Annotated in this window: 50 protein-coding genes and 8 pseudogenes; 34 read left to right on the forward strand and 24 right to left on the reverse strand. The window is 68.1% G+C overall.

Going from position 1 to position 55,732, the window contains the following annotated elements:
• Nucleotides 1–91 precede the first annotated feature (91 nt).
• Complete coding sequence (locus ACFYYN_RS39105) at nt 92–3,085, reverse strand: DNRLRE domain-containing protein (RefSeq protein ID WP_500549561.1); 2,994 nt, start codon at nt 3,083–3,085, stop codon at nt 92–94.
• A 938-nt stretch (nt 3,086–4,023) separates the two neighbouring features.
• On the opposite strand from ACFYYN_RS39105, the pseudogene ACFYYN_RS39110 reads away from it, so the two are divergent.
• The 3 genes and pseudogenes from ACFYYN_RS39110 to ACFYYN_RS39120 form a co-directional block, all read left to right on the forward strand.
• Nucleotides 4,024–4,866, forward strand: a pseudogene (locus ACFYYN_RS39110) (IS256 family transposase); the annotation flags it as partial.
• Between the two features lie 391 nt (nt 4,867–5,257).
• Nucleotides 5,258–5,653 (forward strand): annotated as a pseudogene (locus tag ACFYYN_RS39115) (IS110 family transposase); the annotation flags it as partial.
• 236 nt (nt 5,654–5,889) lie between these two features.
• Nucleotides 5,890–6,204 (forward strand): hypothetical protein, encoded by a 315-nt coding sequence (locus ACFYYN_RS39120; protein WP_500549562.1) that lies wholly within the window; start codon nt 5,890–5,892, stop codon nt 6,202–6,204.
• 32 nt (nt 6,205–6,236) lie between these two features.
• On the opposite strand, the pseudogene ACFYYN_RS39125 reads toward ACFYYN_RS39120, so the two are convergent.
• Nucleotides 6,237–7,492, reverse strand: a pseudogene (locus ACFYYN_RS39125) (IS256 family transposase).
• A gap of 157 nt (nt 7,493–7,649) precedes the next feature.
• On the opposite strand from ACFYYN_RS39125, the pseudogene ACFYYN_RS39130 reads away from it, so the two are divergent.
• Nucleotides 7,650–7,999 (forward strand): annotated as a pseudogene (locus tag ACFYYN_RS39130) (transposase); the annotation flags it as partial.
• A 17-nt stretch (nt 8,000–8,016) separates the two neighbouring features.
• Nucleotides 8,017–8,247, forward strand: a pseudogene (locus tag ACFYYN_RS39135) (transposase); the annotation flags it as partial.
• 219 nt (nt 8,248–8,466) lie between these two features.
• Here the strand turns inward: ACFYYN_RS39135 and ACFYYN_RS39140 are convergent.
• From ACFYYN_RS39140 to ACFYYN_RS39150, 3 genes are all read right to left on the reverse strand, one after another.
• Nucleotides 8,467–8,634 carry a hypothetical protein gene (locus ACFYYN_RS39140; protein ID WP_500549563.1) on the reverse strand — a complete coding sequence of 56 codons (168 nt, stop codon included), beginning with the start codon at nt 8,632–8,634 and terminating at the stop codon, nt 8,467–8,469.
• A gap of 266 nt (nt 8,635–8,900) precedes the next feature.
• Nucleotides 8,901–9,434 (reverse strand): DUF6193 family natural product biosynthesis protein, encoded by a 534-nt coding sequence (locus ACFYYN_RS39145; protein WP_500549564.1) that lies wholly within the window; start codon nt 9,432–9,434, stop codon nt 8,901–8,903.
• A complete protein-coding gene (locus ACFYYN_RS39150) occupies nt 9,431–11,026 on the reverse strand; it encodes an ISL3 family transposase (RefSeq protein WP_500549565.1) in 1,596 nt (531 codons plus the stop codon). The genes ACFYYN_RS39145 and ACFYYN_RS39150 overlap by 4 nt, the downstream gene beginning before the upstream one ends.
• A gap of 540 nt (nt 11,027–11,566) precedes the next feature.
• Here ACFYYN_RS39150 and ACFYYN_RS39155 point away from each other — a divergent pair.
• Both ACFYYN_RS39155 and ACFYYN_RS39160 read left to right on the forward strand, forming a co-directional pair.
• Nucleotides 11,567–12,139, forward strand: coding sequence for a GNAT family N-acetyltransferase (locus ACFYYN_RS39155; protein ID WP_500549566.1), 573 nt, complete (start codon nt 11,567–11,569; stop codon nt 12,137–12,139).
• Nucleotides 12,140–12,458: 319 nt separating this feature from the next.
• The gene (locus ACFYYN_RS39160; RefSeq protein WP_500549624.1) at nt 12,459–12,920 is read left to right on the forward strand and encodes a hypothetical protein; all 462 of its coding nucleotides are present in this window, start codon (nt 12,459–12,461) and stop codon (nt 12,918–12,920) included.
• 174 nt (nt 12,921–13,094) lie between these two features.
• On the opposite strand, the pseudogene ACFYYN_RS39165 reads toward ACFYYN_RS39160, so the two are convergent.
• Both ACFYYN_RS39165 and ACFYYN_RS39170 read right to left on the reverse strand, forming a co-directional pair.
• Nucleotides 13,095–13,321, reverse strand: a pseudogene (locus tag ACFYYN_RS39165) (DNA helicase); the annotation flags it as partial.
• A 382-nt stretch (nt 13,322–13,703) separates the two neighbouring features.
• Nucleotides 13,704–14,318: a Gfo/Idh/MocA family protein gene (locus tag ACFYYN_RS39170; protein WP_500549567.1), complete on the reverse strand. Its 615-nt coding sequence runs from the start codon at nt 14,316–14,318 to the stop codon at nt 13,704–13,706.
• Between the two features lie 87 nt (nt 14,319–14,405).
• Between ACFYYN_RS39170 and ACFYYN_RS39175 the strand changes: the two genes are divergently transcribed.
• The 5 genes from ACFYYN_RS39175 to ACFYYN_RS39195 all read left to right on the forward strand — a co-directional run bounded on the left by ACFYYN_RS39175 (nt 14,406) and on the right by ACFYYN_RS39195 (nt 18,759).
• Nucleotides 14,406–14,855 carry a winged helix-turn-helix transcriptional regulator gene (locus ACFYYN_RS39175; RefSeq protein WP_500549568.1) on the forward strand — a complete coding sequence of 150 codons (450 nt, stop codon included), beginning with the start codon at nt 14,406–14,408 and terminating at the stop codon, nt 14,853–14,855.
• Nucleotides 14,856–15,170: 315 nt separating this feature from the next.
• Entirely contained in the window at nt 15,171–15,725 is a 555-nt protein-coding gene (locus tag ACFYYN_RS39180) for a TetR/AcrR family transcriptional regulator (protein WP_500549569.1), read from the forward strand.
• Nucleotides 15,726–15,812: 87 nt separating this feature from the next.
• Nucleotides 15,813–16,826: an SDR family oxidoreductase gene (locus ACFYYN_RS39185; RefSeq protein ID WP_500549570.1), complete on the forward strand. Its 1,014-nt coding sequence runs from the start codon at nt 15,813–15,815 to the stop codon at nt 16,824–16,826.
• 15 nt (nt 16,827–16,841) lie between these two features.
• On the forward strand, nt 16,842–17,909 hold the full coding sequence (locus ACFYYN_RS39190) for an aldo/keto reductase (RefSeq protein WP_500549571.1): 1,068 nt from the start codon (nt 16,842–16,844) through the stop codon (nt 17,907–17,909).
• Between the two features lies 1 nt (nt 17,910).
• Nucleotides 17,911–18,759: a Rossmann-fold NAD(P)-binding domain-containing protein gene (locus ACFYYN_RS39195; RefSeq protein WP_500549572.1), complete on the forward strand. Its 849-nt coding sequence runs from the start codon at nt 17,911–17,913 to the stop codon at nt 18,757–18,759.
• Between the two features lie 56 nt (nt 18,760–18,815).
• Here ACFYYN_RS39195 and ACFYYN_RS39200 read toward each other — a convergent pair whose 3' ends face one another.
• The 6 genes and pseudogenes from ACFYYN_RS39200 to ACFYYN_RS39225 all read right to left on the reverse strand — a co-directional run bounded on the left by ACFYYN_RS39200 (nt 18,816) and on the right by ACFYYN_RS39225 (nt 23,786).
• On the reverse strand, nt 18,816–19,043 hold the full coding sequence (locus ACFYYN_RS39200) for a winged helix-turn-helix transcriptional regulator (protein ID WP_500549573.1): 228 nt from the start codon (nt 19,041–19,043) through the stop codon (nt 18,816–18,818).
• 544 nt (nt 19,044–19,587) lie between these two features.
• The gene (locus ACFYYN_RS39205; protein WP_500549574.1) at nt 19,588–21,006 is read right to left on the reverse strand and encodes a helicase associated domain-containing protein; all 1,419 of its coding nucleotides are present in this window, start codon (nt 21,004–21,006) and stop codon (nt 19,588–19,590) included.
• A complete protein-coding gene (locus ACFYYN_RS39210; protein ID WP_500549575.1) occupies nt 20,952–22,127 on the reverse strand; it encodes a DEAD/DEAH box helicase in 1,176 nt (391 codons plus the stop codon). The genes ACFYYN_RS39205 and ACFYYN_RS39210 overlap by 55 nt, the downstream gene beginning before the upstream one ends.
• 303 nt (nt 22,128–22,430) lie before the next feature.
• Entirely contained in the window at nt 22,431–22,613 is a 183-nt protein-coding gene (locus tag ACFYYN_RS39215) for a hypothetical protein (RefSeq protein WP_500549576.1), read from the reverse strand.
• Between the two features lie 61 nt (nt 22,614–22,674).
• Nucleotides 22,675–22,910, reverse strand: a pseudogene (locus tag ACFYYN_RS39220) (hypothetical protein).
• Nucleotides 22,911–22,970: 60 nt separating this feature from the next.
• Entirely contained in the window at nt 22,971–23,786 is an 816-nt protein-coding gene (locus tag ACFYYN_RS39225) for a LysR family transcriptional regulator (protein ID WP_500549577.1), read from the reverse strand.
• A 191-nt stretch (nt 23,787–23,977) separates the two neighbouring features.
• Between ACFYYN_RS39225 and ACFYYN_RS39230 the strand changes: the two genes are divergently transcribed.
• From ACFYYN_RS39230 to ACFYYN_RS39240, 3 genes are all read left to right on the forward strand, one after another.
• Nucleotides 23,978–24,472 carry a nuclear transport factor 2 family protein gene (locus ACFYYN_RS39230; RefSeq protein ID WP_500549578.1) on the forward strand — a complete coding sequence of 165 codons (495 nt, stop codon included), beginning with the start codon at nt 23,978–23,980 and terminating at the stop codon, nt 24,470–24,472.
• A gap of 1 nt (nt 24,473) precedes the next feature.
• Nucleotides 24,474–25,400, forward strand: a complete 927-nt coding sequence (locus tag ACFYYN_RS39235; RefSeq protein ID WP_500549579.1) for an NADP-dependent oxidoreductase — start codon at nt 24,474–24,476, stop codon at nt 25,398–25,400.
• Between the two features lie 183 nt (nt 25,401–25,583).
• Nucleotides 25,584–26,360, forward strand: a complete 777-nt coding sequence (locus tag ACFYYN_RS39240) for an SDR family NAD(P)-dependent oxidoreductase (RefSeq protein WP_500549580.1) — start codon at nt 25,584–25,586, stop codon at nt 26,358–26,360.
• A gap of 187 nt (nt 26,361–26,547) precedes the next feature.
• Here ACFYYN_RS39240 and ACFYYN_RS39245 read toward each other — a convergent pair whose 3' ends face one another.
• The 3 genes from ACFYYN_RS39245 to ACFYYN_RS39255 all read right to left on the reverse strand — a co-directional run bounded on the left by ACFYYN_RS39245 (nt 26,548) and on the right by ACFYYN_RS39255 (nt 28,811).
• Nucleotides 26,548–27,027, reverse strand: coding sequence for an ATP-binding protein (locus ACFYYN_RS39245; protein WP_500549581.1), 480 nt, complete (start codon nt 27,025–27,027; stop codon nt 26,548–26,550).
• A gap of 194 nt (nt 27,028–27,221) precedes the next feature.
• Entirely contained in the window at nt 27,222–28,091 is an 870-nt protein-coding gene (locus tag ACFYYN_RS39250) for an NAD-dependent epimerase/dehydratase family protein (protein ID WP_500549582.1), read from the reverse strand.
• Between the two features lie 120 nt (nt 28,092–28,211).
• A complete protein-coding gene (locus tag ACFYYN_RS39255; protein WP_500549583.1) occupies nt 28,212–28,811 on the reverse strand; it encodes a TetR/AcrR family transcriptional regulator in 600 nt (199 codons plus the stop codon).
• Nucleotides 28,812–29,034: 223 nt separating this feature from the next.
• On the opposite strand from ACFYYN_RS39255, the gene ACFYYN_RS39260 reads away from it, so the two are divergent.
• From ACFYYN_RS39260 to ACFYYN_RS39285, 6 genes are all read left to right on the forward strand, one after another.
• Entirely contained in the window at nt 29,035–29,871 is an 837-nt protein-coding gene (locus ACFYYN_RS39260) for an SDR family oxidoreductase (protein WP_500549584.1), read from the forward strand.
• A gap of 146 nt (nt 29,872–30,017) precedes the next feature.
• Nucleotides 30,018–30,749: an SDR family NAD(P)-dependent oxidoreductase gene (locus ACFYYN_RS39265; protein WP_500549585.1), complete on the forward strand. Its 732-nt coding sequence runs from the start codon at nt 30,018–30,020 to the stop codon at nt 30,747–30,749.
• 33 nt (nt 30,750–30,782) lie between these two features.
• A complete protein-coding gene (locus ACFYYN_RS39270; protein ID WP_500549586.1) occupies nt 30,783–31,538 on the forward strand; it encodes an SDR family oxidoreductase in 756 nt (251 codons plus the stop codon).
• Between the two features lie 185 nt (nt 31,539–31,723).
• Nucleotides 31,724–32,611, forward strand: a complete 888-nt coding sequence (locus ACFYYN_RS39275) for an SDR family oxidoreductase (RefSeq protein ID WP_500549587.1) — start codon at nt 31,724–31,726, stop codon at nt 32,609–32,611.
• A 988-nt stretch (nt 32,612–33,599) separates the two neighbouring features.
• Complete coding sequence (locus tag ACFYYN_RS39280; RefSeq protein ID WP_500549622.1) at nt 33,600–34,886, forward strand: IS256 family transposase; 1,287 nt, start codon at nt 33,600–33,602, stop codon at nt 34,884–34,886.
• A gap of 302 nt (nt 34,887–35,188) precedes the next feature.
• The gene (locus ACFYYN_RS39285; RefSeq protein WP_500549588.1) at nt 35,189–35,659 is read left to right on the forward strand and encodes a hypothetical protein; all 471 of its coding nucleotides are present in this window, start codon (nt 35,189–35,191) and stop codon (nt 35,657–35,659) included.
• A gap of 53 nt (nt 35,660–35,712) precedes the next feature.
• Here the strand turns inward: ACFYYN_RS39285 and ACFYYN_RS39290 are convergent, their stop codons facing one another.
• From ACFYYN_RS39290 to ACFYYN_RS39305, 4 genes are all read right to left on the reverse strand, one after another.
• Nucleotides 35,713–37,068 (reverse strand): hypothetical protein, encoded by a 1,356-nt coding sequence (locus tag ACFYYN_RS39290; protein WP_500549589.1) that lies wholly within the window; start codon nt 37,066–37,068, stop codon nt 35,713–35,715.
• Nucleotides 37,069–37,273: 205 nt separating this feature from the next.
• A complete protein-coding gene (locus tag ACFYYN_RS39295; protein WP_500549590.1) occupies nt 37,274–37,852 on the reverse strand; it encodes a restriction endonuclease in 579 nt (192 codons plus the stop codon).
• Nucleotides 37,853–38,203: 351 nt separating this feature from the next.
• Entirely contained in the window at nt 38,204–39,187 is a 984-nt protein-coding gene (locus ACFYYN_RS39300; protein ID WP_500549591.1) for a helix-turn-helix domain-containing protein, read from the reverse strand.
• A 632-nt stretch (nt 39,188–39,819) separates the two neighbouring features.
• Nucleotides 39,820–40,833 carry a helix-turn-helix domain-containing protein gene (locus ACFYYN_RS39305; RefSeq protein WP_500549592.1) on the reverse strand — a complete coding sequence of 338 codons (1,014 nt, stop codon included), beginning with the start codon at nt 40,831–40,833 and terminating at the stop codon, nt 39,820–39,822.
• A 206-nt stretch (nt 40,834–41,039) separates the two neighbouring features.
• On the opposite strand from ACFYYN_RS39305, the gene ACFYYN_RS39310 reads away from it, so the two are divergent.
• The 9 genes and pseudogenes from ACFYYN_RS39310 to ACFYYN_RS39350 all read left to right on the forward strand — a co-directional run bounded on the left by ACFYYN_RS39310 (nt 41,040) and on the right by ACFYYN_RS39350 (nt 48,816).
• A complete protein-coding gene (locus tag ACFYYN_RS39310) occupies nt 41,040–41,366 on the forward strand; it encodes a hypothetical protein (protein ID WP_500549593.1) in 327 nt (108 codons plus the stop codon).
• Between the two features lie 663 nt (nt 41,367–42,029).
• Nucleotides 42,030–42,305, forward strand: coding sequence for a hypothetical protein (locus ACFYYN_RS39315; protein ID WP_500549594.1), 276 nt, complete (start codon nt 42,030–42,032; stop codon nt 42,303–42,305).
• Nucleotides 42,289–42,624, forward strand: a pseudogene (locus ACFYYN_RS39320) (IS701 family transposase); the annotation flags it as partial. The gene ACFYYN_RS39315 and the pseudogene ACFYYN_RS39320, both read left to right, overlap by 17 nt.
• 371 nt (nt 42,625–42,995) lie before the next feature.
• A complete protein-coding gene (locus ACFYYN_RS39325; RefSeq protein WP_500549595.1) occupies nt 42,996–44,492 on the forward strand; it encodes an arsenate reductase/protein-tyrosine-phosphatase family protein in 1,497 nt (498 codons plus the stop codon).
• Entirely contained in the window at nt 44,489–45,169 is a 681-nt protein-coding gene (locus ACFYYN_RS39330; RefSeq protein WP_500549596.1) for a nitroreductase, read from the forward strand. The genes ACFYYN_RS39325 and ACFYYN_RS39330 overlap by 4 nt, the downstream gene beginning before the upstream one ends.
• Complete coding sequence (locus ACFYYN_RS39335) at nt 45,166–46,767, forward strand: hypothetical protein (RefSeq protein ID WP_500549597.1); 1,602 nt, start codon at nt 45,166–45,168, stop codon at nt 46,765–46,767. The genes ACFYYN_RS39330 and ACFYYN_RS39335 overlap by 4 nt, the downstream gene beginning before the upstream one ends.
• On the forward strand, nt 46,764–47,183 hold the full coding sequence (locus ACFYYN_RS39340; protein ID WP_500549598.1) for a hypothetical protein: 420 nt from the start codon (nt 46,764–46,766) through the stop codon (nt 47,181–47,183). Before ACFYYN_RS39335 ends, ACFYYN_RS39340 begins: the two co-directional genes overlap by 4 nt.
• Nucleotides 47,180–47,593, forward strand: coding sequence for a hypothetical protein (locus ACFYYN_RS39345; RefSeq protein ID WP_500549599.1), 414 nt, complete (start codon nt 47,180–47,182; stop codon nt 47,591–47,593). The genes ACFYYN_RS39340 and ACFYYN_RS39345 overlap by 4 nt, the downstream gene beginning before the upstream one ends.
• A complete protein-coding gene (locus tag ACFYYN_RS39350; RefSeq protein ID WP_500549600.1) occupies nt 47,590–48,816 on the forward strand; it encodes an acyl-CoA dehydrogenase family protein in 1,227 nt (408 codons plus the stop codon). Before ACFYYN_RS39345 ends, ACFYYN_RS39350 begins: the two co-directional genes overlap by 4 nt.
• Before the next feature lie 408 nt (nt 48,817–49,224).
• Here ACFYYN_RS39350 and ACFYYN_RS39355 read toward each other — a convergent pair whose 3' ends face one another.
• Together ACFYYN_RS39355 and ACFYYN_RS39360 are read right to left on the reverse strand one after the other, a co-directional pair.
• Nucleotides 49,225–49,995 (reverse strand): SDR family oxidoreductase, encoded by a 771-nt coding sequence (locus tag ACFYYN_RS39355; protein ID WP_500549601.1) that lies wholly within the window; start codon nt 49,993–49,995, stop codon nt 49,225–49,227.
• A 375-nt stretch (nt 49,996–50,370) separates the two neighbouring features.
• Complete coding sequence (locus tag ACFYYN_RS39360) at nt 50,371–50,976, reverse strand: TetR/AcrR family transcriptional regulator (protein ID WP_500549602.1); 606 nt, start codon at nt 50,974–50,976, stop codon at nt 50,371–50,373.
• 26 nt (nt 50,977–51,002) lie between these two features.
• Here ACFYYN_RS39360 and ACFYYN_RS39365 point away from each other — a divergent pair, with 26 nt between their 5' ends.
• The 4 genes from ACFYYN_RS39365 (at nt 51,003) to ACFYYN_RS39380 (ending at nt 54,347) form a co-directional block, all read left to right on the forward strand.
• Nucleotides 51,003–51,365 carry a hypothetical protein gene (locus tag ACFYYN_RS39365; RefSeq protein WP_500549603.1) on the forward strand — a complete coding sequence of 121 codons (363 nt, stop codon included), beginning with the start codon at nt 51,003–51,005 and terminating at the stop codon, nt 51,363–51,365.
• Between the two features lie 99 nt (nt 51,366–51,464).
• On the forward strand, nt 51,465–52,871 hold the full coding sequence (locus ACFYYN_RS39370; RefSeq protein ID WP_500549604.1) for an amidase: 1,407 nt from the start codon (nt 51,465–51,467) through the stop codon (nt 52,869–52,871).
• A gap of 332 nt (nt 52,872–53,203) precedes the next feature.
• On the forward strand, nt 53,204–53,707 hold the full coding sequence (locus ACFYYN_RS39375) for a winged helix-turn-helix transcriptional regulator (protein ID WP_500549605.1): 504 nt from the start codon (nt 53,204–53,206) through the stop codon (nt 53,705–53,707).
• Between the two features lie 97 nt (nt 53,708–53,804).
• Entirely contained in the window at nt 53,805–54,347 is a 543-nt protein-coding gene (locus ACFYYN_RS39380) for a DUF302 domain-containing protein (protein ID WP_500549606.1), read from the forward strand.
• Between the two features lie 162 nt (nt 54,348–54,509).
• Here ACFYYN_RS39380 and ACFYYN_RS39385 read toward each other — a convergent pair whose 3' ends face one another.
• Together ACFYYN_RS39385 and ACFYYN_RS39390 are read right to left on the reverse strand one after the other, a co-directional pair.
• Nucleotides 54,510–55,178, reverse strand: coding sequence for a hemerythrin domain-containing protein (locus ACFYYN_RS39385; RefSeq protein WP_500549607.1), 669 nt, complete (start codon nt 55,176–55,178; stop codon nt 54,510–54,512).
• A gap of 88 nt (nt 55,179–55,266) precedes the next feature.
• Nucleotides 55,267–55,710, reverse strand: coding sequence for an AMP-binding enzyme (locus ACFYYN_RS39390; protein WP_500549623.1), 444 nt, complete (start codon nt 55,708–55,710; stop codon nt 55,267–55,269).
• Between the last annotated feature and the right edge of the window lie 22 nt (nt 55,711–55,732).

The following is a 55,732-nucleotide window of genomic DNA, read 5'->3' on the forward strand; positions in this document are numbered from 1 at the left end:
TGACCGCCGCCATCTGGCACAACCACCACACCGGGCAGAGCGTCCTACGATCCCTGACCGCCTACGACCATTAGCCCTTGGAATCGATCATCTAGACGAATTCCAGGACTCGGCAGTCCGCCGTCGAGGGGTCGTTCGCGCAGGCTGTGGCAGATACCGCGCTGGTGGGGGCGATGACGTACCGCGGCTCGGCGAGGATTTCGCCGTCGTAGAGGGTGACGGCGCGCGAAACCACGGTCGTGGTGTTCGCGGAGGAGTTGTTCACCGCGTACGTGGTGTCTGCCTGCCAGGTTGGCGTGCCGGAGACCTTCTTGAAGGTGGTGACGCTGCCGTCGGTGTCCTTCAGCGTGTACGCGCCGTCCTTGAGGGTGAGGGTGAGGTTTTCCGCACCCGGCTCAGGGGTCCAGCCTCCGGTGGAGTTGAGGGCGAAGCCGGTCTGACCGCCTGTGGCGTCCATGACCGCGACCGAAGTGGGTGAGGTCTGCTTCACGTACGTCCAGTCGGACGTGGCCGCGGAAATGCCGGACGTCCAGTTGGGGCCGAAGATCGCGACCTGGCCGGACTGGCCTGTCCCCGCGTGGGGGTCGCGGGAGGAGAAGCTGCGGGTCACCGACACGCCGAACGCACCGGCGTCCGTGGCGTCCAGGCCGAAGTCACCGGTGAGCATGTTGACGGTGCCCGGCCCGATGGCGTTGACGGGCGCGTTGTTGGCCTTGCCGTCGACGGTGACCGTGGCCGCATCGGTGCCGTAGGTGTTGGTGCCGTCCGTGAACAGCGCCCGCACCTGGACGGGACCGTCGTCGGGAAGCTGTCTGGTCGCCGCCCAGATGAGGTCGGCGGGGTTCGCGGAGGAGGGGAAGGTGACCGGCCAGGAGGGGATGGCCGATCCGTCCTCGGTCACGTAGGTGACCGGGATCGGCTGCCAGGCGACGCTGTCACCGATCCGGTATTGGTATGTCACGCCGGTGAACGCCCCGGCCTGCGTGGCCGACAGCGTCACAGCGTCGTCCGTGGTGTCCCCCGTGACGGGGGACGCGAGGCCGGCTTTGCCCACACCGAAGGCGTAGGCAGTCGTGGCCGTGGAAATGTTGCCGCCCGAGTCGATCGTGCGGGCATACAGGGTGTGCCAGCCGTTGCCCGGCTTGACGGTGATGGTCTGCGGCTTGCCGCCGGTGCCGTCGATGGTGTCCAGAGCTCGGTTGGGAACCGTCGTGTCGTCCAGCCCCCATTGATAGCCCGCGCCGTCAGTGGAGGTGGTGCTCAGGGTGCACGTCGCGCCGCTGCTCGACTTGTCAGTCCACGTGCCGGCGGAATAGGGGGAGCAGGAGATTGTGGGCGCGGCCGGCTTGGCCGCGTTCGGCGCGAAGTACAGGTACGAGGACCAGGAGCCGTAGTCCGTGCCGTCATAGCCACGTACACGCATCCGAAGGTGCGAGATGGGCAATGGGTTGGCGCTGGGGATGTCCAGTGTGGCCGTGCCGCCCGAAGAGACGGAGGGCGAGGTCCCGGTGTACGAGTACGTCGGGTCGCTCGGATAGGCCGGGTCGTTGGTGATCTCGAACTGGGCCTTGACCGTGGATCCGTCCGCGTCGGTGACCTTCGCCGACAGCTTCGGCGTCAGCGAGGTGACGTAGCGCGAACCGTTGTAGGCGTTGACCACACTCGGCGAGATCGCGGCCGAGGCTGTGGTGGCGTAGGAGTTGTAGGTGACCGTCAGGTGCGGCTCGGTGGCGCCGTCGACGCCTGAGTTGTAGTTCGCCGAGCGGAAACGCCGCCAGGTCAACGTGTCGGACTCGTCCGCGCCGCGGACCTGGAGGCCGTAGTTGGCCGAGCCGTCGGCCCAGGCCTGCACGATAGCGTCGATGTCGAAGTTCATCGTGCCGGCCGGGCAGGAGGAGCTCCAGCCCAGGGCGGCCTTGTTGGTCACCGCGCCAGTCGCCGTGGTCGACGGCTGGGTGTGCCAGGTCACGGTCGAGGATGACCAGCTGGTGGTGATCCGGCGAACCTGGGTACCGGCTCCGGTGGTGGAGCAGGTCGAGGCGTAGTACGAGTACAGGGCGAGGTTGGTGTCGGTGATGTGCTTGCCCTTGAACTTCGCCACATCGAACATCAGGTACGAGCGGGCGATGTGGCCGCCGGCGTCGTAGGTGCCCGACTTCAGCTCCGTGGAGGAGACCTGGGAGTCTTCGTAGTCCGGGGTCTGGATCCAGGTGTCGGTGGTCTCGGCCAGCGTGGAGGTGGGGTCGACCGTCACCGGGTACGTCGCGGTGGCTAGGAAGTCCGCCGCGGGTGTCAGCACCAGGGTCTGCTTGCCGTCATCGCCGGTTTCGATCTTCGTGGCGACCCGGGCCTGGTGCTCCGGCTCACCGGAGACCTCGTTCTTGGTGGAGTCCCACATCATCGGGGCCGGCGCCTCGGCCACCAGCTTCCCGTCGGAGTCCTTAAGCAGCAGGTGGCCCGAATCTGCTTCGGACAGCTTCAACCCTTCCAGGTCCATCGGGATCCGGTAGGACACCGGCCCGTCCGGCTGCTGGTCCAGGACCACATTCTGCGAGAAGCCCTGCGGCAGCGCCGTGACCGTCAGCGTCTGCCCGGCGCCCAGGTCGTAGGAAGCGGTGTCGTCCTTCACCTGCGGGGTGGGGAGCTTGTCCTGCCAACCCAGGCCGAAGGACTTGTCGCCCTTGGCCACCGACGCAAGCGCCGTGTCACCGCCATCGGAGACCGCGATGTCCGCGGCCGCCGCCTGCGGCGTCAGGGACGCACCGGTGTCAGACAGGGACGTGTCGATGTCCTGCCACGTACCGTCCTGCTTGACCCGGACCGGCCCGGCGTAAGCCGCAGTCTGCAGCTCACCACTCGGCAGCGCCCACGTCGTGGAATCCGACGTCCGCGCCGCCAGCACCTCGATCTTCCGGTCCTGCAGCCGGGCCATCAGCAGTGCTGACGCCTCGTCCTGCGCCTGCGCCGGGCCCTCGGCCTTGGCCGTCGCGGTAGCCGTGGGCGTCTGCTGCTCCAGCGCCACCGCCTGCCCGGTGGATTCCACCACCAGGGCCGTCTCAACGGCCAGCATCAGGGACACAGCCACGGCTATGCGCCGCAGGCGCCTGCTCGCCCCAGGCGAGGCAGGTCTGAACGGGCCTGGCAGCCCGTCCTTGAACCAGAAAACCATCACATCTCCTTCAAGAGATCCCCATGGGATCAGGAAGGAGAGATCTATCCCGCCGCAGGCACGGGTTTTCCGCCGGGGCCCCGGAAGACCCCGTCCCCCCTTCGCTCAGTCACCTGACCAGCGGCGATATGACCGATTCCCCCATGAACTGACCCCGCGTGCATGACTCTCGAAAGGCCAAAGAAAGATCAAGACCAGGGCGGACCAAATTTTACTTTTGTTGTACACGCATCAAATTGGTCACCCAACTGGCCACTCTCAGAGTGAACTTGTATCCAGTCCTGAGTAAACCAAAGGAAAACCACGTATGACCATTTTGTGTATGCTTCGAACCTGAAATCCGATCATTCGGAGCCTCGGGCAACCACCGCCCACGCCGAAAGCGCCCACCGGCCCCCGGCAGCCGGGCCTCGGCATCGCCGATCAGCCCGCGGACAGACACCGGTTGCGGAGACCCTGGATCGGACGAGGCCCAACGCCACCGGTCGAAGACAGCCTCAGGGCCCCGCCGCAACCAGGGGAGTGATCCAGCCACGGCTCCCTGGCGACCCGCCAGGAGGAGGGCCCATTGCTGCGGTCCACCGCGAGGGCGGCCGGCACAGGCGGCCGTGGCAACTGGGGGAAACCTCGCCCGACGACGGCGGCCGCTCCACACGAAGCCCGGTCCCCGGCAAGGACGGCCCAGGCGTCACACGATATGGCCCTCGGATCTCCGCCGGGTTGCGTCCTTGGAAGTGGTGTAACGGGTTGGACCTGATGCGGGGGTTTGCTCCGGAGTCCGGGTTGATGCCCGCATAGAGAAACGGCCACCGGCTGATCTTCGAAGTGTCGAAGCCTCGAAGGAGATCAGCACGATGACCGCACCCAACAGTCTGCCCCTGAACGCCCTCGCCGACGAGAACCTTGCCGCGGCGAGTCCCGATCTGCTGCGGGCGATGGTCAAGACGTTCGCCGACGCGCTGATGTCCGCGGAGGCCGATGCGCTCTGCAATGCCGAATACGGGCAGGTCAGCGACGAACGCGTCAATCACCGCAACGGATATCGCCCGCGCGAGTGGGACACCAGGGCCGGCACGGTCGAGCTGGCCATCCCCAAGCTCCGCAGCGGCAGTTACTTCCCGCACTGGCTCCTCGAACGCCGCCGCAGGGCCGAACAGGCCCTGATCTCGGTGGTGGCCACCGCCTACCTGCTCGGGGTCTCCACCCGCCGGGTCGAGAAGCTCGCCGAGTCCCTCGGCGTCACCCAGCTGAGCAAGTCCCAGGTCAGCGCGATGGCCAAGCACCTGGACGAACAACTTACCTCGTTCCGCAACCGACCCCTGGATGCCGGACCGTATGCCTTCGTCTGGGTCGACGCACTGACCCAGAAGGTCCGCGAAGACGGCCGCATCATCAACGTCCACGCGCTGGTCGCGGTCGGCGTCAACGCCGATGGTCACCGCGAGATCCTCGGCCTGGACGTCGCCACCGCCGAAGACGGAGCCGGCTGGCTGGCGTTCCTGCGCTCGCTCATCGCCCGCGGCCTGGCCGGCGTCCAGCTGGTCGTCTCCGACGCCCACGCCGGCCTCGTCGACGCGATCGGCGCGACCCTGCCTGGCGCTTCGTGGCAGCGCTGCCGCACCCACTGCGCCCGCAACCTGCTCAGTCAGGTTCCGAAATCAGCCCAGCCGTGGGTGGCCACGCTGCTGCGGACCGTCTTGTCGGCGTACACGTGAACGTACATAGCCGCGTACGGATGAGCGTGCAGCGTTCGTGATGTGCTGAGATGCCGACTCTTGCATCCTGCTGGCTGTAGGGCTGGGTGCAGAGAGGGGCGGGCCGTGGTCTTGGATCCGCAGCGCTGGCTGGAACTGCGGCGTTTCGCAGCTTGGTTGCGTCTGGGGCTATGAACCTGTCAGAGGTGGCCGGGGAGACAGGACTGAACTGGCGGACGGTCAGCAAGTATTTGTCCGTTGACGGACCTGCATCGCCGCCTCGGCGGTCGCCGAGCGGGCGGTCGCGAGCGAGGGTGATTGATGAGTTCGCGCCGCTGGTCGACTCGATGCTGAAGACGGAAGTCCTTCTGAAGGCATCGGTGATCCACGAGCGGACAAGTCTGCACGCCGGCGGCATGGGAAGAGCGATCCGGTCGATGCTGAGGCCGCCGCTCGCGCCGTCCTCAGCGGCCGGGCGACCGCCGTCCCCAAGTCCGGCGACGTCCCCGTGGAGGACCTGCGAGCCTACAAGCTGGCCAAGGATTCAGCGGTCAAGGCTCGCACGCAGGCCATCAATCAGCTCAAGGCCGTCCTCGTCACGGCTCCGGCCGATCTTCGGGAACAGCTGACACCACTGAGCAACCCGAAACTCATCCAGGCATGCTCAAACCTTGACCCGGCCTGCCCACACGAGGCCGTGGCATACACATTACGGCTGCTCGCCAGCCGAATCCGGCAACTCAACGATGAGGTCCGCGAGCTCACCAGCCGCATCACTGCCACCATCGAGCTGCATGCGAGCAATTGTCAATACCTGTGGATCAGCTGACCTCGGTCAGGGTCGCGAAGCCGGTGGTGGGTAGGTCGGGGCCTGCGGCGAGCGGGGCAACTTCCCCCTCAGTCGACGTCTGGCGCGGAATCGGTTGAGGCCGCCGCAGAGTTCCACGACGCCCCCGACAAGAGGCACACTGTCGGTCTACGCGCACGAGTTGGTGCGGCCGTGCGTGGTGCGGAAGGTTGAGTTGCATGGCCATTGCGAAAAGGGGCACGCGGGTAATTGTTGTCGACGGGGAACGCTATCGCTGGGTAGTCGCGCCCAATGATGAGCCCGGTCTGGCAATCGTTGTCCTGCACGAGGAAAATGATGGACAGCGCATGGCGACGTGGGTTGAGCACGGTGTGGTGATCGCACCTGGGTTGGTTGCGGAAGTCATACGAGATGCGCTGCTTCACCACGGCTGGACACCTCGGCAACGTCGCAAGCAGCTCACCTTGCGATGCCTGGACAGAAATCCGGATTCGGCGAATCTCAGGTTGGTCAGTTGGCCGCCTGCGGTTTGAATGGGTGGCTCGTCAATCAGTTGAACTCAGTGTCAGGCAACAGCAGGCGCGGGCCGCTCGACCAGCTGGCCGCGTTCGAAGCGGGCGCCGGCACGGACGAGCGGGACGAGATGGGAGCCGTTGATGACCCGCCAGCGGGCCTGGGCGGATTCGACCAGCTTGAAGACCATCGCCAGTCCTGCCGCGCGGCTGCCGGCGCCCTTGGTGACCTTGGTACGGAGGCGGACGGTGGCGAAGGTCGACTCGATGGGGTTCGTGGTGCGCAGGTGGATCCAGTGCTCGGCCGGGAAGTGGTAGAACTCCAGCAGCACGTCCTGGTCATCGGTGATCTTCCGGACCGCCTCGGGGAACTTCGCGCCGTGGAGCTTCGCGAACGTCGTGATGGCCTGCTCGGCACGCTCGCGATCTTCGGCGTTGTAGATGTCCTGCAGGGCCTTCTTCGCCGCCGATTGCGCGGACTTGGGCATGGCGTCCAGCACGTTGGCGGTCTTGTGAACCCAGCACCTTTGCTCGCGGGTGGTGGGGAAGACCTCGCGCAGGGCCTTCCAGAAGCCAAGCGCGCCGTCGCCGACCGCGAGCACCGGGGCCCGCATGCCGCGGCGCGCGCAGTCACGCAGGAGGGCGGCCCAGGCTTCGGACGATTCGCGGTAGCCGTCAGTCATGGCCACCAGCTCTTTGGTGCCGTCGGCGCGGACGCCGATCACGGCCAGAACGGCGGCCTTGGCCTCTTCCAGGCGGATCCGCAGGTGGATGCCGTCGACCCAGACGTACACGAGACGGTGCCGGACAGATCGCGGTCCTGGAATGCGGCGTGGTCTGCTTGCCATTGGGCGGTCAGCCGGGTGACGGTCGCCGGCGACAGGCCCGCCGTGGAGCCGAGGAACTGCTCCAGCGCGGGCACGAAGTCCCCGGTGGACAGGCCGTGCAGATAGAGCAGCGGCAGCACCTCCGCGATCTTCGGAGACCTGCGGCACCAGGGCGGCAGGATCCCCGAGGAGAACCGCTTGCGCTCCCCACTGGTTGCGTCCACCCGCTTGTCGTTGACCCGCGGCGCCCGCACCTCGACCGATCCGGCCGCGGTGGTGACCTTCCTTGGCTGGTGGCAGCCGTTGCACACCACCAGACGGCGACCGCTCTCGTCCCGCTGGTCGGCCAACTCGGCTATGTAGGAGTTGACCTCGGCCTCCAGCGCGGCGGCCAGCATCCGGCGCGCGCCCTCCCGGACAATCTCGTCCAGAAGCGATAACCCGCCACTGGTGGTGCCGTCGGCGTTGACTACGGTGAGCACGGACGTGCCTTCCCGACCGACGCGCCAACGTCGGCCTTGCTCGATGGCCTATCGATCGATCACCAGGGAAGGTACGTCCTCCCCGGCCCGATCCACAGGTTCCGAGCATTGCTCGCTGCATGCGCCGGCATTCCTGGAAATCCAAGGCGTCGGACCCGACAGCGCAGCCGTTCTCCTCGTCACCGCGGGCGACAACCCCGAGCGACTGACCAGTGAAGCCTCGTTCGCAGCCCTGTGCGGAGTCAGCCCCGTCGAAAGATCATCGGGCAAAATCCAGCGCAGGCGACTCAACCGCGGGGGCGACCGCCAAGCCAACGCCGCCTCTACCGCATCACCCAAAGCCGCCTGCGGTGGGACAGCCGCACCCAGGCCTACCTGGAACGACGCACCCGGGAAGGCAAGAGCCGTCGCGAGATCATCCGTTGCCTGAAGCGCTACATCGCCCGTGAGATCTACAAGTGCTTACAGGAAGCACCCACCTACGCAGATCAACCCCTAGCAGCTTGACGAACCATAGGGGCATCAATCCGCAGGAACGACTGAACAAAGAGATCCGCCGCCGCACCGACGTGGTCGGTATCTTCCCCGACCGCACCGCCGTGATCCGCCTGGTCGGCGCCGTCCTGGCCGAACAGAACGACGAGTGGACCGAGGCCCGCCGCTACATGGGCCGCGACCTGCTGGCCAAAGCCCGCCTCCACCCGATCGAGTCACAGACCGGCGACACCGTCCTGCCGACCGAACTCACCGCATAGCCTCAAAGAAGAGATCACCGAGTGGCCGTCGATACACCACTCCAGCGGACGTGACCGCAGCCACCGGCCCTCGTGCAACGGGCTGTCCCCTGATTCGATGAGGTACTGGGCAAAGCGGTGAGCCCACCGATCCGGGCTGCCCGCCAGGGCGCGCCCCACATCGGCGCGCAGCGGCGGAACAATAGAGCGGTACTCGTCAGTGCGCCAGAAGTCCACGCCCTAGAGTTGTTCGTCGACAACGGCGAGCAACACAGGCCGCGACAGCTGGGAGACCAGCAGCCGCTGCCCGGCACTGAACACGCACAGTCCCGGCTGGTGACGGTCCTGTACGTCCAGGGACAGGCCCACCCACGTACCATCGTCCCGCGTGACATCGCTGCGCTGCATGCCGAGAGCGTAGACGGCTGGTGACAGGGACAGGGACCTCGACGATGGCGCCCTTGACCGTCCGACCGACTGGCACACTCCACGAACCGGTGACCCTGGCCGGGAATGCGAGCGGTGCTCGTTTAAGCTCCTCACCCCGTTTGAGCGCCGGACCGAGTGAGGCGAAGAGCGGCCCTGGCCGACTTCAGGGCTCTGGCCGCTTTATCGTGAATGATCTCGAGTAGAGGCTGCGGGGTGCTGATACCGATGGGCGTGGCCACACACCGTCACACGTGCTCGTCCGCGGAGGCGGTGATGACGGGCTCGGGGTCGGCTGGCAGGAGTTCAAGCAGGAGGGCCACAGCCTCTTCGGCGGTCTCGACTTCGCCGATCACGGCGAAAGGACTGCGTCGGCGAACCTTGAACCGGCCAGTGTGCAAGGGCTCGATCGATCCGGCCTGCACAGTCCAGGGGTAGCTGGTGGAGCTGCTGAAGAGCAGGGCGAAGTGGCTGGTGAACGGATACAGCCGCCGGAGTCGTGGTTGAGCGGCGGCAGCTTCCAGCAGCGGAACGATGCCCGGATATGGGCGCCCGGGCGTGCGGATCTGATGTACTGCATGCCTCCACTGCCAGCTGAGTCGTAGGGACTGCCAATGAGCCTCGACAACGTCAGCCAGCCCGCGACTGCGTGCTGCAGCTATGTCTGGCAGAACTGGTCTTGGAGGTAGGGGGAACTGTTGATCGCAGGTCTCGTCATTCGCGTCCACTGTCATAGTGTCGCGGCCGTTGGCTGAAAGCGGTGCTCTAATAACGAAGATCATGGCCGGGTAAGAATGCGTGTCCGGAGGAGTCGGAACGAGGCTCGGCCGTACATAGCTCGCTTCAGTGTTTTCACCCGGTTTACGTGTCCTTCAACGACCCCGGAGCTCCAGGGGAGGGTCAGACCGGCGGTCACCGCGTCGAGGTCCTGGCGGAGGAAGCCGGCGAAGCCCTTCATGGGCTTCGGTGCGTCCTGCTCGGCCTGCCGGATCCACTCCAGCAGCAGGTGTCCGCGCTGGTGACGGACCAGGTCGGCGAACGCTCGAGCGAGGTCGCAGGCCCGGGTGATGTTGGGGCAGGCGAGTCGGACTTGAAGGAGTCGCTCGTCCTGGCTTTCGGTCAGCGTCTCCCGGGGCCGCATGATCCATGAGGTGATCTTGCGAGGGCTCGGGATGTCGGCCCGGACCGGTTCGGCGGTGCCCGCGCGAACGGCGGCGAGGTGCTTGCGGACGACCTGGCGGCTGCCGCGATAGCCACGAGCGTGGATCTCCAGGAAGAGCTGGGTGCCGCTGGCCTGGCCTTGGGATTCGGTGAAGCGGCTGTTGAGATATGCCTTGAAGGGCTCCAGGACGCCGTTGGGGCGGCGCTCGCGGGCGGAGGCCAGCAGCTCGCCGAGGTCGGTGTCACGGAAGCGGCGCACGGTCTTGCGGTCGAGGTTCAGACGGCGGGCGATGGCGCTGATCGTCCAGCGTTTCTCCAGCAAGCGGTGGATGTCCTCGTAGCGGTGGCGGGTGCGTTCGATGATCTGGGTGCGGGGCAGTTCCGCGGCAGGTAACAGCATCGGGGGCGGCTCCGGCGCCTCGGTCACCGTCTCCTCCTCGGCGCGTTTGCGCAGGCAGCCGCGGTGCTGGTGGCGGGTCTTCTCCACTGCGGCGGACAGGTTCTGCAGCAGGTGCCAGCGGTCGGCTACTTCCACGGCGTGCGGGGCAGCTTCCCTGACCGCCTTGGTGTAAGAGGTGGCCCGGTCACTGCAGATGATCTCCGCACCGGGATGCTCGGTGAGCCAGGCCGCGAACGTCTCCGAGGTGCGGTCTGGCAGTACGTCCACGATCCGGCCGGCCTCGACGTCGACCAGCACGGTGCCGTAGGTGCAGCCCTTGCGGAAGGCGAACTCGTCCACCCCCAGCACCCGCGGCGCACGGTCCGGCACTGTCGGCGCCGTCAACAGCCTGAGCAGTCGGGTTCGGCCCGCGACCAGCCGCAGGCGGCGGCACAACCGTGCGGCCGGACGGCCGCCAAGCTCGATTGCGATCGACCGCAGCCACCCCGTCAGCCCGGTACTGGAGCGACGGTGCCGCTCGGACAGGCCCGGCACCTGCTCGACGAACGTCGTGCGGGAACAGTTCTTGCGATCACAGAAGTACCGGCGGACCCGCAGCCGGACTATGACCCGGCGCGACCCCAACGGCCCCTCATGTAGGGCTTGTTGATACGTGCTATGTATGCGCCTCGCCTGTTTCCGGCAGTCCGGGCACCGGCCCGGGCGAGCGGCGGACACGGCCTCCACCACGAGGACGTCGGAGGAGTCGCTGACGCGCTCCACTCGCACAGCGATCCCTGGAAACAGCACAGCCTCGACCGTCTTGCTTGCCATGCCGGGACATACTCTGCCGAAACGATCCCTCGCTCACCTCCCTGACCTGGGGATTCACGGAACTGCGGCCAGAGCCGATTTCAGGAATTCCCATCAGGGAGGGGTGGACGGACACCCCCGCGAACCATCACGCCCGCTTGCAGCCGTCAAGCCTGCGTCGCGGCAGGCACCCCGCTCACGGCAGTCCGATGCAAGGCCGAACCGTCACCTTGCGGCGCGCACCGGGCCACCACGGCCACGACTGGCTCCCCTGCACGCCCGATCCCTCAGGCCGCCACGTGGCGAGCACTCCATGGTGACGCCGCCGGTCCGCCTGTCCCCACGGCCACCCCCGACATCGTTCCCCTTAAAAGGACTTCGTGAGGTCCACTGACGAGGCTGGTCGACGTCCCCGGGGGGCGCCACGGCCGCGCCATGCCGGCAAGGGACTGCGCACTCGCCGCCCATGCGGCGCGTTCGGCGTCACCGGGACGTACGCGCCCCCGACCGTCCGGGTAAACGGATGGTCGAGGGCGAGCGTGACGCGACAGGATGCCCCGCATGACATTGCCCACCCCCGATCTGCACACCGCTCGCCTGCGACTGCGGCCGTTCACCGACGCCGACGCGGCGCCGCTCTACGCGCTGCACAGCAGCGCCCACGTGCTGCGTTACTGGGACTCCCCGCCGTGGACCGAACTGGCCCGCGCCCAGCGCTTCATCGCGTACTGCCGGACGATCGAGGAGGAAGGCACGGGAGCGCGGATGGCCGTCGACCGCGTCTGCGACGGCGCGTTCATCGGCTGGTGCGGCCTGACCAGATGGAACCCGGACTTCCGCAGCGCGTCCCTGGGCTACGTCTTCGGCGCCGCCGCGTGGGGCCACGGCTACGCCACGGAGACCGCGCACGCCGTCCTGCAGTGGGCGTTCGACACCCTGGACCTGAACCGCGTCCAGGCCGAGACCGACACCCGCAACTTGGCGTCCGCCCGGGTCCTGGAAAAGCTCGGCTTCGTCCGCGAAGGCACCCTCCGCGAGGACTGCGTCGTCAACGGCGACGTCTCCAACTCCTGGGTCTTCGGCCTCCTCCGCCGCGAGTGGCACCCGACGAGCAACCCGACGGCCGGCCGATAGGACCGAGACGCGCCAGCTTTTCAATCCACAACCTCCACCGAGGTCACCGTGACTCACTCCGGCGAGCTCGACGTCTTGGCTTGCCCCACCGATCCCGACCATCCGCACCGCTGGAGCATGGAGCGGCAACATCCTCATCTGCATACTCGGGTGCTGTCGCTTGTCGTGAACATCGAACACACTGCGACCCGGGTGCCTTCCGAAGCACTGAACAACTCTGGATGCAGTTGTTGCACTTGAGACAACATCTCTTGACATTGACATGCCATTTCTTCGCCACCAGAATCAGCCCGTCGAAACGGCATCACAGGGGGAGAATTTGATCAAGAACAAGCTTCGCATCGCAGCCATCGCCCTCCTCACGCTCGGGGCGAACGCCCTCACCCTCGTAGGCCCGGTATCAACGGCTCACGCGGGAGCGTTCGGGACGGTAGAGAACAGGCTGCCGTCGAGCTACACCGTCAAAACCGCCCGCTTCCTCAGCGACGGCGCCAGCAAGTGCAACATCTGGAACCCCAGCGGCGGGAACGACGGCAGCGCCAACGTGGTTCGGGCCACCTGGAACTGCAACACGCGATGGCTCCCGTCCGGAAAGTCCAGCGACAGCGAATTCGGCTGGTTGTACGACGCGGACGGCGTCATGGTGGAATCGAACTACATCTATCAGGACGGCAGTTGGGCTCAGTCCCCCACGGCCTTCATGTGGACACGCTTCCACGACTACGACAGGGTCATCTGCGAACTCGACTACTACGGTCGGCCTCACTGCTACACCGCATAGCCTCACACACCCTGCCGAAACGGCACTTTGGGGGCGGGCCATAGGCTGGGCCGCCCCCAGATCCACAGCCAGGAGGGCGGTTTCGCAATGACCTTGCGATGTCGCCGCCAGATGCACGGTACGCGTGCCAGAGTCAATTCGGCAGACGGTTCGAGCCGGACCCTGCGACCACTGCGGATTGCCATCGGGGTGGTCGTTGATCCAGGTCAGCCCGCCGAGGTCGAGGCGGGTACGGGCACGGGTGACGGCGACATAGGCGAGGCAGGCGTCGTCGATCGGACCGGGCAGCGGGCTACCGCGCTCGTCGGTTTCGTCGCTGTCCTCGGATGGATGGAAGTCGTCGGCGATCTCAACCTCTCGCGGCCCTTGGCTTTGCGCGCGGTCGACACCGCCGCGTACGCGCCGCCGTGCTCGCAGCCGTCCGCGCGCGGCGCGAACGGCACGTCGAGTCGCCAGTCGAGGCCTGTCCCCCAGGCCGGTGTCCCGTCGGATTCACTCAAGACGACCTCGGCAGTCTCCGCGAGGCGCACCTTGAGCTCGCTCTCGGCCGCTCCCTGACGGGCGAATCGCTCCCGGTAGGCACTGGCGACCTGGTGCTCACTCATGTAAAAAGTGTCGTCGTTGACCCGGAGGGCGCGTTGAAGGTTGACCTGTCCTTGTCCTTCTCCTGCCAGCCGTACTGGAAGTGCGGCGCCGTCTCACTCGCCGGGATGTCGACGACAAGGATGTCCGGGCCCTTGCCGCCAGGAGCCCGCAGCGCGTCTCGTCACTCCTGTCCCTTATTTATTCTTCGGTTCCCCTGTGTGCGATCGCCTCGAGCGAACGGTGAAGCTCCACCGCGTGGTCGAACCCAGGAGCGCCGGAGCCCCGGCCCGACAGCGCCTCGGCCACCTCCGCGTACAGATGGGCGACGTTGTGGGCCGGCGTTCCGGACAGCCCCGGGAACCGGTCGTACCCAGCGGGTAGTTCGAGCGGAGACAACGCCTCCTGGTCGTGCGCCCCTTCGACGGCCAGCGCGGCACTCATGGGCAGGCCGACATCCCCGGTGATCCGCAGAGATCCTCGCGTCCCGTCGATCTCCCAGGCGAACGGCGTCGTCCGCGGCGCGCCGCCCCGGAAGTGCATACTGGCGACGGCCCCGCCCGGCAGACGGCCGGTGACGGCGATCTGGTCGGGTGCGGTCTTCGCGATCGCCTCTCCTGTATCGGTGTTGACGGCCTGGGTGCGCAGCGTCGCGATCGTCGCCGTGGTCCCGGTCAGTTCACCCAGTGCCACCGCCTGCATGTCGAGCGCGTGGGCGAAGGGAATGGTCATCATCGTCGCCCCGTTGGCGGCGTCCGCGGTATAGGCGGACGCCGACGTGAACGTCGCCCCGCCGCCGGGGAACGAGCAGATCATCGATGAGGAGAGGACCTCGCCGACATAGCCGTCGGCGATCAGGTCGCGGACCCACCTCGTCGCGGCGACACGTGTCCCTGCAGTCCGGTGAACCGAGGTCCGGGGCGGCCCGCGTCCCGCAGGAACTCGGCCTCGGCGAGGTCGCGCGCCAGCGCGGACCCCATCTGCGCGATCGCCCGCAGCCTCGACGTCATCGGGGAGCGCTGGTCGCTGCTGATCATCCGGGACGCCTTCTACGGCAGGGCCACCTTCAACGAGTTCCGCGCCTCACTCGGCATCTCCACCGACGTACTGACCGCCAGGCTCAACACCCTCGTCGACGAGGGCATCCTGGAGCGCCGCCCCTACCGCCCCGAGGCCGGCGGGCGCGGCTCCCGGGAACGCCACGCCTACCACCTGACGCCGGACGGCCGCCAGTTGCGGCCCGTGCTCGGCGCCCTCCTCGATTGGGGCAACAAGCATCGCCCCAATGACTACGGCCCTCCTCGGTGTTGGTCGACACGAGCACCAACCGGCCCGTGCGCCTCGCCTTCGTAGACGAGGACGGCGGCGAGGTGGACGTCGCGCAGGTGGACAGTGTTCTCGGGCCCGGGTACTACGCCTGGAAGGCCCAGCCCCCCGACGGCGGCAGCTGACCGCCACGCCCCCTCGCCATCCTGGTGCGGCCGCACCCGCTCACGCTGCCAGGGCAACTGGTTGTCGAACTGCTGCAAGGCGGCGCGCGTCAGTCATCCAGCATGGCTTGCCGTCACTGCAACACATAGGCCTGGCGAAGCAGTTTTGGCTGGTTGCCGCACTGATACGGTCCCCTTATCGTTGTGGAGAGGTCTCCGCTACGCAAGGAGGGGGAGCATGGTTCGTTCGGATGCTCGCAGGAATCGCGACCGCATCCTGGCCGCCGCTCGTGCGGCGTTCGCCGAGGACGGGGCCGCCTCGATGAACCAGATCGCACAGCGGGCCGGGGTGGGGCCGGGCACGCTCTACCGCAACTACGCGTCGCGCGATGAGCTCATCCTGGACATCTACCGGGAGGAGGTCGAGGAACTGGCGGAATCGGTGTCCGAGTCGCTGAGCGCGATGACCCCGATCGAGGCGCTACGGCACTGGACTACGAAGCTGGTCGACGCGATGCGCAAGAAGCACGCCTTGGGCGCCGCTCTCACGCCGGATGTGCGGAAGGCGGTCACGGAGCAGACGTACGGGCCGGTGTTCGATGCGATCACGTTGCTGTTCGACGCGGGGAAGGCGGACGGCAGCGTTCGGACGGATGCCGAGCCCGGTGACTTTCTGCAACTGACCGGTGCGCTGTGGCGGGCTTCCGAGGACCGCACCCAGCCGATGCTTACGCTGATCCTGGACGGGCTGATGGCGCCCACCCTAAGGGAAGAGCCTGCGGAAAGGCTGTAACTGGAGAACTTCTCCACTTCCCGTTGACGATCCGGAGACCTCTCCACTACTGTCTTTCAACGAGCCCTGAAAGAAGCGGAGAGCAGGATGTCGGAGATTTTGGTTACTGGCGGCTCCGGGTACGTCGGAAGCTGGTGCACGCTCGCACTGCTCAACGCCGGCTACTCGGTGCGCACCACCGTGCGCGATCTCTCCCGCGAAGAACAGGTCCGCGAGATGCTGCGCCGCGGCGGTGCCGAGCCGGGCGACAACCTCCGAGTGGTCCGCGCCGACCTGTCGAGCGACGACGGCTGGACGAAAGCCGCCGCTGGCTGCGACGGCGTACTGCACATCGCCTCGCCCACGCTGACGCAGGCGCCCAAGAACGACGACGAGATGGTCCGTCCGGCAATCGACGGCACGCTCCGCGTGCTCCGCGCAGCCCGCGACCGCGGTGTGCGGCGAGTAGTGCTGACCTCCGCGATCGGAGCAATCGCATACGGTCATGAGCCGCGCGACACCCCGTTCACCGAGGACGACTGGACCAACGTCGATGCCGCAGGCATTCAGCCTTATCAGAAGTCCAAGACCCTCGCCGAACGCGCGGCCTGGGACTTCGTGAAGGACGGGGGCCTCGAACTGGCCACCGTCAACCCGACGGGCGTGCTTGGCCCGGTCCTCGGCCCGGACTACTCGCCCTCACTTACTGCAATCGCTCGTATGCTCAACGGGACGATGCCGGCGCTGCTGCCGTTTGCCACCGGCTACGTAGACGTGCGTGACGTGGCCTCTCTGCAGCTGCTTGCGTTGGTTGAGCCGGCCGCCGCAGGGGAGCGGTTCATTGCCACCGCCGGGCGCAGTCTCTGGCTGCGTGACGTCGCTGCAATCCTGCGCGAACGCTTGGGCAAGCAGGCAGACAAGGTACCGACGAAGGAGATGCCCTTGTGGGTTGCTCGCGGACTGGCTCTGGTCAACCCGCAGCTGCGTCAGCTGCGTGCGGCGCTTGGCCGGGACCTGGCGGCCACCTCCTCGAAGGCCGAGAAGCTGTTGGGGTGGAAGCCCCGCCAGATCGAGGACACCATCGCCGAGACCGGCGAGAGCCTTCTCGCCCTTCAGCACTGATTGGATTTTCAGCTCGTGGAACTCTTCGAATACCGCACCGTCGGTCGCTCCGGTCTTCGGGTCAGCCCGCTCACCCTCGGCACGATGACCTTCGGCGACGCCAGCTGGGGCTCCGACCCCGAGACGTCCAAGGAAGTCATCGCACGGTACCTGGACGCTGGCGGCAACGTGATCGACACCGCCAACGGCTACTCCGAAGGCCGCTCCGAGCAGATCGTCGGTGACTACCTCGCCTCCCGGCCCGGCCTGCGGGACCGGGTGGTGATCTCGACCAAGTACGCCCGGAACATGTACAACGGTGACCCGAACGGCGGCGGCAGCAGCCGCAAGGCGATCCTCGAACAGGTCGATGCATCGCTCCGGCGGCTCGGGGTGGACTACATCGACCTCTACTGGCAGCACTGTCTCGACCAGCACACTCCGATCGAGGAATCTTTGGCCACCCTCAACGACCTGGTCCGCGACGGTAAAATCCGCTACATCGGGCTGTCCAACACTCCGGCTTGGGCGGTGTCCCGGATGGCGACGATCGCGGAGCTGCGTGGGTGGGCTCCGATCGTCGCGTTGCAGGTCGAATACTCATTGGTCCGTCGTACCGTCGAAGGTGAGTTGTTCCAGGCCGCCCGCGAGCTGGACCTCGCCGTGCTGCCCTACAGCCCGCTGGCCAGTGGCGTTCTCTCGGGCAAGTACTCACGCGACAACCGAACCCCCAAGGGGTCCGGTCGCGGCCCCCTGGCCAAGGCACAGCTCGATGGCACAAACGCCTTCGACGTGCTCGACGTGCTGCGCGAGGTGGCCAAGAGACTGGACGCGTCGGTCGCAGCGGTCGCCCTGGCCTGGGTACGGCAGCAGGCGCCGGTCACCTCGACGCTCATCGGGGCCCGCTCCGTGACCCAGCTCGAGGCCAACCTTGAGTCGCTGCAGGTGACCATCCCCGAGGACGACCTGCGCGAGCTCGACCAGGTGTCTGCCCCCGACCTCAATTACCCCTACCCCTGGCTGGCCTCGATCGCCGTTCCGCTGACCCAGTCCGGCACACAGATCAATGGCGTCGGCTCCGCCTCCTATCGTCGGTCGGTGTGACTTGCGCGTGGTGCTGTTCGGTGCGACCGGAATGGTGGGGCACGGGGTCCTCACCACACTGTTCGAAGACCCTACGGTCACCGAGATCACGGCGATCGTGCGGCGCAGCACCGGCCGCTCCCATCCGAAGCTCCGCGAGGTTATCCACCAAGGTTTCCAGGATCTCCATGAACTCGAATCGATCTTCGCTGGAGCGCACGCGACGGTCTTCTGCCTTGGAGTGCCGTCGCTCGGCCTGAGCGAGCTCGAATACACGCGCATCACGCGGGATATCGCGGTCGCGGCGGCCGCTGCGGCGCTGCGCGGAAACCCCGGGAGCCTCTTTGTGTACGTCTCGGCCAACCGCGCCGACAGCACCAGCAAGACGATGTGGATCCGGGTCAAGGGCCGCGCCGAAGAGGCGATCGCGGCGATCCACCCACGCGCGTTCTTTCTGCGTCCGGGCCTGATCCGGCCCTCCCGGGGCGCGCGGCCGTCGACCCGCGGGCAGCGCGTGGTCTATCGAATCCTGAAGCCGTTCTTCCCCCTGCTGGCTCGGCGCTGGCCGGCTGTGGTCACCTCGACCCGCGAGATGGCCCTCGCGACCTTGGAGATTCTGCACGCCCCGGAAACCCTGCCCCGACGGCTGGGCAACACTGCGATCAACGAACTTGCCGTGCCCGGCGCCCGCCGGCCTCGCACTGAGGTAGGCGTTCAACTCGGGCTGGTGCCTACCGTTGACCAGCCCCTTTCCCGATCGTGGCTGACGCCGCCGTTCCTCTCGCAGTGCTCTCGCCGGCGCCGGAACGATCCAGACGTTCGGAACGACTCAGATGTGCGGGGATGCTCGGACCGGATGACGAGCCGGTGACCTGTCACGAGCGACTGCTCTTGCAGGTTCGCAAGCCTGCCCGCCGAAGGGGCTTGTCACGGTCCGATGGAAGACCGGGTGGCAGTGTCGTACTCGTCGCGGTCGCGGCGGATGGCGCCGAGGTTGGCTTCGGTCCAGGCGACCAGTTCAGCCAGGACGGCGTACAGACTGCGACCGCGTGGGGTGGGCGCGTACTCGACCCCGGGCGGCACGGTGAGCTCGACGGTGCGGCTGATCAGGCCGTCGCGCTCCAGGCGACGGACCGTGGTGCTGAGGATGTGCATGCGGGCGTGTTGTGGGGTGTCGTACAAGCGATCAACGCAGGGGTGACCACGGTCGCCAACTGGGCCCACAACCTGGGTCCCGAGGCGGACATCGACGCCAACGTGCGTGCGCTGCACGACAGCGGCATCCGGGCCGGCTGTACTTCGGCGGCAAGGCCAGTTCCAGCGGCGATCACTCCCGCTACGAAGCGCAAGCCCGCCACCTGCACGCCACACATACGCCGCACCGGGTGGACGGCCGGACCGCGCTCGGGCTCGCCGTGCGTGGTCCGCCCATGGCGACACCAGCGGAGAACACATCCCCGGGGTTCGGGGCTGGGTGAAGTTGCTCATGCCCGTTCCAACACCCGGTGCGCCCTCGAGGTCACCCCGTGAACCCGCACTCGACATGCCCCGAGAGCTTGTCGAGTGCGGGTTCATGCCGTACGAGGCTCAGGATCTGCGAACCCACGCGCTTTTGAGCGGCACCAGCGCAAGGGTGAGCCGTGCGTCCCGGCGCGTGTACACCGGGACGCCTGGCGGGTCCCCGACTCTATGAGATCCGTCAACTGCTCCATCGCATGCCGAGTTCGTTGAGCGCGGCCACCCGCTGCTCGGGCAGTGCGGCCCGGCGTGCCCGGGCGTTGTTGACGAAGACGCCCAGGCTGACCGTGTGCCCGTCGACCGGTTCCGTGTGACGACACGGCACATTCAGGTGCCCTTCCCGTCCGCGGTATTGACGGGCGGCGGCAATGTTCAACTGCCACTTCTCGTCATTGTTCAACCGCGGCGCCGCCCTCGGTGCTGAGGGAGCGGCCGGCTCGATGCCCAGGACGCTGCGGAGCATCCACTGCTGCGGGACGGACAGCCTCTCGAAGGTGGCTGCGTTCTGCTGGACGGTGGCCCACCTGCCGATGTCCTCGCCCTGGATGACCAGTTGGCCGGTCTCGTGGCCGGTCACGGTGCCGCCGTCCGCGACGTGGACGCGGGCCAGGGTGAAGCGGCGCTGCCAGTCGATGGCCCAGGCCGGGCACCAGGACGGGTCGATCGCCTCGAGGGCTTCGCGTCGTTGTTCGGTGAGCGCGCCGGGCGGAAGGTCGGCGCCGTCGGGCACGCTCGCGGCGAGGCGGGTGGCGCTGCGCTGGTTGTGCAGCCACCGGCCGATTGGGTAGCCGTCGGGGCTGACGGCGTCGTTGGCCGGCAGGAGGTGCCCGTGGGCGGCGAACCATTCCCGGGCGGCGTTCAGGCCGTCCTCGAAGCCGGCGTCGAACTCGGACCACACCATGTCGACTGTACTGAGCGCGGTGATGCGGTCGGTGGCCAGGCGGCCCGCGCGGTGGGCGCGGCGTTGTTCGGCGATCCAGATGCCGAGGGGGAAGCCCTCGTCTGGGTCGTCCTGGTCGACGGGGTCGCGGTAGGTGTAGGGGACGCGGAGGTCGCCACGGGCGGCCCTGTAGGCGATGGCGGACTCGAGTCCGCGCCGCCAGGACAGCTGTGCGGCCTGCAGCACGCGCAGGGAGATGAACCGGGCCAGCATGCCGGGGTCGCGGGGTGTGGCGAACTGCAGGATGCCCGGGGCGTCGACCGGGTCGGCGACCTCGTTCGCGGGGTCAGGGCCGTCGGCGTCGACGGTGTCGGAGGCGGTCGCGTCGCCGTGGTCTTCGCTGGTGCCGCTTGTGGGGCTATCTGGTTCCAGGGCGGAGGCGGACAGTGCTTCGACGGCCTGGGTGTCGTGGGAGCGCAGGGCTTCCAGGAAGCGGGCCAGGGGGTCGTATGCCGGTGAGGTGAGCATCTGGTCCGGGCTTTCGCCCTGGCCGAGCATGACCGGCACGACGATGGTGGCGATTTTGCCGTCACCGGGCTGCATCCGCAGGGCGCGTCCGAGGACCTGGACGATGTCGGGCATGGCCCCGAACACGTCGCACATGATCACGGCATCGGCCCAGGTGTCGACGCCGACACCGAGGTCTTTCGCCGAAGACATCGCCGACAGGGCGACGGGGGTGCCAGCATCGGTGACGCCGGAGTGGAAGTTCGCCAGCCCTTCACGGCGGACTTCCGGGGAGTGCTCCCCGTACAGCCAGCGGGCGACCAGGGATTCCGGCAACTGCAGTGACGGGTCGGCGGCCGCGAGGTCCTTGTGTGCCTGGGGCAGTCCTTCGGCGAAGGCCTTCGCTTCGGCGACCCGGCTGTGAAGGTGAGGACTCTTTCCAGCCGGTAGTCGCTCGCGGTTTTGAGCATGGCGGCCTGCATGGCGGCCAGCCGCAGGCTGTGGATCCGGTCGCGGCTGCGCCCCGCGGCGACAGCGGCCTGGTAGGCGGGGTCGGCGATCTCCACGCACACCACGCGGTAGGGGGCGATGATCCCTTCGTCGATCGCGGTCCGAAGCGGGAGCTCGTAGGCGACCTCACCGAACTGGGAGGGGTCATCCATGGACACGATGAGTTTCACTGCGGACCGGCCGGATCCGCCGATGGACGGCGCATCGCCGTCGTCGAGGGTATCGCGGTCACCGGAACCGCCGAGTTCCCACATGCGGGGCGTGGCGGTCAGGCTCAGGCGCCGGGTGGCCGGGATCCGGGTGTTGTCCAGGACCGCTGCCCACGGCTTGCCGATCGCTCCGGACACCCGGTGGGCCTCGTCCAGGATCGCCAGGTCCCATTCGGGCAGGCCGAGCGTGTGGGCTTCCTGCAGGGTGCCCAGGCCGACAGAGGCGTAGGTCGCGAACACCGCGGCGTCGGGCAGGTCGGCAGTCCAGACGATCAGTTCGGCGGGGTTGATGGTGCAGCGCAGGCCGGGGGTGGAGGTCAGGGAGCACAGGCCGAACATCGGACCGTGGTGGCCGGAGCGGCGCCAAGCGTCGGCGGTCTGTTCCAGCAGGTCAAGGGAGGGACCGAGGATGATCACCCTTCGGGCGCCGACCTGGTGGGCGGTCATCTGCCCGATCAAGGTCTTGCCGGAGCCGGTGGCCAGGCGGGCCTGCGTGCGCAGGCCCTGGGGCGGTACGGCGTGGCCGGGGTGGATGGTCAGTGCCTGGGCGGCGCTGTCGGTGGCCGCGGTCTGGTGCGGCCGCGGCGGGACCGTGATCACGTGCTGCGTGGTCATCGACCCGGCTTCCAGCAGTCGGTTCTGGGTGGGAAGTCGCGCCGCGCTCGAGGTGGCCAAGGTAGAGCCGGGCGGTTCGAGTGCCACGCGCCACTCAATGGTCTCCTTTGCGCGCGCGGCGCCCGGGCAGGGGCGGTGCCGCTGTACGAGGGGAGTTGGGTGCGGCTCTCCTGAAAGGAAGAGTGACCCCAGCTCTGCGGGGGAAAGATCCGAAAGCGGTCGAGGCTGTGTTTCGCGCCCACGATCGTGGCGCTGAGCCATTCTCCGCAGCCGCCGTCGCACGACACCAGCGCACGTAGTGCCTCACTTGCCGGTAATGAGTTCCTTGAGCTGGACCGCTCGTTGCCATCCACCTGCGGCCGTGGCTCCCAACGCAGCGCCGATCACCATGACTAACGGCTGAATGGCTTCTGGCACACCGATGTCCGGGCCCCACCTGTGCGCTGCCACCGCTCCCCCGACGGCCGCCAGGAGCACCAGCACCATGTGCGCCGATTCCCAGAACGCTTTACGGGCGATCAGCAGCTTGTCCGCCTTCCGGCGTCGCTCATTGCGCGTCAGATGTCGGCCGCGTGCCGGGACGGGACCGGTATTCGGCGTTGATGCGCTGGGCTTCTTCGAGCTGGTCTTCGAGGATGATGATGCGGCAGGCGGCCTCGATAAGGTCCCGTGGTCAACGAGCTCCCGGGCACCGGCAGCGGATGCGCAGCTGGTAGCGGGAGTAGTGGCGGTGGCGCGGAGGAAGCCCTGGGTGGTGCCGGGCATCTCGGCGGCCCGGCCCATCGTGTAGGCGGGGTAGCCGTCGTCAAGCCGGCTGAACGAGTCGTCTGCAGCTCCGAGGCACTACGCCGCCATCGTCGTCCGCCCCGACAGCCCCCCGGACGCCAGCTGCTCCGTCAATTCAAGCAAGTCGCGGTTGCGCGACCCCTGCGACCAGCAGAACGCCAACGTAGTCGGCGGCAGGTCTGCGACGGGCACCGCCACCACGTCCGTCGGCAGTCGGTCCGCGACGGCCGAGCCGACCACGGTGATCAGTCGACCGAGCGCAACCCGGTCCATGATCTCGTCGATGCCGACTTCGGGGCAGTGGGCACGGTACCCGGACTCGTCCACGAGATCGCCCACCGAGAGCGCGGCGCGGTCCGCGAGCCAGTGCTCCCTGGGCAGTAGCGCCATCGGCCGCTCCTCCCCCACCTCCACGCCCCGCAGCCCGGACATGTCCTCGCTGTCGACGCACACCAGCGCCGCGTCCGCGATCCCATCCCGCACGGCCTGCGCCCGATCGTGCGTGAACACCAGCTCGGGCGCAGGCCCAGCGTACCGACGCAGTACCTGCGAGAGCAGCCCACTGCCGGTGCCGGGCCGGACGGCGACGACTAGCCGGGGCGTGTCGGCGGCGCGTTGGGTACGCCGTACCGCGATGTCGAGCCCGCGCAGCAAGTGCCGGCACTCGTCGCGGAACGTGCACCCCGCGTCCGTCAGCTCCACCCGGCGGCTCGTACGGTTGAGGAGACGGACACCCATCCGCCGCTCCAAGCGGGCGATGGCGCGCGAGAGCACCGGCTGGGTGATGCCGAGGTTCTCCGCCGCGCGGCTGAAGTGCAGCTCCTTGGCTATCTCCGCGAAGTACACGAGTTCACGAGTCTCCAAGCGATCCATGCCTCCAGGGTATCGCCGCATGTCCCATTGGTCATGGCCAGGTATGCACCGGTCTGGTCGACTGGAATCAGCCGGGCGCGGCCGGTCCCCCCGGATCCGGCCGCGCCCTGCGCCACCCCGCATCCCCCCATTCCACGGCCGCCCCACCCCCTCGGGGCACCGCACGGCACAGACACGAGGAGAACCGAACCATGAGCGACGAGCGCAAGGTGCAGGAGGTGCTTGCCCGTTACGTCCGGGCGACGGACGCCCGCGACGGCAAGGCGCAGGGCACGCTGTTCACGGACGACGCGGTCGTGCAGATCCGCATCAAGACCGGCCAGGGCGTGTACGAGCCGTTCGGCGAGCCCTTGGTCGGCGGCGCCGCCGTCCAGTACGCGGTGGAGAACTTCATGGAGCCGCACCCGGCGGGCGGCTCCAGCCACCACACCACCTCGGACCACATCATCGAGGTGGACGGCGACCGCGCCCACCTGAACGCTCAGTTCGTCGTGTTCCGGGTGCGCGCTCGGCTCCGCCCCGAGACTGAGACCGGCTGGCCCGCCGATGCCTTCGGCGCCCAGGGCACCGTGGAGCCGATCGAGTCGGGCTACTACGACACCATGCTGCGCCGCATCGACGGCGAGTGGAAGATCACGCGCCACGATGTCCTGATGGACATGCCGATGGCTATTCCGGGGGCCTGACATGAAGGCGATGGTCTACCGCTCGTACGGCGGCCCCGAGGTGCTCGAACTCGCGGAGCTGCCACAGCCCAAGGCGCACGTGGACTCGGTCGTCGTACGCGTGCGGGCGGCGGCGCTCAACCCGGCTGACCTGGCGATCCAGGCGGGCGCGCTGGACAGCGCGGTCGCAACCTACTTCCCGGTGGTCCCCGGCTGGGACATCGCCGGTGTGGTGGAGAGCGCAGGGCTCGCCGCCGCTGAGTTCGCCCCCGGTGACGAGGTCGTCGGCTACATCCGCAGCGATGTGCAGCACGCGCACGGCGGACTGGCCGAGTTGGTCTCCGCTGATGTGCGCACCCTGGTGCGCAAGCCGCGCGGCATGCACTTCACCGAGGCGGCCGGACTCCCGCTGGCGGGTCTGACCGCGTACCAGGCTGTGGTCCGCGCCCTGGGCGTGCGGCCAGGCGAGACGCTGCTGGTGCACGGCGCGGCAGGTGGTGTCGGCTCACTCGCCGCGCAGATCGGCCGGGTGCGAGGAGCCCAGGTCATAGGCACGGCGAGCGAAGGCGACCACGACTATGTGCGCTCCCTTGGTGTGACCCCGGTGCTGTACGGCGACGGGGTCGCGGACCGGGTGCGCGCACTGGTGCCCGCCGGGGTGGACGCCGTTCTGGACGCGGTCGGCCAGGGTGTGCTGGCCACGTCCGCCTCCGCCGCCCGGCCGCGCGCCCGCGTGGCCTCGATCGCGGACATCGGCAGGCCGGGCGTGGTCCCGGTGTTCTGTCGGCTCGACGGCGACGACCTGAGAGCCGTGGCCGACCTGGCCGACAGCGGACGCCTGAGCGTGCGCGTGGGCTCTGTCTTCCCGCTGGAGCGGGCCGCCGACGCGCAGCGCGCAATCGCGGCGGGCGGCACTGGCGGCAAGATCGTGGTGACCGTCGGAGCGTGACGGCCGGCCCCTGGGGGCCGGAGACGGCCCCCAGGCGCGGGCGTACGGCCTGATGCGCGGATCGCAGGTGACGTGCACCGGGCCAGTCACATTGACCGATGTCCCCGCACCCCCTTTCCCGCAGCATGGAGAACGCGGCGCACCACGTCGTCCTCCAGCACCAGAGCGAGAAGGAGCAATTTCATGGCTCGCGTTTTCATCACCGGCACGACCGACGGACTCGGTCTAGCCGCGGCCCGTCTGCTCGTCGAGCAGGGACACATGGTCATCGGGCACGCCAGGAACGAGCGGCGGGCGCAGCAGCTGCGCGAGCGGCTCCCGGAGGCGGAGACGATCCTCACGGCCGACCTGTCCAGCCGGAAGCAGACCGTCCGGCTGGCCAAGCTGGCCAATGAGCTGGACCCCTTCGACGCCGTGATCCACAACGCCGGCATCGGATACCGCGAGCGTTCCAAGGTCACCACCGAGGACGGGCACGCGCACGTCCTCGCCGTCAATGTGCTCGCGCCCTACATCCTGACCTGCCTGATGCACCGCCCCAAGCGCCTGGTCTATCTGAGCAGCGGCATGCACCAGGGCGGCCGCGTCGACACCCGCGACTTGGACTGGGAGCGCCGCCCTTGGAACGGCTCGCAGGCCTACTCCGACAGCAAGCTGTTCGACGCCACGCTCGCGTTCGCCGTCGCCCGGCTCTGGCCGGACGTGCTGAGCAACTCCCTGGAGCCCGGCTGGGTCCCTACCAAGATGGGCGGCCCCGGCGCACCGGACGACATCACCCAGGCCCACATCACGCAGGCATGGCTCGCGGTGAGCGATGACCCCGAGGCGAAAGTGAGCGGCCAGTACTTTTACCACCAGAAGGAAGTGCCCCCGGCGCTCGCCGCAATGGACACCGGTTTTCAGGATGATCTGCTGGCGACGCTGGAGGAACTGACCGCCGTGCCGTTCCCGCGTTCCTGAGCAGAGAGGTATCACCGATGGAGCAAGTTTCACTCGGCGGTCTGCACAGCTCCCGCAATCGGCTTCGGCTGCATGGGCATCTCCGCCTTCTACTCGGGCCCCGGCTCTGACACCGAGTCGGTACTGCGAGCACACCTGAAAGGTCGGCTCGAAGCGGCCGATCTCTGCGAATAGGCGCGCCGCGGACTCAGGCCGAGGACGGTCTCCGTATCCCGCTCATGATCACGCACACGCAGCGTCCCCAGGGTCCCTGGTAGATGATCAAGTCCGTTGCGAGTGTGGTGACGATGGTCATGCCTCTGCCGTGCTCGTCAGCGTCGTAGATGTCGGCGTCCCTTTGAAGCTGATGGGGGTTGCCGTAGTCGGTGACCGTGATTCGCAAGCCGTAGCGGTCGAGTCCGATGGCGAGTTCCATCCGGGAGCGGCCGTGCACCACGCTGTTGGCGAGTAGTTCGTCAGCGACCAGCACGGCCGAGTCCACATCCTGGGCGGCGATGCCCCAGCCGGTGAGGAACTCGGCGAGCCGGTGGCGTAGGGAGCTGACACGGTCGGCGCGCGCCGGGGCCGTGATCACCAGATAGCGGCTGGGTCGGCCGGCCAGGGCGGGGCATCTCGGCGCCCGCTTCGTGCAAGCGGCCGGGCGGCAGGAGAGCAGGGGGAGGATCATGGTGTATTTCCGCGGGCGTGTCTGGGCCTACCGGCGTCTCCGGCAGCCTGGAGAGCCCCCGGCCGGGAAGGCTCCCCCGCGGCCGGGTGCGACTTCCAGCGTTGAACGCGGGATCCGCGGCGTCCAAGACCTGATCCGTGCGCTGTGATGCCGGATGGATATCAAGCCCTCCCTGTGCCGTCAGTAGTGGCCGCTCAGGAACCTTCGGCGAGTTCCGTCAGGGGGTCGTGGTGGGCCGGGGTCCAGCCGAGGTCGTGGCGGGCTCGGGCGCCAGAGATCCGCTGGTCCAGCGCAAACGCCTCCGCGATGGGGCCCATCTGCTTCTCCGCCTCGGCGAGGGTGAGGCTGCGAAGGGATCCCGGTCGGCCGATGAACCGGCTCACTGCTTCGGAGACCTCGCGTGCGGTGGGGTAGACGTCGATGACGCCCGCGTAGACGGAGCCGGCCGGGGCGGCAAGGGCGAGCGCGTAGAGGTCGGCGATGTCGTCGACGTGGACGACGGACCAGCGGTTGGTGCCCTCTCCGATGACAGGCACCGCGCCGTCGGCGCGACCGGGGGCGGCGTAGAAGATGTCGATGAGTCCGGCCGCGTGGCCGTACACGACCCCCGGCATCACGACTACGGGCCGATCGCCGGTGCTGGCGCGGGCGAGCACACGCTTCTCGTTCTCCAGGCGCCAGGCTGTCAGGCGGGGCGGGTTGAGCGGCGCGTCCTCGTCCACGACACCGTCTGTGTCGCCGTAGACCCAGGCTCCGCCGGTGTGGACGTACGGGCGTGAGCCAGCGCCGTCCTGCAGAGCCTGGGCGGCCGCCCGGTCGACGTCCCCGCTGTCGGGGCCGGCGTGCTGACCCAAGTGGATCACGCCATCCGCGGCTCGGGCCGCGTCGGTGAGGATGCCGGTGTCGGTGAGCGTTCCACGCACGGGCGTCGCCCCGAGTTCGGCTACGGCTGTCGCTGACTTCTCGCTGCGCACTAGGGCGCTGACCTCGATGTTCCTTCGCGTCAGGGCCTTGATGGTCGCCTTGCCGAGGTATCCGGATCCTCCGGTAACGAACACCTTCATGGTGGCCACCCTTCTCCCGTCGCCAGAGTTCAGCAATTTTGTGGCTCTTTGCCATATACCGTCGCCATTCAGGCTGCCTCCTGGCGAAGGGCGTGGCGACTCGCGAGCTTCGGCGACAGCTCAGATGCGGAGTTGCCGAGCCGTGTCGATTTCGGGTGCGGGCAGTAGTGCGCCGACTGTCGCCTCGATGGCCTTGACCATCGCCGCCCGGTGGCGGGCGAGACGGGCGGGTTCGTCGGTGTTGTCCGGGTTGCGGATCTCGGGTGCGGTCGTTGCCCAGGCCTGGGCTGCCACGACGACCAGCATCAGCACGTCCATTCCGGCCTCGAGGCTGGCTCCGTAAGCCTCGGCGATCTCGGCGGCCTTGGTGACATGCGCATCCCTCTCCAGTTGCGAGGCCCCCGGGCGTTCCAGCGCCTTCCATTGCGTGAGCCGCAGCAGCCCGGGGTCGGCGGTCAGCGCATCGAACAGTGCGCTGGTGTATCCCGGCAGGTCTCCAGGGGTGAACGGCACCATGTCGGCGAGCACGGTCAGGCGGTCGGTCAGCACGGCATCGAACAGGGCGTCCTTGGAGCCGTAGTACGCGTAGATGGCCTGCTTGTTTGCCGATGCGGCGGCGGCGATCCGGTCCACGCGGGCGCCGGCGAAGCCCACGCTGACGAACTCGTCGAACGCTGCGTCGAGCAGCCTGGCGCGGGTGGCGGAGGAGTCGTATCCCATACCCCCAGAGTAAACCAACCAGACGGTTGACAACAGGGGCCCACGGCGACAACCATCTAGTTGGATGCAAAGTTGTGGCGGTGCTCAGTAGCCGGTGAGGCCCGCCTGGGTTCGACCCCCACGACGGGGAAAGTGAAAAATCCAACCGGATGGTTTGACATCCGATGCCGAGCGACGTAGATTCCTCTCATCTCAACCAACCAGTTGGATTAGGAGTTTGATCATGGCACCTACGACGTGGTTCGTCACCGGCGCGTCGGCCGGCATCGGCCGCAGCGTGACCGAGCAGCTTCTGGCAGCCGGCCACCAGGTCGCCGCGACCGCGCGTCGGCCGGAGGCGCTGGCCGATCTGGCCGAGCAGTTCCCCAAGCAGCTGTGGACCGCGGCGCTGGACGTGACCGACACCGCGCAGCTGCGGGCGGTGGTGGATCGCGCGTTCGCCGAACTGGGTCGGATCGACGTGATCTTCTCCAACGCCGGACGCGGTTCGGTGGGCGCAGCCGAGGAACTGTCAGATGCTGTGATCGACGATCAGATCGCCGTCAACCTCACCGCTCCGATCCACCTGCTGCGGGCGGTACTGCCGTACCTGCGTGAACAGGGCGGTGGCCGGTTCATCCAGCTCTCCACCATGGGATCGCAGATCACCACCCCGGGAGCCAGCATGTACCACGCGTCGAAGTGGGGCGTGGAGGGCTTCATGGAGTCCGTGATCGGCGAGGTCGCCGCGTTCGGCGTCGACATCACCATGGTCGAGCCGGGCATCATCCGCACCACGTTCGGTGCGAACCTCGACGTCGCCGAGCCGCTGCCCGCCTACGCGTCCGGCCCGGTCGGGCAGGTGCACCAGTACCTGGCGTCCTCCGACAACATCACCGCGAACGCGCCCGGCGACCCGAAGAAGGTGGCGGCCGCGATCATCGCGTCCGCCGACACCAGCCCCGCGCCGCGGCGCCTGGCCCTGGGCAGCGACGCCTACAACGCAATCAAGGCCGCCCTGACCGGTCGGCTCGCGGAACTCGAAGCCGGCCGCGACATCGCCCATTCGATCGACTTCTGAGCCTCCGGGCCTTAACGCGCGCAGGACGTGCGTCTTCTCATCGCCAGACCCGGGCATGTTCACGGGCTGGGTTTCCGCTTCCTTCTTCTTCCTGTCGCTCAGCGCTGTGCGGGCCGACGTCCCACCCAGAACAAAGGAACACATCCATGTCGAAAGTCATCGCCATCTTCGGTGCCGGCAGCGGTCTCGGAACGGCCCTGGCCCGCCGCTTCGGCAACGAGGGCTTCCGCGTCGCGCTCGTCGCTCGCCGCGTCGACCGCCTCCAGAGCATCGTCGACGAGCTGGCCGCAGAGAAGATTGAGGCCGAAGCCTTCCCGGTCGATCTGTTCGACCCGGCGAACGCCACCACCACGGTCGACGCCATCAAGAACCGCTTCGGCCGCATCGACGTCGTCTCCTACCAGCCCCTCCCCGGCGGCACGGCCTTCGTCCCGGCGACCGAGCTGAGCAGCGAGCAGCTGAGCAGGTACGTGAACCTCCTTCTTCTCAGCCCCGTCGCGATCGCCAACGCGGTGCTGCCGGAGATGATCGAGCGCGGCGACGGCGGGTTCATCGTCACCGGCGGCTTCACCGCTGCCGAGCCCCAGCCCTACATCAGCGGCATCGGCCCGGCGATGGCCGGCATCCGCAACTTCATCTACTCGCTGCACGGAGAGGTCGCCGACTCCGGCGTCTACGCCGGAGTCGCAACCCTGTCCGCGCTCATCAAGGACAGCGAGTCGTACGCCTCGATGACCCCCGAGATGCTCGCCGAGATCACCGGCGGCAGCACCGGCCTGAACATCCTCGACCCTGACGAGCTCGCCCAGACCTACTGGAACCTCTACACCGACCGCAACCAGCTCGAGTACCGCTTCCCCGCACCGGTAGCGAGGTAGCCGATCAACCAGATATCACGACAGGAGAAGGAAATGACTGATCTCACCGGCAAGACCGCCGTAATCACGGGCTCCGCCCGCGGCATCGGCAAGGCCATCGCCCTGCGCTACGCGAAGCTCGGCGCCAACGTCGTCATCAACTACGCATCCAACGTCGCCCGCGGCGAGCAGGCCCTGGCGGAGGTCCTCAAGCAGGGCGGGCAGGCCATCGCAGTCCAGGCGGACATCTCCAAGGCTGCGGACGTCGACCGGCTCTTCGCCGAAGCGACGGCGAGCTTCGGCTCCGTCGACATCGTCGTGGCCAACGCCGGCCTGGAGCTCCTCGGCACTGCGATCGCCGACCTCACCGACGAACAGATCAACAGCATGGTCGACGTCAACGCCCGCGGCGCGATCTTCACGATGCAGCGTGCCGCCAAGCACGTCGCCGACAACGGCCGGATCATCTACATCGCCTCCACCGCCATCGCCAACCCCGTGGCAGGGGCGGGTCTGTACACCGCGGTGAAGGCGCCCGGCCGGTACTTCGCCGAGGTCCTCGCCCGGGAGACGGCCGGCCGCGGTATCACGGTCAACACGATCCAGCCCGGCCCGATCGATGACGCCGGGGTGTTCCTCGACTCCATCCCCGCCGACTCCCCCTTCCGCGGCATCCAGGCCAACGGCCGCATAGGAGACCGCATCGGCTCGCCCAGCGACGTCGCCGACACCGCCGAGTACCTCACCAGCGACCTCGCCGCCTGGGTCAGCGGCACCACCATCGCCGTCACCGGCGGTCTACCCCAGTAACCCGCTCTCGCCGGTCAACCCGGGGCCCGTGCACCCGCGCACGGGACTCGGTCACCCCCGGACTCTGCGTCCCCCTCGCACATGACCGGCCCCGAAGCACCATTCCCCGGGCTGGGCGTGAGCGGTCGTGCCGAACCCCGGATCGGCGACCTACTGATCGCCTCCGAACACGGAAAGAGCGCACCATGAGCAGCAGCGCAGCCCGCGACGCCACCCCTGCGGCTGATGCCGTCGGCGGCGTCAGCACCGACAAGATCTGGCTTATCACCGGGGTGAGCAGCGGGCTCGGCCAGGAGATGAGCCGCCAACTACTCGCCCGTGGCACCCGCGTCGTCGGCACTGCCCGGGACCCCCGCGTGCTGGACGCACTGCGGGCAGAGCACCCCGGCCTCTTCCACGGCCACTTGCTCGACGTCACCGACTCAGCCGCGATCTACCGGGTTGTCGACCGGGCTGTCGCTGGCCTCGGCGGGCTCGACGTCGTCGTCAACAACGCCGGATACGGACTGTTTGGTGCCGCCGAAGAGGTCACCGGTGCCCAGATCGAGCACCACATCGCCACCAACCTCACCGGCTCCATCCACGTCGCGCGCGCAGCGCTGTCGCACCTGCGCGCCCGCGGTGGCGGCCGGATCGTACAGGTCTCCACCTACGGGGGCCATGCCGCCTATCCAGGCGGCTCTCTGTACAGCGCCGGCAAGTTCGGCATCGAAGGTTTCATGGAAGCCCTGGCCAAAGAAGTCGCACCCTTCGGTATCGGCGTCTCCATCGTCGAACCCGGCGGCACCCGCACCGGCTTTCGCCGCAGCGCGATTTTCGGTACGCCGCTCGCGGCCTACAACGGCACCTCGGCAGCAGCCGTACGCGGGCTCACCGACTACTCCGCCCCCTCGCCCGGCGACCCGAAGCTGGTCGCCGCCGCCATCATCACCGCAGGCGAGACCAACCCGGCGCCCCTGCGAGTGGTCCTCGGCAGCGACAGCTACCGCCACATCGTCACCGCACTACGGGAACGCCTCGCCGGGGTCGAAGGCCAGGAGAGCTCCGCAGCCATAACCGACCGTCCGGCCTGACGCTTCCGCAGCGGCCGTGTGGAACGGAACTTGTGCCGTGACGGTCCCGCCGCCTGGGCGGCGGGACGGTCAGGAGGTAGTAGCGGTCGCCCATGGTCAACTGCCGACCCGATCCGTCAGCAGCAGGTTCCGCCCTGGGCGCGAGGGCCGGCGGGGGGGTACCGACTCGGGCTCCGGCGCGCAAGTGCAGGACGCCTCCTACTAGAAACAATGGCGAGGGCTGCAGATGTCATGGGGCCTTTGACCTGTGGGCTGCGCCTGGGGATCTGCCGGACGTCAACCCGGGGAGTCGGCTGTCGGCCTTTGGTCGTCGGGTGGACGACGTCCACCCGACGAGCCGGCTTACCGCTATGGACAACCGCGTGGCAGCACAGCAGGGAGCCGCAGGCCCGGCTGTGCGTTGCTCACTGGCGGGCGTCGGCGTCGATCAGCTGGGCCAGCTGTGCGGGCCGGGACAGGAAGGAGGAGTGTCCCGCCGCGCCCGGACTATTCCACTGGGCCGCGGGGTGTCAGCCGTACCGCAGATGCAGTTCCAGAGGAGGATTCCAGGGGTCATCCATCCGGTGCCGTGACACGAGCGGCCGGAGCAACATCGCCGTTTCGAAGCAGGCGGCGTACGCGGTCGACTGGTCCTCACCTTCTGACAGCCCGGGGCCCGCCTGCAGCAGCGGGCCAAAGCCTTAGCGCAGCCGTCGTCACCGCAAGGCAACGCCGAAAGGCCTCGGTGAGGCTGCAGCATGGCCACTGCTGGGCTAAGGAATCGGTCTCCAACACAAACAGCACTCCCGTGCCGCTGAGGAAGACGCTCGAAGTCTCATCTCACGGCACGGGAGCCCAGTTACATTACTACCCACCCACGCGCCCTGCTACAGCCGCTGGTCGAGTGGAGCACGATGCTGATCGTCAGCCGGAAGGTGACCGTCGATCCCGCGGGACTGTAAAAAGAACGGTGTAACTCCCGATCAAGGAAGAACACCTGATGAGCGACATGACTGCCTCTGTCGAGGCGGTTGAAGAGGTCCGGCCGGTCGAGCTGTCGGCGGACCTGCTGGATGATCAGTTGATCGGGCAGCTGGTCGACCGGGCCCGCGCGAGCGGCCTGCAGCTGACCGGTGAGGGCGGGCTGCTGCAACAGCTGACCAAGCGCGTGCTGGAGTCCGCCCTCGAAGGCGAGATCACCGACCACCTCGGCTACGACAAACACGATCCGGCCGGCGCCGGCAGCGGGAACTACCGCAACGGTGTCCGCGCCAAGACCGTGCTGACCGACGTCGGCCCGGTCGAGATCGCGGTGCCGCGGGACCGCGACGGAAGCTTCGAGCCGCAGATCGTCAAGAAACGCCAGCGGCGTCTGACCGGGGTCGACGAGATGGTGCTGTCGCTGTCCGCGCGGGGACTGACCCACGGCGACATCTCCGCGCACCTGGCCGAGGTCTACGGCGCCAGCGTGTCCAAGCAGACCATCTCGACGATCACCGACAAGGTCATGGACGGGATGGCCGAGTGGCAGAACCGGCCCCTGGACCCGGTCTATCCAGTGATCTTCATCGACTGTGTGCATGTGAAGGTCCGCGACGGGCAGGTCGCCAACCGGCCAATCTACGTCGCCTTGGCGGTGACCGTGGACGGCACCCGCGACATCCTCGGCCTCTGGGCCGGCGACGGCGGCGAGGGCGCCAAGTACTGGCTGCAGGTGCTGACCGAGATCCGCAACCGAGGTGTCGAGGACGTGTGCATGGTCGTCTGCGATGGGCTCAAGGGCCTGCCCGACGCTATCGGCACGGTCTGGCCGCAGGCGGTCACCCAGACCTGCGTCGTCCACCTGATCCGGGCCTCGTTCCGCTACGCAGGCCGCCAGGACTGGGACAAGATCTCCCGCGCGCTCAAACCGATCTACACCGCGCCGACTGCGAAGGCCGCCGAGGACCGCTTCCTGGACTTCCAGGAGGAGTGGGGCGCCAAGTATCCGGCGATCGTGCGCCTTTGGGAGAACTCCTGGGCCGAGTTCGTGCCGTTCCTCCAGTTCGACACCGAGATCCGACGCATCGTCTGCACGACCAACGCGATCGAGAGCGTGAACGCGCGCATACGCAAAGCCGTCCGGGCCCGCGGGCACTTCCCGAACGAGGCCGCCGCCCTGAAGTGCGTCTACATGGCCGTGATGAGCCTGGACCCCACCGGTCAGGGCCGCAAACGCTGGACCATGCGATGGAAGCCAGCCCTGCAAGCCTTCGACATCGCCTTCGACGGCCGACTCTCCCTCGGCCGCCGATAACCCACACCACCCGAGTTACACCGTTCAATGGACAGACCCTCCTGCTCGGCGGAAGCGGCCTCAGCAGGAGCGACGGGACGCTGCAGGTGGTCGACCACTGCGGCCGAGGAAGCACCCTGGTGGAACGATGGCGCCCTGTACGGCTGGTCCGCGTTCCCGGCCCAGCGTGGACACCGCACCACCGCAGATACGGCTGCAGGCCAGGGGGCCGCGGTCCTGAGCTGGCCCGCCGCCGATGAAGCGAGGCATGGTCTGGTAGGTACCTCGGGCAGACTGGCTCACGCCGTTGTCGATGTGCAGGGATGGTGGTTGTGCTGTTACGGCATCAACAGGTCGAGGTCGATGTGGACTTCTATGGGTTCTGCCTGCAGGAGGCCGCGGATCAGTTCGTTCCCGAGATGTATCCGGACGGCCGCGAGAGCATCGGTGAACCCTTCTTGACTGCACGCCCAGGGCGGTTGGACATCGAAAGCGGAGGCCATACCCACACCGCTCATCTGAGGGCTGAGGTCTTCGACGCCGAGCCACCGGCCGATACCCGTGAGCCGTGGGAGGCCAGCGGCCAGGCCCCGCTGTTCTCCCAGTCGGGTGAACTGCGGATCTGGGGCGTTGCCGGCGGCCCGATGGAGGAGTCCCTGGAGCTTGGCGCCACGGACACCCAGTGGCAGGTGCGGGTCTACTGCTCCGGGCGTGCGGAGGTGGGCCGCCTGGCGCAGCTGGAAGTCCCCAAGGGCGTCGAGCGGTATCTGGTGCAGTTCTGGCCTGCGGCCTGACCGCAGGGTGGGCGGGAGGGACCTGGGTGCGTGCCTCCCGCCCACCTGCGGCGTCAGGTGATCTGGACGATGAAGGCGTCGTCTTGGCCGTCGACGAAGCGGTTCTTCAGCAGGAATCCGGCCAGCAGGGTGCCGGCTGCTCCGTTGTCCGCCTTGGACAGTGGCAGGACCGAGTAGTTGTTCTTCGGCTTGGACGGTTCATAGGCGGGGAGCGCCTGGGCGCAGCCTTCGTAGGTGACGGCGAAGGGGAACTCGTCGCATTCCTTGCCGCCGGCGGCGTAGTTGGTGCCCCAGTACTGGCGGCAGTTGCGGATGGCCTCGCTGCGGTTCTTCTCGCGCCGTGTCTTGTCGTGGAAGAGGCGGTGCAGCGGGTTGTCGGCGCCTTGGCCGGGGAGCTTCTTGGCGGCGTAGGTGGGCTTGGTGGTGGCGGGTTTGGTGTAGGCGGTCTTGATGTGGTCGGCGACCGCCTTCTCGGGGGCGCCGGCCTTGGAGCTGTACTGCAGGGTGGCCAGGTAGCTGAAGACGGCGGCTCCCGCCCGGGTGACGTAGGTCGCGGTGTCCCAGCGTGGCGCAAGGAAGAACAGGTCGCCTTTCAAGGCTCCCGCCATCTCCCAGCCTGGTGGGGATGTGAGTTCGATGGTGGGCTGGTAGACGGCGAAGACGAGGTCGTCGGCTCCTGTGCCCTGTCCGGCGCTGACGCTGACGGAGTGCAGGAAGGTCGCCGGGTTCTGCGCGGCGAGCACCTGCCAGCTCTGCGGTCCGGGGATGCTGCCGCCCTGGGTGACCTGGGCGCTGGCCGGCCACTTCTGCGGCACCGTGATCTTGGGTGTGATCATCAGTGCGCCGGTGCCCGTGGTGCCGGTCTGCTGCATGTTGGTGAAGTAGTACTGGACCTTCATGTCGCGGCTGCTCTTGGCGATGGTGCCGACGGCCAGGACCACGAACTGGCTTTCCCCGACGATCTGCCGGTTGCGGCTCCACCGCTGGGTGAACGCGGCGCCGGAGCAGACGGCAAAGCGGGATTTGACGTAGAACTTGTTGTCGGTCCCCAGGCCCGCGCCGCACTCCTCGGCCGTCATGGTGTGCGCCGGCTCCGGATAGGAGATCGCGGCTGCTGACCGCGCCGAGCGCTGCGGCGGAGCCACGGCGGACGGCCGTGTGGCCCTGGGCGCGTACGAGGCCGCGGGACCCACGAGCTCCTGTGGGCTGCGGATGCCTTCAGCTGCCGACTGGCGGGCCTGGCGGTCGAGCGCTGCTGCTTTCTGCGGGGACCGCAGGTGATGCAGGGCAGGAGCGGCGGCGCCGGGCGGAAGGACAGAGGACTCGATGGTTAAAGCCGCGGGCTGTGCTCCTGCGGTAGTCGGGGCTATCAGCGGGACGAGCAGCGCCGTCGTCAGCAGCGCGGTCACTCGTCCACGGGCCCAACGCGATCGCTGGGTCGGTGTCATGTGTGGTTCCCCCACGAAACGGGTTTGCTGCCTCGGGGTGGTCTGATCCCGGACAGCCGGACCCGCACACATGTAGCAATACCCAGCAGTAGCATCCGATCAACTCGACGCTCAATGGCGGGAAATCGCAGCAGAGTTGGCTCAGTTGATCGCCGGCCCGGCAGGCTCAGCGTTCTGGGTCCAGCTTCCGGTTCGTCCCGGACCTGCGGATGTCCAGATCAAGGAACGACGTCAGCGGACTGCCGCTGTTCCAGAAGCCGAGTAGATCGATGTCGATGAGCGTCAGTTGCTGCTTGGCGGCGAACCTGCGTGCAGGTTCGGTGTACTTGCAGGAAGCCACGAAGACCGGCACATCGGCTCCATGCTCCGCACGGGCCGTGCCGTTGAATGTCTGGATGTCCCGGCTGCCGACCGAGCGGTGCCGGGCGTAGCGCTTGCACTGGATCACGAGTTTCCGGCCGTCCGGCAAGCAGCCGATCACGTCGGCGCCCAGGTCGCCGGCACCGCCCACGCGACGAACTTCAGTGCAGCCGTCCCGGCGGCATAGCGTCGCCACGTACTCTTCGAATTCCCGATCGCTCATCCGCCACACCGAATCCAGCGACTGAACGGCTTGTACCCGGGCCTGCTCTGCCAGCCGGATCCGCTCGGCAGCAGCCTCACGGCGGCCCGCCCGCACCAGCCCCATCACCACAATTGCTGCGATCACAGTGGCTAACGCCGTCACCACGCATACCGCGACCACCGCTCGTCCCCCCTCCCCCAAGCCGGCCGACCCCGCGCCCCGCATTCCTCCCCAATTCGGTCCCGGCTTACCCAGACGGATGGCGCCGATCGCGGCTTCGAGACAGCGCCGGCTCCGCCCACAGGAGATGTCTCGCGCTACCATGACGCGCACTCCCGGTGTGCAGTGGCGTGACCTGCCGGAACGGTTCGGGCCGTGGAAGACGGTCTCTGTCTGGAGCTGCTCGGCGGGGTGATCGGGTCCGCCGACCGCCTCGGCGCACTCGCGCCCTGAGGCCGGCGGGTGTCGTCGCCCCCCGGTCCCGAGCGTTGGAACCCCCTGGGTCACGGAAGCCCGGCACGGGGCCCGGCGTCAGTCAGGCTGGTGAGAGTCGGCCCTCCCCGCCGTGTGGTGCAACCGCAGCTCGCGGGGGCTCACACCGTACGTGGTCTTGAAAACGCGACTGAAGTGGGCCGCGCTGGCGAACCCCCACCGGTGGGCGATGGCCTCGATCGTCATGAACTGATGCACTGGCGAGGCCAGTTCTTTCTTGCACTCCTCGAGGCGCTGCGTCCTGATCCATTCGCTGAGGGTGATACCCGCTCGGGACAGGGTCACGTAGAGCCAGCGTACGGAAACGTCGTGCTCGGCGGCGATACGTTCGGCGGTCAGGTCGGGGTCTGCCAGATGCAGGCGGACGTATTCCTGAACGCGCACAAGGAGTGTGCTGTTCAAAGGCGCTCTGGCCAGATCGTCCCGGTCCAGGGCCACGGTGACCACAGCCCTGATCAGGTCGACACTGGGCTCCGTGAACAGGGCGGCCTCAGCTTCGCCGGCTGCGGCCTGATGGCGGGCCAGCCGGGTGAAGAATGCTGCTGTGGTACACACGACCGGGCGCTCCGAACTGAGTGGCACGGCGGTGATCTGGTCGAGCAAGGACGGCCGCAGCCCCAGGACATGCGTGGGCACACGCACGAGAACCGAATCTGTTGAGCCGTGGAAAAGGACCTCATAGGGCTTGGCATTGTCGAGCACCGTGAGATCCCCAGCCCTTCTCAGTGCGTGCCTACCCCCTTGGCGGACATCGGAGACTCCTGCCTCCTGGAGATGGACGAGAACGTGCGGCACCATGTCCTCGTCCACCGGGGCAGCGGTGCACAGGAGGCGGGCCACGTTCCAGCCGATCTCCGAGACTTTCACCGGCCCCAGCGCGTTGGTGGTCGCATAGGCCCGCTGGCGATGCGGATTCGGCGGAAGGTCCACCTCTACGCGGCCGTTGATGGACCACGAGAATTCACGGATCGCGTCCGCACGATGACCAGGAGCCAACGACGCGGCGTCGAGTCGAACTGCCATGCGGACTTCCTCCTGAACAGGTCGCGGAGCCCTGCGTAGCGGGCACATTTTCCGGTACTGCGGCCAGTGGCCCATTTCGCAGGTTTTATTGCATTGTGCATCTTTATTTCTGCTTGGCCTTGCGGTACACCGGCGGACCGCCGCTGAGGGCCCGGGCCGCTCCCGGGGCGGGTTCATCAGCAAGCTCCACCTGAGCGCCGACGGCTGCTGCCGCCCGCCCCCTGCTTCCCCGGTAAGGGCCGACCGGGATCCGCAAGAAATCCGACAGCCTCGCAGCGGACAAGGCTTGCAGCAACGGACCCATCCGCGCGTGTTTGCGTCGTCGCCGTATCCCGCACACCATCCCCGAGAAGAGCGTGGCCGCCCGCCTGAGCAAGGGCTGGGTGGACGGCCACCCGGCTTCGACGACGACCGGTACAGGAAGCGCAACACCGTCGAGCGAGCGATTAACCCGCTCAGGCGGCACCGGGCCGCCTCCTTCGCCACCAAGTCCAGCGCGCATGTCGTCGACCGGTTCGCGCAAGCCGACCCCGGGCTGCGCCGAGCCATCCAAGGCGAAGGCCGTAAGACGAGCCTGCCTGATCCACGCATGCGCCCGCATCGCGTGGCGCGGATCGGTACGGCAGCAGCGATCACCCGCCGTGTTGGTGAGAGGGGAGATCGAAGGCCTGCAAAGGATCAGTCTGCAGGACGCCGGTCTGCCGCCACTCCATGGGAGACACGCCGTAGACCGAACGGAAGGTGCGGCTGAAGTGCGCGTGGCTGGCGAAGCCCCAGCGGTGTGCGACGGCCGCCACGGTCTGCCCCGCGAGTTCCGGGGATACGAGGTCCGTTCGGCATGCCTCGAGTCTGAGGCGCTGGATCCAACGGCCGACGGTCATGGGCTCGTCCTGGAAGAGTTGGTACAGGTAGCGAACGGAGATGTGGTGTGCGGCCGCGAGTGAGGCCGGGCAGAGTGCGGGGTCTTGCAGGTGGGCGCGAATGTAGCCGCGCAGGCGTCGCAACAGGTCCACCTCCGCCGCAGGCGTGGCCGCTTCATCCTTGATGTTGCCCTGCAGGGCGACCAGGGCCGTCAGCACGTCGACGATCCCCCGTCTGAGGTAGTCCTTCGGAGTCGGCGCGTAGGTGCAGTGATCCGTCATCGTGACGAGTCCGTTCACGTACGACGCGAGGATTCCACTGATGCCTTGGCCGGTTGAGTAGGTCCGGCCGGTGGCCAGGCGCAGTGCCGAGTCGGGGAGATCCAGCATCTCGCGCGGGACTGTGACGAGGTGCCGTCGTACCGGGCCGGTGAACTCGACGGCGTAGGGCCTGCGGGTGTCGAGGATGACGAACTCGCCGGCGGCGACCGGGGTCTCCTGGCCGTCCTGACGCGCGACGCCGGCACCGGTTCGTTGCAGGCTCACCACCAGCGACTCGTCGCCGTCCGCGGCGATGAGCGGCGCGGTCCGGGCCAGCCGTTGCGGGCTTGTCTCGATGACGCCGGCTTGGACGCCCGCCACACAGGCCCGTCGAATGGCGCCATGGATCATGGCCTCTCCCAGGCCACGGACCTCCATATGAATGAACGCCTGGCCCACGGCGTCCGCCCAGTACTCGGTCCGCTCATCGGGCGGTTTGATGTCAGTGCGGAATGCTTGGATCACGATGCCCTCGCAAATTGCCAGGGAGCCATTGCGTTCCCGGGACCTGCGCAACGCGTCCACACATCGCACGACGCCGGGAAGCCCTTACCCAGCCAACGTAAAGCCCAGCCGCGGTCACCGACCGCCTCCCGGGCGAGACTGCGGGACACCCCCAGACATGCGATCGGGAAACTGCGGGAAAACCCGGATACCGCGGCCGGCCAGTTGTGCCGGAGTCCGGCGCCGGGAGACCCGAGCCGCGCACGAGGCGATGCGGGGCCGCGCTCCCCGAGCACACTCTCATCGCCCCAGACGGCAAGTCCGTACTGCCCGACGCCATCGAGCGCGCCGTGCGGCTGCCCTGCTGCGTGCTGTGGCTGGACAAGGACGGCGACAACCTCGGAGGGACGGGCGAGACGGCCAACAAGCTCGGCGTCGGCATGGTCCACACCGGCAACACGGTCCCGCCAGATGAGGAGATCACAAACGGCAAGGTCTCCGGTAACAGGTCGGTGAAGGTCGTCGACGTGGAACAGACACCGACCGCCGGCTGACCGGCGTCGAGCGGCGGACGCCACCTGTGCACGGCGGGGGCCGCATTGCCGTGTGCCACGGAACGGGTGGACGACACCCGGGGCGGTCACCATGCTGTTGCTCATGCCGAGCAGCGATGAGCCCCAGGCGCCGATTACCAGGGGCACGAGTACGGCGCGGCCTCGTATCAGGCCCTGGCAAGCGTTCGGCTCGGTCTTGCCCTCTGCGGTCGGCGTTTGGGCCGTAGTCCAATATGGCTCACCGGAAGTGCAGTTGATCGCCACCGCGCTGCTCGCGATATCAATTGCGCTATTCGCGATACCGGTTAGCGCCCTATTTGCCAATAAGTCTGCAATTTAGGCTAGTCGCGTTCGCGTCCGGGAAGCGGAGCGCGACCTGGAGAATGCTGTTCGCCTCCACGCGCATACCATCGTCGTGGGTAACGACGGACCCCCCGTCACCACGCCTTCATCGAACAACACCCCCATTGGGCACTACGGCAACCCGTATGCAAGCCAGGCCGAGAGCCACCGCTTGACCCTGGCAGAGCAGTGGAAGCTCACGCACGCGCGGCTCGATCTCTACCACCAGGTCGCACTGGGGCAGGCGAAGAATCTTTCCGGAATGCCCAGATCTCAATGGGGCTAGGGTTTGCTCTACTCGTCGGTTTTGTCATCGTCGCGTTGAAGGCGAGCACTACTGCGGGAAGCATCCTCGTCGGTGGCCTCGGCGCGGTCTCCGCAGCCTTGGCCGGCTACGTCAGCAAGACGTTCGTCCGGTCCCAGGAGGCTGCGGCTACACATCTAAGGTCGTACTTCGACCAGCCGTTGGAGTTCTCCGGGTTCCTCGCTGCAGAAAGGCTCGTGGCCGATGCCGGTCTGACCGCCGAGCAGCGGCGCGAGGTTGTGGTGGCCATCGCTCAGGCCATGGTCGCCCCGGCGGCGGGTGCGCATCAATGACGGCCGCAGCCCGGTCCAGGCACAGGTCGTAGCCGACCGACTGCCCGCTTTCGCCTGGCACCGGCAAAGCGCAGGAGCAGGCGCGAAAGGCCCGCGCTACTACGACTGGGCCTGGGTCCACATCGGCGACGACGACCATCGCTACCTGCTCGTCCGCCGCAACCCCAGCACCCGTGAACTGGCCTTCTACCTGTGCTGGTCACCAGACGCGGTGGCATTGTCCGAGCTGATCCGTGTCGCCGGCATCCGCTGGAGCATCGAGGAGAGCTTCCAGGCCGCCAAAGGACAGACGGGACTGGACCAACACCAGGTCAGGCACTGAACCGCCTGGCACAGGCACATCACCCTGGGCCGGGTGCGGGCGCCGCGTGCGCTGGCAGTACATGCCTGCCGGAGGTAGCCTTTTGAAAGGCGTACGGGACTGGCTGGGCTGGTAGGTCCTGTTGGGTCGCGGAAATTCGTGCACTCCCGAGGAGGAGCGGCTCGTTTTCCTGAAGCGGTCCCGGGGATTCGCGGCTGTCCACAATATACCCCTCGACAAAGGGGCAGTATTCGCGACCGCCTTGTGCGCGGAGGTCAACCGTCCAGAAAGCTACCCGGCATGTGCTCCGGCCAGGTGTCGGTCAGGCGTGTCGATCCCGGACTCACCGTGTTGAGACCTCGACGTTCGATCAGCGACGGGTTATGCACATGGGCTGGCTTACCTTCGGCTACTTCGTCTCGTACATTCCCTACGCCATGCTGGTGAAGGCACTGGCCAGCGGCGTGACTCCGCTGTCGACTCAACCGGTCAACGGTTTCGAGCTGCTGCCCGCAGCCGTCCTCGGACAGCTCGCGGCGATGACCGTCTTCTTCGGCCTCACTGGTCGGTGGCGGCACATGCGGCGGAGCGGGATCGGCAACGCGCGGATCCCGGTACCGGGCCGGGAGACGCTGGCGGCCGGCTTCTTTACGTCGCTCATCATCGGCTCCACCACGATGAACTACACCTTTTCCGGTGTCTCGATCCTCTTCATGCTGTTGCTGATGCGGGGAGGAGTCCTGGTCCTCTCCCCATTGGTCGACATGACCCGCAAGCGGCGGGTGACGACACCCTCCTGGGTAGCGCTGTTCCTCAGCCTGATAGCGGTTTCGGTGGCTCTCGGCGATGTGCACAGCTATCTCCTCCCGCTTGCTGCCGCGCTGAGCGTCCTCACCTACCTCGTCGGCTACCTCGGCCGGTTCGAGATCATGATCCGGGTGGCCAAGAACGGGGTTGTGGCAACAGACCGCCGCTACTTCGCGGAGGAGCATGTCGCGGCACCCGTATGCCTGGCTCTGCTGCTGGGGGCAGGGGCGCTGGTCGGGCAACCGCAACTGCGCGCGGGTTTCACCACATTCCTCGGCACCCCTGCCGCCTTGGCGGCAGCGGGGATAGGAGTGGCATATGAGGTGCTGTTCGTCTTCGCTACGCTGATCTATCTCGACCGGCGGGAGTACACCTGGGGTGTGCCGGCATGGGCGTTCGCCAGCCTGATGTCCGGCCTGGTCGCCTCATTCTCGCTCGCGTGGGTGGCCGGACTCCAAACTCCGGGGACCTCTCAGCTGATCGCGCTCGCATTCGGTGTCGGCGCGGCGGGGGCCCTGTCCTATCCATCAGCCGTCCTCTGGTGGCGGACACGCTGCACCGGCACGACATGCCGCGTGCTGTTCGTCTGCGGCGGGAACACCTCACGTTCGCCCATGGCCGAGATCATCGCGTGGGCCCAGGCCGCGGAGGCGGGAGTCCCCCACCTCTTCCGGTTCTCCAGCGCGGGTGTCGCGACGACGCAGCCTGCGAGCCCGATGACTGAGGACGCCCGGTCCGCGCTCGCTGAACTCGGTCTGCAGCGGGTGCCGGGCCGGGGGAATCCGCGCCGCCACCGCTCACGCCCGGTCACCCCGGAAGTCTGCCGGGTCAGCTCCGTCATCTACTGCATGACCCGAGCCCACCGCGACAGGGTGATCGCCATGGCGCCCGAGGCCGAGGGCCGCGCCTTGTGTCTGGACCCGCTCCATGACATCCCCAATCCGGAGGGGCAGCCGTTGGACGTGCACCGCAGGTGCGCCCGGCACATCCAGCGGTCCGTGCACGTCCGTCTTCGCGAGCTCCTCGGCGGCCCGGAGGGCGCTGCGGCCCCGCGCTCGGACGAGGGTGATTACGGATGACGCCCAAGCTCCGCGACGGTCTGTCCCTGATCACCTCCCGCCACTGCACGAGAGCCTTTCTGGACCGGGTGGTGCCATGCGAGGTCCTGGCGGAGGTACTCCTGGCCGCCGGCCACGCACCCTCGAGCCGCAACACCCAGATGTGGCAGGTGACGGTGGTGACCGGCAGCACCCTGCAGGCGCTGGTGGCTGCCCTGTGCGAGAGCTTCGACCGCGGTGATCCGCCCAGACCGGACTACGCCAACCGGCCGCCGTCGCTTGACGACGCCGTCGAGCGCCGCGCCGGGCACGCCGCGTCGGGAGTACTGCTCGCCAAGGGCCACGCAGCCCCGGACCACGCCGCCGCTCGGGCCCACCTCCGTGACAACCTGCGCTTCTACGGGGCACCGACCGCCCTGGTCTGCCATCTGCCCGGGAACGCGGTGCCGGGCACCTTCCTGGAGATGGGCTTCTTCCTGCAGAACGTCATGCTCGGACTGGTGGCAGGGGGCCTCGGCAGCTGCCCGCAGTTCAGCGTCGCCGGCTACGGGGATGTGCTGCGCCTAAAGCTGGGAATCGACACCGACCGGCTCGTCGTGTGCACTCTGGCAGTCGGGTACGCGGACGAGGCGGCCCCGGTCAATCGGTTCGTTCCGCGGCGGGCCGGTCTGGAGGAGTACGTCCAGTGGCGCGATTGACGAGCGGATATGGTGCCGACGTCGGGCGTCGGGCCCGTCTGGTGGCGGTGATCGCCGAACCGGAAGACCTCACCGCGGCTCGCCTGCGTGCCCTCGCAGGAGTGGCCGACGTGCTGGAGGTCCGCGCCGACCTCATCGGCGATCCCGATCCGCACCGGCTGCGCCGGCATTTTCCCGGACCGCTGACCTACAGTTTGCGCTCGCCGCGACACGGCGGCCGCTCCACCGCCGGCCCGGTCGAGCGGCGCACCCGGCTGCTGCGCGCAGCGGACCACTACGACCTGGTGGATCTGGAGGCCATGGACGACGTGGCGCCGGAGTTGCTGGCGGACATCGCGGCCCAGCAGCGGCGTATCTCCTGGCACGCGCCCCCACACCCGGAGCAACGGGCCGACCCTGGCCTCCGGTCCGGTCTGCTCCATGCCTCGGCGGCACTGCTCGAGCGGTTCGCCGCGATGACCGCCGTACCAGCGGCCCAGTACCTCCTCGTGCCGCAGTCGGGCACACAGGGCGGATGGGCAGCGCCGCTGCTGCTCACCGGGCTCGGACGTACCGATGTGACGGCGTTCGCGTCCGGTCCGGCCGGCACCTGGACCCGGGTGCTGGCGCCATGGCTGGGGGCACCCGTAGTCTTCGGCCGGGCTGGTATCGCCGGGGCGGACGGAATGCCCAGCGTGAGCCAACTCCTCACCGACTACGGCCTGCCCGCGCTGCCCCCGCTCAGCGGCCTGTTCGGCATTGCCGGGCGTGCCCCCGGGCGGTCGTTGTCGCCCCGGCTGCACAACGCGGCGTTGCGGGAGTTGAGGCTGCCCGCGCTCTACCTGCCTTTCCAGGTGGATGTGTTCTCCCGATTCCTGCACCAGGCCATGAATTTCGGGGCGCTGGGCGGACCGCCGCTGCGCGGGCTGACCGTGACCGCCCCCCACAAGGAGAGCGCGCTCGAAGCGGCCGACATCGCCGACCCGGAGGCACGAGGGTGCGGGGCGGCAAACCTGCTGTGCCTCGACGCCGGGCGCTGGCGCGCGGCCACCACCGACACCTCCGCTGCCCTGCACACCCTCGCCCGGGCCGGAGTCGATCCGAGCGGCCGCAGGGCCGCCGTCATCGGTTGCGGCGGCGCCGGGCGGGCCGTCGCGTTGGCCCTGTGCCAGGCCGGAGCTCAGGTGACCCTGGTCAACCGAGGACTTGCGCTAGGCCGGGCAGCCTCCTCGCGTCTCGGGCTTCCCTATGTGCCGCTGTCCCGGTTCTCCCCGGCGGGGTACACCGTGCTCGCTCATGCCACGCCCCTGGTGGAACAGGAGCCGTTCCCGGTCTCCACCGTCGACTGGGACGCGGCGGTGCTGGAGATGGCCTACCGCAATCCGCCGACCGCGCTCATGGGCGCCACCCGCGCCCGAGGACTGATCGGCATCGACGGCTGGGAGGTCCTGTTCATCGAAGTACAGGAGCAGTTCAAGCTGCTGACAGGCCATCCGCTGCCCGAGGCACTGCCTCTGCACACCGTCTGCTTCGGCCAGGCCGAGCCGCCCGATGCCCACGACCTCACCGAATCAGCGGGACTCGCCCCGACGCACCCTACGAGCAGGGAGGCACCATGACGACCCGTTCCGCGTCCTCTGCCGGAACGGCCACACCGCGGCCGCCCGGCATGCCGGACGTCTCGGCGCTCCTGGGCGACTGGGTCAACACCGACCAGCGCAGTTTGAAGGGCGCCCACCGGCTGAGCGTGACCTGGCACGAGGGGGGCATGTTCGTCAGGGCCTTCGGCAACGGTAGCCCGCAACCACGCGACTGGGGTGAGGCGTCGGCGGTCCTCTACACCATGCCGGACACACCGTCGGTCGCCTCGTCGTTCTCGGCGGTCTACGACTTCGGCTCGCAGCGCACCGTTGTAGGCGCTTACCACAAGACGGGCATCCTGGTGACCACCACATGCACCGTCTTCAGCGACGCCAGCGAGGGTACCGATCACTGGGCCCGCTCGTTCTTCCACAGGGCAGAGGCACGGCCATGACGGCACATGCGGTCGATCCGGGAACGCTGGCAGGCGGCTGGGTCAACTGCGACACCACCGCCACCGGTATCCACGTGGTCGATGCCGCGGTCGACCACAGCGGGCTCACGCTGCGGATCACCGAGCGTGGCGGCCCGGAGCCCCCACAAGGCGCGCTCGCATCGACCACGACGCCAGTCACCAGAGCCATCTTGCCCGCCGTCCCGCTGGCCGACGACATCGACGCCACCGAGGCCGTGGCCTTTCTCGCCGAAGGCTCGCTGGACTCCCGGCAGGTGGTCCTCGTCGGCTACCTCAACCGCGGCCTGCTGACCATCGATGTCCATACCGTCCATCCCGCCGGAACCCGGATACCCAACACGATGTACCGCGCCCACTTCTTCCGCTTCGAAGAGGCCACCCCCATATGACCGACGACCTGGGCCACGCCACCCGTCCGGCCCGCAAACTGGCGGTCGGCGACGACCAGGCAGTTCTCGGTGCCGTGGCGAAGCTCGCCGAAGACAGATTCGCCCCCCGTGCCGATGAGTACGACCGCACGACCGCCTTTCCCACCGAGGACTTCGACGATCTGTTCTCCGACGGTCTCCTGGGCGCCGCTGTGCCCCGGGGGTACGGCGGACTGGGCTACGGCCCCGCGCAACGCAATACCCTCCCCCTGTGGGAGATGACCACCACGCTGGCCAAGGCCGATCTGTCGCTGGCCCGCTGCTGGGAAGGGCACGCCAACTCACTTGTCCTCATCGACGCCCTCGCCACCTCGGAGCAGAAGCGGCGCTGGTTCACCGGCGTGGTGGAACACGGGGAGAAATGGGCCGCCTGGAGCGGCGAACCCCAGACCCCCAAGCCGGGCGAGAGCGCTCGCTTCGGCACCACGCTGACCCCCGTCCAGGGCGGCTGGACCCTCCGCGGCAGCAAGGCGTTCGCCACCGGCGCGACCGGCGCGCAGTGGGCGATCCTCCTCGTCGATCCGGCCGGCCCCGGCGGAGCACGCCAAAGCCGGGAGGTCCACGGCAGGCTCCTGCTGCTCGCCTGCGACCTGTCGGACCCGACCGTGACCGTGGACACGTCATGGTGGGATCCCGTCGGTATGCGCGCGACGGCCAGCCACGTGGTGCGCTTCCACGACACCGTCATACCGCGCGAGCATCTCATCGGCGGCCCCGGCGGCTACTTCGACGGGCAGTGGCAGACCGCCTTCGTCCCGCAGTACGCGGCCAGCTTCCTCGGCGGCGCCCTGGCCGCATACGAGTACGGGCTCGCGTATGTGAAACGGCAGGGCAAGAGCGGCGATCCCTATGTGCAGCAGCGGGTGGGCAGCATGGCGGTCAATGTCGAGACCGCTCGCCTCTGGTTGCGCCAGGTCGCAGCTCTGTGGGACGAAGGCAACCTCGACGAGGCCCGGATCGCCGGCAGCAGGGCCTGGCATGTGATCGGGCATCTGGCGGAAGAAACGGTGCACCACGTCATCCGCGCGTGCGGCGCCCGCAGCCTGATCCGCCCAAGCCCGGTGGAGCGGATCCTGCGCGATCTGACCTTGTACAAGCTCCACGACAACGACGACCACGTGCTGGCCACCATCGGCCGGGCAGTACTCGGTGAGCCGTACGACCCGTTCTTCCACAGACTCTGACGTCCGCACCGGCTTCGGGTCACACCACCGCACGACGGCGGCACACCCAATCCGCCCGGGTGGGCCGCCACGTCGTCGCGATCAGGGCCGGCCGTCGACGGTGACGGCCACAACTCGCCGTGGACGTGCCCCAGGCGAGGGTCGTTGGAGGTCGGCCGCGTACGGGACGTACCCGGCAAGAAGCTGTTCCTGGCCGCCACGGCAGCGGTCATCGTGCCGGCCGTCGCGGCAGGGGGCGCCGTCAATCGGCAGCTGACCGGCGACATCAACACCTTCTCAAAGGGTGTTTTAACCTCTGGTGTTCTAGTTTCGTCTGGTGTGAGGCCGGTCCTTTGCGGGACTGCCGATGATGAAGGTGCTGCTGACGCAAGTGGGGCGCCGTCGCTGCCTGTGCTGTGCCGGGTACGGCTACCAGTCCAGGTGTGCGGCGAGGAAGGGTGCGTGTTCAGGTGCGGCCTTGCGTGCGCTGAGGATGGTCTTCGCGCTTTCGCCGACGGGGATGCGGAAGGGGGCCTTGGCGCCCTGCGCGATCGTCGCCGTCACGACGTCGGCGACCTCTTGGACGGAGACGGGTGCCGCGCGGAACGGCCCGAGTCTGTCCAGCAGGGGGCGGTAGGGGTTGCTGTCGTCGAGGTGGACCTGGGCGCGCTCGGCGCCCCCGGAGGTCACCGCGGGTGGCTGCACGACGTGCACGGACACACCGAAGTGACCGGCTTCGATGGCGAGGACCTCGGCGAAGGCCTCCAGGGCGTGCTTGGTCGCGCTGTAGGCACCGATCAGCGGGATCACCAGGCGGCCCTGGATGCTGGACATGAAGATCAGCTGCCCGCTCCCGCGCCGGCGCATCTGGGGCAGGACGCCCTGCGTGACGCGCAGGGCTCCGAAGGTGTTGAGCTCGAACAGGTCGCCCAGCGCGGCCAGCGGGATCGTCTCCAGCGGTGCCCGCACGGTTGCTCCGGCGTTGCTGAGCAGGACATCGACGTGGCCGGCCTCGGCGAGCGCCCGGTCGACCGAGGCCTGGTCGGTGACGTCGAGTGGCAACTTCTGTGCCGCCGGCAGGTCTTCGAGCATGGACACGTCGCGGGCTGTGGCGATGACCTCGTGGCCTTGTTCGTGCAGCGCTATCGCGGTGCCCTTGCCGATGCCCCGGGACGCGCCGGTGATGAGTACGCGGGCCATGAAGTAGAACCCCTCCTTTTTCCCTGGCCGGGCGGCCCGTGGGTGGGCAGCACGCGACGGAAGGCACCGCCGATCGGCTGTGGCTGCCGTTCACGCGACACCAGATGCTATGTAGGTCAACATACATAGTTTGTGGGCGTCAAGGACGCGTCCCTCCGGATCGCCGGATCGCCGGGTCGGCCTCCGCGGCCGCGAAAAGCGCGGTGTGCGCTCGCGCGCGGGGGCCGGATCCCCGGGGGTTTCAGGGCGTGCGCGGTCACCGCGGCGCAAAGGGCGTGGCGGCCGGACACGCCTGGGTGCGGGAACGACCCGTGGCGGCACTTAAGCAGTCGGCCCGGCCCGCGGGGTGGCGGGCCGGGCCGGCGCCGGCAGGCTTCAGGTGCGGATGCGGTCGGTGCTCTTGGGGGACACGCTCGCGGCGTGGCTTACCAGGACGGTGCGTACCGCCTCGTACGGGGTGAGGCTGCGCAGGGCGCGGGAGGTGATCATCGCTCCCTGGATGCCCGCGATCACGGCGTCGGCGAGCACTCTCGCGGGGGCGCGCTCGACGCCGAAAGCGACGAAGTGGAAGGCCAGCCGGTCGGTCATCTGCGAGAAGGCACGGCGGCCGGTTTCGGCGATCTCGGCCGAGTCCTGCGTGGCGCCCTCGATGATCAGCGGGGCGACGGCGCAGCCTCGCCCGTAGTCGCCGGCGATCATGCCGTCGCGGCCCAGTCCGACGTAGAGCTCGATCAACTGGCCTGCGGAGGTGGCCTGCCCGGCCGCCCGGTCGATGATCTCGACCTGCTCGAAGGCGTGGGCTTCGGCCGCTTCGATCGCCAGCTGCGTCTTGCCTCCGGGGAAGTGGAAGTAGACCGAGCCGCGGGAGGTGCCGCTGAGCTCGAGCACGTCGGAGAAGGCCGTCGCGTTGTAGCCGCGCTGCCGGATCAGCTGCTTGGCGGCCTGCACCATCTTCTGCTTGGCGTCCGTTCGCCTTCCCACTCCCGCACCCTCTCCACATGACATGTATGCTGACCTACATAGTATCTGTACGGGGCGGTAAGCCCAAGAGCGCAGCCACCTCGATCGAGGAGGAGCCTCTCGTGCCTTTCGCTGAAGTTTCACTGCCCCCTGGCCGGCCTGCCCGCCTGCCTCCAGGCGGTCTCGCGGACGGCGCACGAGGCACCAGTCACGTGCAGGAAGCCTGGCCCGAGGACCATGTCCGGTTCGGCCCTCACCGCGAGGGCTGGATCGCCGTGTTCGTCATGACGGCCTTCACGCTGCCTGCCGCAGGCCCCCGGACCGGGGCGGGCATGATCGCGAAGATCCATGGCAGCCCCGGCCGGCCCCGCCGCGCCATGACGGTCACCCGCCAGGTCCTGCACGCCTGACGAGCCCTGCTGCCTGCGGCTCACCGGGCCCGGGCGGCACACCACAGAACGGACCGGTCTCAACAGGTGGAGCAGACCGGTCCAGGACAGGGATTCATCATGACCACCGATCTCATGTACTTCGACGCGAGCGAACTCGCCGAGCTGATCCGCACCGGAAAGGTGTCTTCCGCCGAGGTGGTCCAGGCCCACCTCGACCGTATCGAAGCGGTCAATCCGCGGCTCAACGCCATCGTCACGCTCGCCGACGGTGCGCTGAAAGCCGCGAGGGCGGCGGACGAGGAGCTCGCGGCGGGCGGGGACGTGGGGCCGCTGCACGGTGTGCCCTTCACCTCCAAGGACTCCTTCGACACCGCCGGAGTACTCACCCAGCGCGGTTCGCCGATCTTCGCCGGGCGCATCCCGGACACCGATGCCACCGCGGTGGCGCGCATGAAGCAGGCCGGGGCGATCCTGTTGGCCAAGACCAATCTCCCGGAGTTCTCGTACTGGGTGGAGTCCGACAACCTCCTGACGGGCAGGACGAACAACCCCTGGGACCTCAACCGCTCGTCCGGCGGTTCCAGCGGCGGGGAGTCCGCGGCGATCGCGGCGGGGATGTCACCGCTGGGACTCGCCACCGACCTGTCCATCTCGGTGCGCGGGCCGGCGGCCGACACCGGTGTCGTGTCCTTCAAGCCCACGCACGGGCGTATCCCGATGACGGGGATCTGGCCGCGCGAGCCGCGCCGTGACTGGCACGTCGGCCCCATGGCCCGCAGCATCCGCGACCTCGCGCTCGCGTACGGGCTGCTGGCCGGCCCCGACGGCGCCGACGGCTTTGCCACCGCCCCCCGCGAGTTCGACGCCGGCCTGGGCGCCCGGCCGGACCGGCCCGTGCGCGTGGGCTGGCTGGTCGACTCCGGACTCGGCCCGACCGACGCAGAAGTCGCGGCAACGGTGCGGGCGGCCGCCGACGCCCTGCAGACAGCCGGAGTACGAGTCGACGCCGTCACCATCCCGGCCCTTGAGCGGGACAACCCCCTCGAACTGTTCAACCTGCAGCACGTCATGGAGGTCAAGCCCGCCTTCCGCCAGGTCACCGCAGGCCACGAAGACCAGATGTTCACCTACTCCAAGACCCTGGCCGCCATGCCCGACACGTCCGTGCAGGACTACGTCCGGGCAGAACAGGGCATCGAACGGCTCCGGGACGGATTCGCGGAGTACTTCCACCACTACGACCTCCTGCTGCTCCCGGTGACCACGATCCCCGCACACCAGCACCAGCTCGGGCAGTTCACCCTCGACGGCCACACCGTCGGCCCCTTCCACGTGTCCTCGACGACCGTCCCGTTCAACCTGACGGGACTGCCGGCCCTGTCCATGCGGTTCGGCACCAGCAACGACGGCATGCCGATCGGAGTCCAGCTGGCGGCCACCTGGCACGCGGAGTCGACGATCCTGCACATCGCCTCGCTCCTGGAAACACTCAGCCCGGTCCGCGACCAGCACCCCGCCCTCTGACAACCGCGAAGGGCCCCCACCGCAAGAAGTGCCACCGCGCCGGCTGGAGCATGAAACAGCCGCGCACCGGTGACCCGCCCCCCTTGCCGGACGGGCATACGCGCAGGCCTGCGGTGGCACCCGAGCCGACATGGCGGCCTGTGCGGGCGGGCCCGGTGACCGGGCCGCCCGCCGGGGGCCCGCCTTGTCGCAGGCGACGGGAAACCTGCCCGGCCACCGAGGCCGCATCGGCTACCTCCGCCGGCTCCACGGTCACATCCCGGGCACCACGACGGCCTCGCGCCCGGCGGCCAAAGCCGTAGGCTTGCGTTAAGCAAGTCTGGAGGTGCGCCATGCCCGGACCCCGCCGCGGAACCGCCGACGGACCGTGCCCGATCGGACGGGCCGCCGACATCCTGGGCGACCGGTGGACGTTGCTGATCATGCGCAACGCCACCATCGGGATGACACGCTTCGACGAGTTCAAGGCCGAACTCGACATCGCCGACAACGTCCTGTCCAACCGTCTGCGGCAGCTCGTCGAGTCGGGGCTGCTCGCGCGCGCCCCTTACCGGCCCGAGGGCGGCGGCCGCACCCGCGAGGAGTACCGGCTGACGCGCGCGGGTGAGGACCTGCTCCCCGTCCTGCACGCCATGATGGTGTGGGGAAACAGCCACAGCGAGCCCGCGGCACCGACGCAGCCGATGCGTCTCGTGCACAGCACGTGCGGGCAGTCGTTCGAACCCGGCCGCCGCTGCCCGCGCTGCCGCAAGGCGGTACCGCGCTCCGAGACCGCCTGGGTCAGACCCTGGCAAAGCGACCTCGCCCAGGTCCTGGGCGCCGCCGGGACCGGGTGAACCACCCCTGCAATGCCCGACATGCTGGCTTTTGTTGAGAGAGTCCGTCCTGCGTCCTAGACTGGCTCCTACAAGACAAGCCAGAAGGGAGCCGGTCATGGCCCACCACACCACGACGACGCACCCGGCGATCCGCGCACTCCCCCGCTCCGTCACCCGGCTGGAGATCCCGGCCGGAACGAACTACAAACAGTTCCGGGCCCGCTTCGAACAGGCCGTCCCGCCACTGGACTACCGGCGCACCTTCGAGCTCGTCACCGAACGGGCTTCGTGGAGCGCCGTACGCAAGCTCGCCGACGAGAGCGCGCCACTGGGGTTCATGATCTACTGGAAGTTCGACGCCCAGCCGCTGTTCGGCGTGGCCGGCGACCAAGCCTGCTGCACCGAGTACCTGATGGGCAATCACACCATCGCCGAGCGCATGTACCGGCACGACGCCGGGGCCCTGATGTACGCACCCCTGCGCACGACGATTCACGAATCCCCCACAGGCGAGGCGATGTTCGCCATCGACCGCCCCAGCGACACGGTGAGCGCGCTCGGCCGGCCCGAGATCACCGAAGTGGGACGCGAGCTGGACCGCAAAGTCGGCGCACTCCTCGCCCACCTCGGCCTCCCCATACCCGACGAACTCACCTGACCCGACGGCAAAAACCCCCTGGGCATCCCGACCGCCACGCCGGTGGCCGACCCCGGCTGCCCGCGGGAGGCGAGGCTGTCCAACGAAGGCCATCTGACAAGGAGACTGGCCGCAGCAGCCTCGCTACTGTGGTCACTCTCTGTGCCATGCCTGCCTGCGGTTCTAGAAACCGCCGGCCCCATAGATCTTCCTGGCGTGCGACGCGAAGGCTCGCGGCCCCAGCACGGGCATGATGATGCGCGGCACGAGGGGAGCGCTGGCCAGCATCAGCGTGACGACCGCCGGTTCGGCAAGAGAAGCCAGCATGCCGAACACGATGGGCAGCTTCCTCTTGGGAAGGCCGTTGATGGCATGGTCTCCTAGCTCGTGCCACTCGGCCGCGGTGATGTACCGGTCGACGATGGGCAGCACCTCCGCCTCCTCGACGGCCAAGTGCGCTGTCAGTTCCTCACCGAGCGCCCGCAGCGCCGCAGCGAGCTGGTCGCGGTCGGATGCGGCGGCATTCCTTCTCCACCGCACAAGGCTGGAGGAGCATGTGGCGATCAGGCCGTCGATCTGAGTGTGCTGCTCTTCCATGAGCGCCAGCGTCGGGGCCACATCCTGCGTCGCCCGCGCTACGAGCTTCGGCCACAGCAGCTCGTCCTCGCCCTTGTGATGCAGGTGCAAGAACTCCTTGATCAACTCGATATGGTCTGCCACAACGGCGGCCCTGGCCGTGTCGCCAGGGGAGACGGCCAGGACGAGGCTGGGCATCTTGCCGTAGGCCCTGCGGAAGGCTTCATGGACGACAAGCATGTCGCGGATGTCGGCGCGGCCGTGGGCGTTGGTCATTGTTTTCCTTCGGGTGTCAGCAGCGTCTGATCGGCCTGCATACCGGCCAAGGGAGGCGCCCAGGTCGACCGCAGCCGCATTCGGGATTTCAGGGGATTGCAGCGCTCGGCCTGGACGGAACTGCGATGGAGTTCAGCCCCCCTCTGAGCCAGATGACGGGGCGCGAGTGCGCGCGAGGCCTGCACGCTTCTGGGATGTGGGGGGCAGGCTCGCTGCGAACGATCGTCTCTACGCTCGTCCACCGCTCAGGCACCTGCCACCCGGCCACGCGAGTGGCAAAAAATGGGCAGAAGTTGGAGTAGGCGGCGGGCACGCCGGTCTTCCCCACCACGACGGCCAGTGGCCTTTCCCTCCACCGGTCGTCGGCGACCCCGATGACGGCTGCTTGCGCGACCGCGGAGTGCACCACGAGGTCCTGCTCCAGTTCGACGGAGGAGATCCACTCACCAGCTGAACTTGGCCTCGAGGGCGGGTTGTCGGCGCCTGCGCCGCCAAAGCAGGAGCCCGCGATCCACGAGCGGCGCCTTGCCATCGTGGGCCAGTACTTCACCCTC

Source organism: Streptomyces sp. NPDC001902 (assembly GCF_042891295.1).
GTDB lineage: Bacteria > Actinomycetota > Actinomycetes > Streptomycetales > Streptomycetaceae > Actinacidiphila.

Excerpts from the sequence above, each read along its gene's own strand:
- ACFYYN_RS39365 (WP_500549603.1), top strand. The coding sequence starts at position 51,003 with ATGCTGACCTACATAGTATCTGTACGGGGCGGTAAGCCCAAGAGCGCA.
- ACFYYN_RS39275 (WP_500549587.1), top strand. The coding sequence starts at position 31,724 with ATGAGCAGCAGCGCAGCCCGCGACGCCACCCCTGCGGCTGATGCCGTC.
- ACFYYN_RS39350 (WP_500549600.1), top strand. The coding sequence starts at position 47,590 with ATGACCGACGACCTGGGCCACGCCACCCGTCCGGCCCGCAAACTGGCG.
- ACFYYN_RS39270 (WP_500549586.1), top strand. The coding sequence starts at position 30,783 with ATGACTGATCTCACCGGCAAGACCGCCGTAATCACGGGCTCCGCCCGC.
- ACFYYN_RS39245 (WP_500549581.1), bottom strand. The coding sequence starts at position 27,027 with ATGATCCTCCCCCTGCTCTCCTGCCGCCCGGCCGCTTGCACGAAGCGG.
- ACFYYN_RS39260 (WP_500549584.1), top strand. The coding sequence starts at position 29,035 with ATGGCACCTACGACGTGGTTCGTCACCGGCGCGTCGGCCGGCATCGGC.
- ACFYYN_RS39255 (WP_500549583.1), bottom strand. The coding sequence starts at position 28,811 with ATGGGATACGACTCCTCCGCCACCCGCGCCAGGCTGCTCGACGCAGCG.
- ACFYYN_RS39385 (WP_500549607.1), bottom strand. The coding sequence starts at position 55,178 with ATGACCAACGCCCACGGCCGCGCCGACATCCGCGACATGCTTGTCGTC.
- ACFYYN_RS39150 (WP_500549565.1), bottom strand. The coding sequence starts at position 11,026 with ATGGCAAGCAAGACGGTCGAGGCTGTGCTGTTTCCAGGGATCGCTGTG.
- ACFYYN_RS39330 (WP_500549596.1), top strand. The coding sequence starts at position 44,489 with ATGACGCCCAAGCTCCGCGACGGTCTGTCCCTGATCACCTCCCGCCAC.
- ACFYYN_RS39180 (WP_500549569.1), top strand. The coding sequence starts at position 15,171 with ATGGTTCGTTCGGATGCTCGCAGGAATCGCGACCGCATCCTGGCCGCC.
- ACFYYN_RS39345 (WP_500549599.1), top strand. The coding sequence starts at position 47,180 with ATGACGGCACATGCGGTCGATCCGGGAACGCTGGCAGGCGGCTGGGTC.
- ACFYYN_RS39210 (WP_500549575.1), bottom strand. The coding sequence starts at position 22,127 with ATGACCACGCAGCACGTGATCACGGTCCCGCCGCGGCCGCACCAGACC.
- ACFYYN_RS39340 (WP_500549598.1), top strand. The coding sequence starts at position 46,764 with ATGACGACCCGTTCCGCGTCCTCTGCCGGAACGGCCACACCGCGGCCG.
- ACFYYN_RS39250 (WP_500549582.1), bottom strand. The coding sequence starts at position 28,091 with ATGAAGGTGTTCGTTACCGGAGGATCCGGATACCTCGGCAAGGCGACC.
- ACFYYN_RS39170 (WP_500549567.1), bottom strand. The coding sequence starts at position 14,318 with ATGATCTGCTCGTTCCCCGGCGGCGGGGCGACGTTCACGTCGGCGTCC.
- ACFYYN_RS39185 (WP_500549570.1), top strand. The coding sequence starts at position 15,813 with ATGTCGGAGATTTTGGTTACTGGCGGCTCCGGGTACGTCGGAAGCTGG.
- ACFYYN_RS39380 (WP_500549606.1), top strand. The coding sequence starts at position 53,805 with ATGGCCCACCACACCACGACGACGCACCCGGCGATCCGCGCACTCCCC.
- ACFYYN_RS39230 (WP_500549578.1), top strand. The coding sequence starts at position 23,978 with ATGAGCGACGAGCGCAAGGTGCAGGAGGTGCTTGCCCGTTACGTCCGG.
- ACFYYN_RS39280 (WP_500549622.1), top strand. The coding sequence starts at position 33,600 with ATGACTGCCTCTGTCGAGGCGGTTGAAGAGGTCCGGCCGGTCGAGCTG.
- ACFYYN_RS39265 (WP_500549585.1), top strand. The coding sequence starts at position 30,018 with ATGTCGAAAGTCATCGCCATCTTCGGTGCCGGCAGCGGTCTCGGAACG.
- ACFYYN_RS39215 (WP_500549576.1), bottom strand. The coding sequence starts at position 22,613 with ATGGTGCTGGTGCTCCTGGCGGCCGTCGGGGGAGCGGTGGCAGCGCAC.
- ACFYYN_RS39300 (WP_500549591.1), bottom strand. The coding sequence starts at position 39,187 with ATGGCAGTTCGACTCGACGCCGCGTCGTTGGCTCCTGGTCATCGTGCG.
- ACFYYN_RS39355 (WP_500549601.1), bottom strand. The coding sequence starts at position 49,995 with ATGGCCCGCGTACTCATCACCGGCGCGTCCCGGGGCATCGGCAAGGGC.
- ACFYYN_RS39200 (WP_500549573.1), bottom strand. The coding sequence starts at position 19,043 with ATGCACATCCTCAGCACCACGGTCCGTCGCCTGGAGCGCGACGGCCTG.
- ACFYYN_RS39120 (WP_500549562.1), top strand. The coding sequence starts at position 5,890 with ATGGCCATTGCGAAAAGGGGCACGCGGGTAATTGTTGTCGACGGGGAA.
- ACFYYN_RS39325 (WP_500549595.1), top strand. The coding sequence starts at position 42,996 with ATGGGCTGGCTTACCTTCGGCTACTTCGTCTCGTACATTCCCTACGCC.
- ACFYYN_RS39155 (WP_500549566.1), top strand. The coding sequence starts at position 11,567 with ATGACATTGCCCACCCCCGATCTGCACACCGCTCGCCTGCGACTGCGG.
- ACFYYN_RS39225 (WP_500549577.1), bottom strand. The coding sequence starts at position 23,786 with ATGGATCGCTTGGAGACTCGTGAACTCGTGTACTTCGCGGAGATAGCC.
- ACFYYN_RS39205 (WP_500549574.1), bottom strand. The coding sequence starts at position 21,006 with ATGTCTTCGGCGAAAGACCTCGGTGTCGGCGTCGACACCTGGGCCGAT.
- ACFYYN_RS39235 (WP_500549579.1), top strand. The coding sequence starts at position 24,474 with ATGAAGGCGATGGTCTACCGCTCGTACGGCGGCCCCGAGGTGCTCGAA.
- ACFYYN_RS39240 (WP_500549580.1), top strand. The coding sequence starts at position 25,584 with ATGGCTCGCGTTTTCATCACCGGCACGACCGACGGACTCGGTCTAGCC.
- ACFYYN_RS39285 (WP_500549588.1), top strand. The coding sequence starts at position 35,189 with ATGGTGGTTGTGCTGTTACGGCATCAACAGGTCGAGGTCGATGTGGAC.
- ACFYYN_RS39140 (WP_500549563.1), bottom strand. The coding sequence starts at position 8,634 with ATGCAGCGCAGCGATGTCACGCGGGACGATGGTACGTGGGTGGGCCTG.
- ACFYYN_RS39145 (WP_500549564.1), bottom strand. The coding sequence starts at position 9,434 with ATGATCTTCGTTATTAGAGCACCGCTTTCAGCCAACGGCCGCGACACT.
- ACFYYN_RS39390 (WP_500549623.1), bottom strand. The coding sequence starts at position 55,710 with ATGGCAAGGCGCCGCTCGTGGATCGCGGGCTCCTGCTTTGGCGGCGCA.
- ACFYYN_RS39375 (WP_500549605.1), top strand. The coding sequence starts at position 53,204 with ATGCCCGGACCCCGCCGCGGAACCGCCGACGGACCGTGCCCGATCGGA.
- ACFYYN_RS39370 (WP_500549604.1), top strand. The coding sequence starts at position 51,465 with ATGACCACCGATCTCATGTACTTCGACGCGAGCGAACTCGCCGAGCTG.